Annotated in this window: 44 protein-coding genes, 1 tRNA gene and 2 pseudogenes (2 of these 47 only partly in view); 25 read left to right on the top strand and 22 right to left on the bottom strand. The window is 69.9% G+C overall.

The genetic code is table 11. The annotated features are described in order from the left end of the window. The 8 genes in view from OG390_RS10660 to OG390_RS10625 are tightly spaced (at most 18 nt apart) and all read left to right on the top strand, a layout consistent with a single transcriptional unit that may run on beyond the window. Positions 1-712: the 3' portion of a hypothetical protein gene (locus OG390_RS10660; protein WP_406166951.1), read on the top strand. Its footprint begins 356 nt before the window's first position; only the last 712 of its 1,068 coding nucleotides appear in the window; its start codon lies beyond the left edge, outside the window; its stop codon occupies positions 710-712. Continuing rightward, positions 709-1,569, top strand: a complete 861-nt coding sequence (locus tag OG390_RS10655; protein WP_406166949.1) for a 4Fe-4S single cluster domain-containing protein — start codon at positions 709-711, stop codon at positions 1,567-1,569. The genes OG390_RS10660 and OG390_RS10655 overlap by 4 nt, the downstream gene beginning before the upstream one ends. Beyond that, the gene (locus tag OG390_RS10650) at positions 1,481-2,872 is read left to right on the top strand and encodes a hypothetical protein (RefSeq protein ID WP_406166947.1); all 1,392 of its coding nucleotides are present in this window, start codon (positions 1,481-1,483) and stop codon (positions 2,870-2,872) included. The genes OG390_RS10655 and OG390_RS10650 overlap by 89 nt, the downstream gene beginning before the upstream one ends. Beyond that, entirely contained in the window at positions 2,869-4,989 is a 2,121-nt protein-coding gene (locus OG390_RS10645) for an AAA family ATPase (protein WP_406166945.1), read from the top strand. The genes OG390_RS10650 and OG390_RS10645 overlap by 4 nt, the downstream gene beginning before the upstream one ends. 18 nt (positions 4,990-5,007) lie before the next feature. Then, positions 5,008-7,074 carry an Hsp70 family protein gene (locus tag OG390_RS10640; protein ID WP_406166943.1) on the top strand — a complete coding sequence of 689 codons (2,067 nt, stop codon included), beginning with the start codon at positions 5,008-5,010 and terminating at the stop codon, positions 7,072-7,074. Further along, complete coding sequence (locus tag OG390_RS10635) at positions 7,075-8,256, top strand: hypothetical protein (protein WP_406166941.1); 1,182 nt, start codon at positions 7,075-7,077, stop codon at positions 8,254-8,256. A 1-nt stretch (position 8,257) separates the two neighbouring features. Next, complete coding sequence (locus tag OG390_RS10630; protein ID WP_406166939.1) at positions 8,258-10,705, top strand: GTPase-associated protein 1-related protein; 2,448 nt, start codon at positions 8,258-8,260, stop codon at positions 10,703-10,705. A 4-nt stretch (positions 10,706-10,709) separates the two neighbouring features. Further along, positions 10,710-12,302 (top strand): hypothetical protein, encoded by a 1,593-nt coding sequence (locus tag OG390_RS10625; protein WP_406166938.1) that lies wholly within the window; start codon positions 10,710-10,712, stop codon positions 12,300-12,302. A 49-nt stretch (positions 12,303-12,351) separates the two neighbouring features. On the opposite strand, the gene OG390_RS10620 is transcribed toward OG390_RS10625, so the two are convergent. From OG390_RS10620 to OG390_RS10575, 10 genes are all read right to left on the bottom strand, one after another. Next, complete coding sequence (locus OG390_RS10620; protein WP_406166936.1) at positions 12,352-15,225, bottom strand: CHAT domain-containing protein; 2,874 nt, start codon at positions 15,223-15,225, stop codon at positions 12,352-12,354. Between the two features lie 43 nt (positions 15,226-15,268). After that, positions 15,269-16,642, bottom strand: coding sequence for a hypothetical protein (locus OG390_RS10615; RefSeq protein WP_406166934.1), 1,374 nt, complete (start codon positions 16,640-16,642; stop codon positions 15,269-15,271). A 52-nt stretch (positions 16,643-16,694) separates the two neighbouring features. Then, positions 16,695-17,423, bottom strand: a complete 729-nt coding sequence (locus tag OG390_RS10610; RefSeq protein ID WP_406166932.1) for a Crp/Fnr family transcriptional regulator — start codon at positions 17,421-17,423, stop codon at positions 16,695-16,697. Positions 17,424-17,843: 420 nt separating this feature from the next. Further along, positions 17,844-19,712: a caspase domain-containing protein gene (locus OG390_RS10605; RefSeq protein ID WP_406166931.1), complete on the bottom strand. Its 1,869-nt coding sequence runs from the start codon at positions 19,710-19,712 to the stop codon at positions 17,844-17,846. A gap of 1 nt (position 19,713) precedes the next feature. Beyond that, positions 19,714-19,914: a hypothetical protein gene (locus OG390_RS10600; protein WP_406166929.1), complete on the bottom strand. Its 201-nt coding sequence runs from the start codon at positions 19,912-19,914 to the stop codon at positions 19,714-19,716. A 669-nt stretch (positions 19,915-20,583) separates the two neighbouring features. Beyond that, positions 20,584-21,318 (bottom strand): hypothetical protein, encoded by a 735-nt coding sequence (locus OG390_RS10595; RefSeq protein WP_406166927.1) that lies wholly within the window; start codon positions 21,316-21,318, stop codon positions 20,584-20,586. A gap of 29 nt (positions 21,319-21,347) precedes the next feature. Next, positions 21,348-22,286 (bottom strand): AAA family ATPase, encoded by a 939-nt coding sequence (locus tag OG390_RS10590; protein ID WP_406166926.1) that lies wholly within the window; start codon positions 22,284-22,286, stop codon positions 21,348-21,350. Continuing rightward, a complete protein-coding gene (locus tag OG390_RS10585) occupies positions 22,283-22,498 on the bottom strand; it encodes a hypothetical protein (protein ID WP_406166924.1) in 216 nt (71 codons plus the stop codon). The genes OG390_RS10590 and OG390_RS10585 overlap by 4 nt, the downstream gene beginning before the upstream one ends. Positions 22,499-22,532: 34 nt before the next feature. Beyond that, entirely contained in the window at positions 22,533-23,039 is a 507-nt protein-coding gene (locus tag OG390_RS10580) for a hypothetical protein (RefSeq protein ID WP_406166922.1), read from the bottom strand. A 1,336-nt stretch (positions 23,040-24,375) separates the two neighbouring features. Next, positions 24,376-24,460: transfer RNA gene (locus tag OG390_RS10575), tRNA-Leu, on the bottom strand. 186 nt (positions 24,461-24,646) lie between these two features. On the opposite strand from OG390_RS10575, the gene OG390_RS10570 reads away from it, so the two are divergent. The 3 genes from OG390_RS10570 (at position 24,647) to OG390_RS10560 (ending at position 27,340) form a co-directional block, all read left to right on the top strand. Then, the gene (locus OG390_RS10570; protein WP_406166920.1) at positions 24,647-25,972 is read left to right on the top strand and encodes a M20/M25/M40 family metallo-hydrolase; all 1,326 of its coding nucleotides are present in this window, start codon (positions 24,647-24,649) and stop codon (positions 25,970-25,972) included. 178 nt (positions 25,973-26,150) lie between these two features. Beyond that, positions 26,151-26,384, top strand: coding sequence for a chaplin ChpH (gene chpH, locus OG390_RS10565; protein WP_010988036.1), 234 nt, complete (start codon positions 26,151-26,153; stop codon positions 26,382-26,384). Positions 26,385-26,530: 146 nt separating this feature from the next. After that, positions 26,531-27,340, top strand: coding sequence for a chaplin (locus tag OG390_RS10560; protein ID WP_406166918.1), 810 nt, complete (start codon positions 26,531-26,533; stop codon positions 27,338-27,340). A 103-nt stretch (positions 27,341-27,443) separates the two neighbouring features. Here the strand turns inward: OG390_RS10560 and OG390_RS10555 are convergent, their stop codons facing one another. After that, entirely contained in the window at positions 27,444-27,632 is a 189-nt protein-coding gene (locus OG390_RS10555) for a DUF5703 family protein (protein WP_028801646.1), read from the bottom strand. 47 nt (positions 27,633-27,679) lie between these two features. Between OG390_RS10555 and OG390_RS10550 the strand changes: the two genes are divergently transcribed. Beyond that, positions 27,680-28,366 carry a hypothetical protein gene (locus OG390_RS10550; protein ID WP_399076709.1) on the top strand — a complete coding sequence of 229 codons (687 nt, stop codon included), beginning with the start codon at positions 27,680-27,682 and terminating at the stop codon, positions 28,364-28,366. Positions 28,367-28,568: 202 nt separating this feature from the next. On the opposite strand, the gene OG390_RS10545 is transcribed toward OG390_RS10550, so the two are convergent. Continuing rightward, positions 28,569-30,764 carry a helix-hairpin-helix domain-containing protein gene (locus OG390_RS10545; RefSeq protein WP_406166916.1) on the bottom strand — a complete coding sequence of 732 codons (2,196 nt, stop codon included), beginning with the start codon at positions 30,762-30,764 and terminating at the stop codon, positions 28,569-28,571. Further along, the gene (locus OG390_RS10540) at positions 30,761-31,744 is read right to left on the bottom strand and encodes an aldo/keto reductase (protein ID WP_406166914.1); all 984 of its coding nucleotides are present in this window, start codon (positions 31,742-31,744) and stop codon (positions 30,761-30,763) included. Before OG390_RS10540 ends, OG390_RS10545 begins: the two co-directional genes overlap by 4 nt. A 151-nt stretch (positions 31,745-31,895) precedes the next feature. Here OG390_RS10540 and OG390_RS10535 point away from each other — a divergent pair, with 151 nt between their 5' ends. Both OG390_RS10535 and OG390_RS10530 read left to right on the top strand, forming a co-directional pair. Then, positions 31,896-32,951 (top strand): LLM class F420-dependent oxidoreductase, encoded by a 1,056-nt coding sequence (locus OG390_RS10535; RefSeq protein WP_399076701.1) that lies wholly within the window; start codon positions 31,896-31,898, stop codon positions 32,949-32,951. A gap of 229 nt (positions 32,952-33,180) precedes the next feature. Then, positions 33,181-33,969 carry a ferritin-like domain-containing protein gene (locus OG390_RS10530; protein ID WP_406166912.1) on the top strand — a complete coding sequence of 263 codons (789 nt, stop codon included), beginning with the start codon at positions 33,181-33,183 and terminating at the stop codon, positions 33,967-33,969. Between the two features lie 60 nt (positions 33,970-34,029). Here the strand turns inward: OG390_RS10530 and corA are convergent, their stop codons facing one another. Next, on the bottom strand, positions 34,030-35,028 hold the full coding sequence (corA, locus tag OG390_RS10525; protein WP_406166911.1) for a magnesium/cobalt transporter CorA: 999 nt from the start codon (positions 35,026-35,028) through the stop codon (positions 34,030-34,032). A gap of 62 nt (positions 35,029-35,090) precedes the next feature. On the opposite strand from corA, the gene OG390_RS10520 reads away from it, so the two are divergent. The 4 genes from OG390_RS10520 to mshC all read left to right on the top strand — a co-directional run bounded on the left by OG390_RS10520 (position 35,091) and on the right by mshC (position 38,868). Then, a complete protein-coding gene (locus tag OG390_RS10520) occupies positions 35,091-35,777 on the top strand; it encodes a histidine phosphatase family protein (RefSeq protein ID WP_406166909.1) in 687 nt (228 codons plus the stop codon). A 120-nt stretch (positions 35,778-35,897) separates the two neighbouring features. After that, positions 35,898-36,488: a DUF3090 domain-containing protein gene (locus OG390_RS10515; protein ID WP_189187836.1), complete on the top strand. Its 591-nt coding sequence runs from the start codon at positions 35,898-35,900 to the stop codon at positions 36,486-36,488. Continuing rightward, complete coding sequence (locus OG390_RS10510; protein ID WP_406166907.1) at positions 36,452-37,270, top strand: SCO1664 family protein; 819 nt, start codon at positions 36,452-36,454, stop codon at positions 37,268-37,270. Before OG390_RS10515 ends, OG390_RS10510 begins: the two co-directional genes overlap by 37 nt. 368 nt (positions 37,271-37,638) lie before the next feature. Continuing rightward, on the top strand, positions 37,639-38,868 hold the full coding sequence (gene mshC, locus OG390_RS10505) for a cysteine--1-D-myo-inosityl 2-amino-2-deoxy-alpha-D-glucopyranoside ligase (RefSeq protein WP_406166905.1): 1,230 nt from the start codon (positions 37,639-37,641) through the stop codon (positions 38,866-38,868). An 89-nt stretch (positions 38,869-38,957) separates the two neighbouring features. Here mshC and OG390_RS10500 read toward each other — a convergent pair whose 3' ends face one another. Both OG390_RS10500 and OG390_RS10495 read right to left on the bottom strand, forming a co-directional pair. After that, the gene (locus tag OG390_RS10500; protein WP_406166903.1) at positions 38,958-39,527 is read right to left on the bottom strand and encodes a hypothetical protein; all 570 of its coding nucleotides are present in this window, start codon (positions 39,525-39,527) and stop codon (positions 38,958-38,960) included. 101 nt (positions 39,528-39,628) lie between these two features. Then, positions 39,629-41,389, bottom strand: a complete 1,761-nt coding sequence (locus tag OG390_RS10495; RefSeq protein WP_406166901.1) for a S8 family serine peptidase — start codon at positions 41,387-41,389, stop codon at positions 39,629-39,631. Positions 41,390-41,766: 377 nt separating this feature from the next. Here OG390_RS10495 and OG390_RS10490 point away from each other — a divergent pair, with 377 nt between their 5' ends. Further along, on the top strand, positions 41,767-42,702 hold the full coding sequence (locus OG390_RS10490) for an SMP-30/gluconolactonase/LRE family protein (protein ID WP_406166899.1): 936 nt from the start codon (positions 41,767-41,769) through the stop codon (positions 42,700-42,702). A gap of 54 nt (positions 42,703-42,756) precedes the next feature. Here the strand turns inward: OG390_RS10490 and OG390_RS10485 are convergent, their stop codons facing one another. After that, positions 42,757-43,815, bottom strand: a complete 1,059-nt coding sequence (locus OG390_RS10485; RefSeq protein ID WP_406166897.1) for a PAC2 family protein — start codon at positions 43,813-43,815, stop codon at positions 42,757-42,759. 270 nt (positions 43,816-44,085) lie between these two features. On the opposite strand from OG390_RS10485, the pseudogene OG390_RS10480 reads away from it, so the two are divergent. Together OG390_RS10480 and OG390_RS10475 are read left to right on the top strand one after the other, a co-directional pair. Further along, a pseudogene (locus OG390_RS10480) lies at positions 44,086-44,315 on the top strand (fuconate dehydratase); the annotation flags it as partial. Continuing rightward, positions 44,308-44,481: pseudogene (locus tag OG390_RS10475) on the top strand (ABC transporter permease); the annotation flags it as partial. The pseudogenes OG390_RS10480 and OG390_RS10475, both read left to right, overlap by 8 nt. A 33-nt stretch (positions 44,482-44,514) precedes the next feature. Here the strand turns inward: OG390_RS10475 and OG390_RS10470 are convergent. The 5 genes from OG390_RS10470 to OG390_RS10450 form a co-directional block, all read right to left on the bottom strand. Next, the gene (locus OG390_RS10470) at positions 44,515-45,186 is read right to left on the bottom strand and encodes a FadR/GntR family transcriptional regulator (RefSeq protein WP_399076672.1); all 672 of its coding nucleotides are present in this window, start codon (positions 45,184-45,186) and stop codon (positions 44,515-44,517) included. 233 nt (positions 45,187-45,419) lie between these two features. Next, positions 45,420-47,036 (bottom strand): FAD-dependent oxidoreductase, encoded by a 1,617-nt coding sequence (locus OG390_RS10465; protein WP_406166895.1) that lies wholly within the window; start codon positions 47,034-47,036, stop codon positions 45,420-45,422. An 8-nt stretch (positions 47,037-47,044) separates the two neighbouring features. Continuing rightward, entirely contained in the window at positions 47,045-48,583 is a 1,539-nt protein-coding gene (glpK, locus tag OG390_RS10460; RefSeq protein WP_406166893.1) for a glycerol kinase GlpK, read from the bottom strand. Positions 48,584-48,694: 111 nt separating this feature from the next. Further along, on the bottom strand, positions 48,695-49,489 hold the full coding sequence (locus OG390_RS10455; protein ID WP_399076664.1) for an MIP/aquaporin family protein: 795 nt from the start codon (positions 49,487-49,489) through the stop codon (positions 48,695-48,697). Between the two features lie 389 nt (positions 49,490-49,878). Then, positions 49,879-50,643 (bottom strand): IclR family transcriptional regulator, encoded by a 765-nt coding sequence (locus OG390_RS10450; RefSeq protein ID WP_406166891.1) that lies wholly within the window; start codon positions 50,641-50,643, stop codon positions 49,879-49,881. A gap of 268 nt (positions 50,644-50,911) precedes the next feature. Between OG390_RS10450 and metH the strand changes: the two genes are divergently transcribed. The 4 genes from metH to OG390_RS10430 all read left to right on the top strand — a co-directional run. After that, complete coding sequence (metH, locus tag OG390_RS10445; protein WP_406166889.1) at positions 50,912-54,439, top strand: methionine synthase; 3,528 nt, start codon at positions 50,912-50,914, stop codon at positions 54,437-54,439. Positions 54,440-54,648: 209 nt separating this feature from the next. Then, the gene (locus OG390_RS10440) at positions 54,649-55,350 is read left to right on the top strand and encodes an HAD family hydrolase (protein ID WP_406166887.1); all 702 of its coding nucleotides are present in this window, start codon (positions 54,649-54,651) and stop codon (positions 55,348-55,350) included. 422 nt (positions 55,351-55,772) lie between these two features. After that, complete coding sequence (locus tag OG390_RS10435; protein WP_406166885.1) at positions 55,773-57,374, top strand: ABC transporter substrate-binding protein; 1,602 nt, start codon at positions 55,773-55,775, stop codon at positions 57,372-57,374. Positions 57,375-57,440: 66 nt separating this feature from the next. Next, positions 57,441-57,671, top strand: the 5' portion of a protein-coding gene (locus OG390_RS10430) for an ABC transporter substrate-binding protein (RefSeq protein ID WP_406177600.1). It continues 1,353 nt past the right edge of the window; the window shows 231 of its 1,584 coding nt (coding positions 1-231); its start codon is at positions 57,441-57,443; its stop codon lies beyond the right edge, outside the window.

Raw genomic sequence — 57,671 nt, 5'->3', positions numbered from 1 at the left:
CGAGATGACCTGGGCCACCGCCTTGCGGACGGCCGCTTCGCTGGCGGCCCTCCTCGCGGACCTGCACGCCGAGGGCTACGTGGTCGGGGATCTCAAACCGGACAACCTCTGGGCCGACGCCGAGGGCCGAACCGGGTTGGCGGACATCGACTCGCTGCAGTTCACCGACGGCCGACGGGCCTTCCCCTGCCGGATGCGCTCGCCGGGCTACACCGCCCCCGAGGGCATCGACTCCGACGTACTGCCGGACCGCTCCTCCGACAGCTTCGTCCTCGCCGTCCTGGTCCACCAGCTGCTGATGGGTGGTCTGCACCCCTTCCACGGCCGCCCGGCCGACGGCCGCCCGTACTTCTCGCTGGACGACAACGTGCGCAACGGCCGATGTCGGTTCACGGACCCCGACTCGGTGGTCCTGCCGAAGGCCGCTCCCCCGACGGACCTGCTGCCCCGAGCCATCAGGGACCTCTTCGCCCAGGCGTTCGGCCGCTCCGGGTGCGGGACCCCAGCCTCCCGGCCGGACGCCGGCGCCTGGGCACGGGGGCTGCTGGCGGAGTCACGACCCGGCCGTCTGACGGTCTGCGACCGTGACGACCGGCACGTGCACACGGTGGAGCGGCCCTGGTGCCCCTGGTGCGACCAGCAGGAGCGCGGCGCCACCACCTGGGGAGCGACCGACACCCGCCCTGGACACAGCGAGGTGATCCGACCATGACCGACTCCGACCCCAGCTCCATCGCTCGACACCTGCCGGCGATGCGCGACGAAGGAGGCATAAGAAGCGGAGGCGACGTACGCGGCTCGGCGGACGCATCCCGCCGGGGCGAGTTGGCCCTCAACCGTGTCCTGGACCGCTGCGGAACGCTGGGGCCCAACGTACGGGCGGTGATCTGGGTCCAGGGCTGCCCCTTGCGCTGCGTGGGCTGTGTCGCACCGGAGACACTCCCGTTCGCAGGCGGCGAGATGCGCAGCGTCGCCGAGGTGGCCGACTGGCTGACGCGCCTGACGGACGTGGAGGGCGTCACCCTCTCCGGAGGCGAGCCCTTCAGCCAGGCCCAGTCGCTGGCGGACCTGCTGGACGCGGTCCGCGAACAACGGCCCGACTTCTCGGCGATGGCGTACACGGGGTTCCGTCACGAGGCGTTGCTGCGCGGTACGCCGGGCCAGCGCGCCCTGCTGGATCGGCTCGACCTGCTCGTCGACGGCCCCTATGTGGCCGCCAGGCACGGGGATCTGCTGTGGCGCGGTTCATCCAATCAGCGTGTTGTCGTACTCACGGAGCGCTACCATCATGTGACGTCACTCACAGATGCAGGGGCGGGCATCGAGGTGTCGGTGGGCAATGACGGCCAGTTCTCCTGGGCCGGAGTCCCGGCTGTTCCGGGCTTCCGCACCTTCGTCGAGGAACAGTTGACAGAAGCGGGGTACGTGGTCGGCGCCCAGGAAACGGCAGTCGCCACGCAGGGGGAAATCCGGGGGACGGATGAGCGGATCACCGAAGTACAGCACCGTCGCGGTCAGTGCGGCCCGCCGACAGGAGGAAGCACAGCGCCGAGCCCGGCAGGAGGCTGAGCGCCGACGCCGTGAAGCGGAGCGGGCGGCGGAGCGACAGCGCCTCGCGGCCGCTCGGGCGGAGGCCCGCAGGCGCCGAATGGTGGAACTGGCAGAGTCGCGCAGGGCCGAGGACGAGAAGCGACTCACCGGCGTACGGATGGAGCGCGTCCAGGCTGCCGAGCAGAAGCTGACTCAGCTCGACGAGCTGATCAACGCCCTTGAGGCGAGCGGTGGCCCGAGGGCTGCCGCGGAACGGCTCCAAGAGGAGACGGACCGGCTGCGCAAACGGCTGCGCCACGGCACTGACGCCTCCGTGGACGAGGAGATCGAGCGGTTGCGCGGCCGTACGGTGCATCTGCGGTCCTCCGCGGAGGACCGCAGCGGCCGGGGCGATCCCCGGCAGGCGTTGAAAGCGCTCGCGCTCCGCCTGGCGGGCCTGGGCCCGCGGGCGGCCGTGGACGACCCCGAGGGACATCGCAGCTGCACCAGCCTCATGGATCAGCTGCGTACGGCACTCGAAGAGGGGCACACCGCCAGGTTCGAAGCCCTGCGGGGCACCATCGAGCACCGACTCGTCCAGCACGCCGCCGCCCTTGAGGAGGCGGCAGCGGTTCGTCGGAAAGAAGCGGCCCAGGAAGCGGAGCGGGCGGCCCGGCAGGAGGCGGCGTCCCGGCGCGCTGCCGAGGAGGTACGGCTCCGCCACGAGTCGCTGGCCGAGGCAACGGACCGGCTCGGCACCATCGCCGACGCCGTGCGCGACGCGATCAGGGACGCTGTCGACTTCGCCGAAGCCGCTCTCGCGGAGGAGTTGCGCTCCTCACTATCGGCGGTGACCGGGGCCCTGAGTACCGAGCGTGCGGACGACGCACTCGCCGCGGTCGCCGGGCTGGAGGAGATCCTGCCCCGCGCCGAGGCCACGCTGGACGAACTGCTGCTCGCCTACGAACGGCGCACACACCTGGCCCGGGCGCTGCAGAACGCCATGTCCGGCGCGGGATTCACCTTCACCGGCGGCGCCGACGAGGACCGGGGCCTGCTCCTGCGCTTCGCGCGGTCCAACGGTGCCCTCTACTCCACCACCATCGCCAGCACGCCGGGCGGGGCGCCCGTGCTGGCGTACCACGTCGACGGCGAGGCCGATGTGCCCGCCGCACGGGATGGCTCCGAGGTCGCCTGCGACAGCACGGAGGATCTGCTCGACCAGGTGCACCAGGCCATGGCCGACGACGGCTTTGTACCGGGTGAACTCCGCTGGGAGGGCAAGCCGCCGGGTGGCCGTGGGCGAGGTCTGCCGGGTGCCCGGAAGGAGCGCCGGCGGTGACGGGTTCCGACTCCGGGGAGAACGGCGCCGTTCCGGAGGGCCCGGCGCTGGCCCACGCGCTGATGCCGTTGTGGGCCGTGTCGCTCGGCTGGGAGATGGAACGCGGACGCCAGGTCGTCATCAGCGGCCAGATCCGCGACCGCTGGTGGTTCGACGGCAGGCCGGCGCCGTTTCGCGAACTCATCGTCAACGTACTCGTGGGGCGCGGCGCGGAGGTGGTGGGCTGGTGGGACCCGGTGGACGGGCTCACCTTCCCGGTGCCCGGCCACCGCGAGCGGTTCGACGCGCTGGTCGCCGCCCTGCCGGCCGCCAAGGAGGCGTCGCCCGTGGACGCGCCGGAACCGTCCGGCGGCTGGTCGGCCTCGGGAACCGCGGCCTCCGGCGACTCATCGGTGTCCGCGAACGTGAACCGCTCCGGCGCAGCGGCGGACCCCGGAGAAGACGGCCCGCCCCAGGACGGCACGCGCCGGTCCACTGCCCGCCGGTCCGCGGCGGCGGGGCTCCTGCAGCCGCGCCCTCCGCGCCGACTGGTCTCGCTGGAGGACGTGACCGCGCAGGCGCGGCGCCTGGCTGCCCAGTCCTCAGCCGCCACCGCCTTCGTCTTCGAGGACGTCGACCACGCCCTGCCTGTGGCCGACCCGGCAGCGGCCCAGGGGTACCTGCGGCTGCGCGCCGCGATGACGGACGCCGTGCCGCCCAGTACCCCCGCCTCCGGGGGCCGGGCGAGAAACGCGATGCTGGTCGCGGTGGGGGATCTGGACCGGCTGCCCGGCTGGTTCTGGCAGGAGGACCCGCGGGTCGCCAGTCTCCAGATCGGCCCTCCGGACCAGGCCGAACGCAGGCTGTGGCTGTCGTTCCTGCGGCAGGACTTCCGCGGGCACGAGTCCGCCACCCGGCACGACGTGGAGGCGCTCGTCGGGGCGACGGACGGCATGGCCGGCTGGGAACTGGACGCGCTGGCGAGGACCTCGCAGTTGCGCCGCGTGGAGATCTGCCATCCGGACAGGCTGATGCAGGCGCATCGGCTCAACGTCAGCGTCGATCCGTGGTCCCAGCTCGACCGAGCGGTGATGGGGCAGGCCGCTCAGACCCTGATGTCGTCGGTGATCGGCCAGGAGGTGGCGGTCGACGCGGTGGCCGTCGCACTGCAGGCCGCGTTCATCGGGCTGGACTTCGGGGAGTCGGGGGCGGCCCGGCCGCGCGGATCGTTCTTCTTCGTCGGACCGACAGGCGTGGGCAAGACGGAACTGGCGAAGGCCGTGGCGAAGCTGATCTTCGGTGACCCGACGGCGTACGCCCGCTTCGACATGAGTGAGTACCAGCAGGAGCACGCCGCCGAGCGGCTGGCGGGGGCACCGCCGGGATTCGTGGGATACGACCAGGGCGGCGAACTGACCCGGCGCGTCCAGGAACGGCCCTTCAGCGTGCTGCTGTTCGACGAGATCGAGAAGGCACACCCGGCGGTGCTCGACAAGTTTCTGCAGATCCTGGAGGACGGACGGCTGACCGACGGGCGGGGGCAGACCGCCTACTTCTCGCAGTCGCTGATCATCTTCACCTCCAACACCGGTACGGAGGCGCTGACCGGGCTGCTCGCCGCGGAGAACGGTGACGGACCGTCCTACGACACGCTGCGGCGGCACTTCTCCCGGGCCGTGGAGGAGAAGTTCCGTGCCATCGGCCGTCCGGAGATCTTCGGACGGCTGAAACCCGGCGTGGTCGTGTTCGACATGCTGCGGGCGCAGCACGTCGCCGGCATCACCGACCGGCTGCTCGACCAGCTCGCGGCCTCGGCACACGAACGCAACCAGGTCGAGGTGGTCTTCGACCGGCCCGGCGTCCACGCATGGATCACGAGACGCATGGCCATTCCCGAGCAACGGGCATACGGGGGCCGTCAGATCCGCAACGAGCTCGAACTGCTCCGGTCCACGATCGTCGCCCATCTGCTGTCCCAGTCGCCACCGCCCGGTTCCCGGATCGAGGTCGGTGTCGAGCACACCGGACAGGTGCGGGTGTCCGACACGCCCGACAGCGCCCGGGGCCCCGCCGGTACCCCGGGTGGCCGTACCGCGCCCCTCGTTGGACGAGTGTTACCGACGCCGGACAACGCCTAGGAAAGGAACACCCTGACCGTGTACGGCATCGACCTGGGCGCCAGTTGTGCGCGCATCGCCTGGCTGGACGAGCGGCAGCAGCCCGTGACGGCGGACGGAGCGGTCCCGGCCGTGGCCGCAGCCGGGCAGGGGCCGGCGGACGCCGAGGACGGCGACGTGTTCTCCGTACGGTCGAGACTGTTCGCCGCCGAGCCGGTGGCGGCGCCGGCCGTACCGCCGTCCGACGTGCTCCGTGTCTCCGCCTCCGAACTGGTGGGCAGGGTACTCACCGCGTTGCTGCGCCTCGCCGAGGAGGCGGGGGCGGGGGAGGACCGCCGGGCAGTGCTGAATCTGCCGCCCGGGGCGTCCGACGCCCACGAGATGGCACTGCGACGAGCGGCCGAGGCCGTCGGACTGCGGGTGGACAAGGTCGTTCCCGATCCGGTGGCCGTCGCACTGCACTACGGCGCGCTGCGCGACGGCACCGACAGCACCGTCCTGGTCTGGGACCAGGGCGGCACCGGTCTGCGGCTGACCGTGCTGGCCGTCAGCAGTGACCGCAGGGTCCGGCTGGTGGAGACCGCCGAGCACCCGCTGGGTGGAGCCGCCCGGGACGAGGCCGTCGCGCTGGAGCTGCTGCGACAGATGCCGTCCAGCCGCGTGGCTCCGCCCCTCCTGAGGATCGCCGAACGGCTCCGGTTGCGTCTCGCGCAGGCCGAGCAGGTGACCGAGACGGTGCAGCTGGACGGGACGGACCATACGGTGACGTTCGACCGGGAGCGCCTCGACGCCGTACTGGCCCCTGAACGGGCGCGTGCCCGCGACGCCTTGGCCCACGTCCTGAAGGCGGCACAACAGCGCACCGGCCAGTGGCCGTCGGGGCTGCTGCTGGCCGGGGGCGTGTCCGCGACCCCGGGTACGGCCGAGGACCTCGCGGGCGACCTCGGCCTCCCGGTGCGGTCGACCACTCCCGAACTGGCGGTGGTCCGCGGCCTCGCTCTGATCCAGGACTTCGGTCTGCTGCGGATCGAGTCCGGGCGATACACGCGGCCGGCGTCGTTCGGCGCCGACGCCGCCGGTCCAGAGGCCCGCGAGGGCATCCGGGGGACGAAGCCGATGACGCCCGTCCCCGACCCCGAGCCCGCCACGGCCGACGATCCGGAACCCCGCGGCAGCCTGCCGCCCGCCACCGGCCGATACGGCGGCGGGACCGACACCAGGCCGGCCGACCCCGAGCCCGCCGCGCCCCCACGGGACGGCACCGTCCACGACGCGCTGCGACCGCCCCACTCCGAGCAGACGGCTGTGCCGTCTCCCGTCCCGGAGTCCGGCCCGCCCGAGGACCCTGCCGCCCCTGACGCGCCGTCCTCACCGACGACAGACGACAGGGCGCCGGTGCCGTCCCCACCCGAGCCCGGCCCTCGCGGCGCCGCGCAGGAGGGCGGGCGCACCGCGTCCTCGGGCGATGACCTCGTGGGAGTGCCGGTGACCGAACTCCAGGCGATACGGCGCGACGACCACCTGCTCCTGCTCTGGGAGTGGCCGCCGGGCAGCCTCACGGCGCGGGTGCGCTGGCGTCTGGAGGATCCCGGCCTGCCCGACGGCCGGGTCAGGGAGGGTGACGTCCGTTGTTCCCGGCGGGTCTACGACCACGACGGTGGCCTCGACCTGGTGGTGGGCCGTGGCGGGGTGACCCTCACGGTGGAGGCCATGGTCCCGGGTGGAGCGGACGGCTGGGAGCCCCCGTCGTCCCTTGCGGTGCCCTCCGGGCTTCCGGTGGTCCGTTACGAGCCCGCGGTCCGGCGGCGGCTGAGCGGCAAGGTCGCCAAGGTGTCGTTCACCAGCGAGACGTCCTGCCAACTGCCGGCCCTCCACGTGGTGATGGGACGCGGCCGCTACCGGCCGGCGCACCCGGCCGACGGCACGGTGGTGCACGAGATACCGCCCCAACGAATAGAGGCGCACACACCCCTCGTCATCGAGTTCCCGTTTCCCTCCCGCCGATCGGACCGCGGCGACGCGTGGCTGGTCTGCTTCCCGGCTGAACCGCCCGGTGAGGACATCGACCTGCGCCCCGTGGCGCTGCACCGACTGAAGGTGACGTGAATGGCAAGGATGTTCGCCTGTCCCTACTGCTACGAGACCTTCGCCGCGCGGAACATCCAGTTCCGCTGCAACACAAGGCTGAGCCGCAGCGGTCGGCGCTGCAAGGCGGAGCGCGATCAGGTGCGGGTCGACCGGCTGGGCGATCGCGGGGAGGTCGGTCCCGTGTTCACCGCTGACGGCCGCAAGAAGGCCGTCGACTGCCCCCAGTGCGGCGGGGAGACGACATACCGCGTGTGCCCCGTGTGCCACAGCCTGCTCCCGGTGCAATTCGGCATGGTGGACAACCGCCTCATAGCGATGGTCGGGGCCCGCAACTCCGGCAAGACCGTCCTCATGACGGTGCTGCTCCACGAGCTGATGAACCGCGTCGGCGAGAACTTCCGGGTCTCGCTGATGGGTTCGGACGAGTCGACGATGACCCGCTTCGGCAGCGACTACGAGGACAAGCTCTACGAGCACCGGCAGATGGTCCTCGGCACGCAGTCCGCAGCGGCCAAGGACAACCGGGTGGATCCGCTGGTGTTCCGGTTCGGACGGATCCAGGACGGGCTGCTCGGCACCCGCGCCCAGCCCACGGTGCTGTCGTTCTTCGACACCGCGGGCGAGGACTTCAACTCGCGCGAGAGCGTGGAACTCAACACCCGATATCTGTCCAACGCGGACGGGATCATCGTCGTCCTCGACCCCCTGCAGATGCGGGGCGCGCAGGAGCTGGCGCTGGCGAACACCGTCATGCCGGAGGCGGACAGCAACACCCCCCAGCAGGTGCTGAGCCGGATCACGAGCATGCTGCTGGCCCGGTCCTCGGGCCGACGCGCCGCCAGGGTCAAGACCCCCGTCGCGGTGGTGTTCTCCAAGATGGACGCCCTCTGGCACCAGTTGCCCGACGGGAGCCCGCTGCGGGTCCATCCGCCGCAGCACGGCAAATTCGACGTCGCGGACAGTCTCAGCGCGCACGAGGAGGTCCGTGACCTGCTCAAACAGTGGGATGGCGTGTCCCTGGACCAAACGCTGGAGAACAACTACATGCGCTACCGGTACTTCGGTGTCTCCGCGCTCGGCCGCACCCCGACACCGGACCTGAAGGTGGCCGCGACCGGCATCCAGCCGTACCGGGTCACCGACCCGTTGCTGTGGCTGCTCAGCGAGTTCGGCTCCGTACCGAAGCAGGGCAGGGGGTGAGATGGGCCTCCAGCAGATGTACTACACCTCGTGCGAGCGGGGCCTGACCGGGTACGCGGGCTACCAGTTCAACGCGGTGAGCGACGGGGTGTCCGCGGAGACCCTGCGCGAGGTCGAGGCCCTGGTCGCGTACGAGCCGCCGCAGTCCCTCATCTACTCGGACGACCCCGCCGATCTGGAACGCTGTCCGGTGAATCTGTGCTTCCTGCCGGGTGGCCCGGGAGAGACATCCGTGGCGGCCTGCGTCCGGTATGTCGGCCGGGACCCTTCCCAGCGCTTCGGCAACTACTTCGCCCACGCCCTGGGCCGCCTGGACCTCACCGGTGAAGGAGGGGCGTCCCTCCCCATCGAGCTGTGGAGCTCTCCCGAGTGGGCGAGCCGGCCGGTGGCGGACACCCGGCTGCCGGAGCTGCCCGGACCGCCGCGCCCCGGGCCGCTGTCCCCGGCGGGCGTGGACCGCTTCCTGCGTGGTCATCCGTACGGAGACCGGTTGCCGCAGCTGATGTCGGCGGTCCTCTCTGCTCTCGCTGAGGACCGCACCGTTCTGGTGATCGACACGTCGTCCACGGCGGTCGCCCACTGGTTCGCCGCGGTCTGCTACCTGCTGCCGCCGCCGGTCGCCCGGACTCTGTCCTTCGCCACGTATCTGAGCCGTCCCGAACGCAGCAGGCTGCGGCTCGTGGGCACGGTACCCGAGATCCCCGTAGGTCTCGGCCCGGACATCCAGGACGCCTTCCACGTCTTCGACCTTGTCTCCGGCCGGTCGCCCGAGCTGCCGGAACATCCACTGGCCAGGCTGCTCGGGCGGGTCGGCGTGCCGACCGCCCAGACCTTCTGGTCATGGACGAACGACTACGTCAGCGGCCGGGAACACGACCCACAGGACTGGTACGCCCCGGCGGTGGCGGCGACGGTGTCCGGCGGGACCTCCCTCGACGACGAGGAGGTGGCCACCCTCGTCGGCTGGCTCGACACCTCCGATCACCTGCCGCCGGAGGTGCTGGCCGCCGTCGCCAGGGACCTCTACCGGCAACGGCAGCTTTCCGCCGACCAGTTGACCCTGCTCAGCCGGATCGTCCGGACCACGCACGACACGGAACTCATCGAGCAGATACAGGGCGAACTGCTCGAGACCGAGATGCGGCGTCACATGGCGGACGATCCCGCGGCCGCTGAGCCGGTGCCGATCCGTGACCTGGTACTCCGAAGGCAGGCCACCGCCCGTTTCGGGGATCTGCTGCGCGACTGCGACGACCGGCAGGGCGTACATCTGCTGCTGTGGGCGTCCGCGGCCCGCCTGGAGCCGGACCACGACACCCTTGTGCACAAGAGCGCCGAGATCACCCGAGCACTCCTGGACCGGATCGTGACGGCGCGCGTCGACGAGCGCTTCCGGGCACGGCTGACCCGGGTGGCCGCGGACTGGCCCGAGTTCCGGGAGGGCATCGTGCTCGCCCTGAGCGACCAACTGGCGCAGCAGCCGCACCACTTTCCCGAACTGCTGCGGGGGCTGCCCGGTGAACTGCTGCGGGAGAGCGATCTGGAGCACCATCCCCTGCTGCGCGAACATCATCTGATCGCACGCACCGAGCGCGAACCGGCACGCACCGCCGAAAGCCTGGTGCGTGTGCTGCAGATGCGTGAACCCTGCGTCCTGGACGGTGAGTTGCTGCGGAAGCTGTGGCCGTCAGGGCGCTGGACACACGGGGAGGCACTCGAGGTCGTTCCGTTGCTGCCGTTGTCCGTCCAGATGGACGAGAGCGCGGCCAAATGGCTGGAGACAGTGTTCGCACGGGACATCCACGACAGCGACGAGCTGGTGCTCTGTCTTGAGTTATGCACCCTCATGACGTCGCCCAACCGCGTCGCGTGGCTGCCGCGGGACACCCGCGGGTGCGTCGAGAACGCCGTGCGGATCGCGGAGTTGCTCTCACGCCCCCGTGCGTCCGGGCTGTTGCAGGTTGCCGAGACCCAGTGGCCGGCGCTGTGGCAACCGGTGGCCGCCCTGCGCCGCCAGCGGCTCCCCAGGGCTCTCCTGGAATGTCCGGGAACACCCCGGGAGCTCGCCCGCGTCCTTCTCGCGATGGGTGACCGGACCGCGCTCAGCTATCTAGGACTGGTGTGTCGCGCGGCGGCGACGCCGACCCCCGAATCGCTGCGGAACATCCTGGCGGTGGTCACGGCCCAGCGGTCAGTGACCACCGCCCAGAAAGAGCTTCTGGACCGGGCGCTGGAGACCGTCGAACACCAATGGCGCCCCGCCGATCTGGACGTCCTGGCCGCCGAGGTCCGGCCGCTCGACTCGGTCCTCGCCGAGCGGATGGCTCGACGGGCCGAGCAGAAACGCACCCGCTGGTACAAACCGAAGCGCACGCGCAAGCGGGCACCGGAGACCGGTGCGCCGGAACGCGAGAAGCCTCAGGACCCGCGACCCGGTGCCGAGGGGTGAAGCGGTGACCGAACTCATCGTGTACACGCTGGTGGGTGTCCTGTACGCGACCGTGCTCGTCATCTACCTGGCAATGGCCCCCCTCATCGCGGTCGGCCGTGCCCTCGGGCTGACGGGGCAGCTGCTGTGGCTCCACGGCCAGGTCCTGGTGGGAGTGGTGCATCGGCGTACGCCGGAGTACCAGGTCGCGCACCTGCCGCCGTATCGGCCGGAGAACGAGCCGGAACCCGCCTATCGGCAGTACTTCCACGGCCCTGCCACCCGCGATCTGCGCACCGTGTCCCTGCTGACCCTGAGTCGCTTCCGCCGCACCGTGTCGGACTCCTTCACCAGGACGACCGTCCATTACTTCGGGCAGCCCACCGTCAGCCGGCTGGCCGCTGTGCCCTTCGGTCTCACCCTGTACCTGGGCCTGGTGCTCGGCGTCGGGACGGCTGCGGTCCTCCTCGCCCTCCTGGGCCTCCTGCACACGATCCTGGTGTACGTCGCGCAGGGCGTGGTCCGGATCACGGCCGGCACGCTGCGGGCCGTGGACCGGGCGGTACTGCGGGCCAAGGGGCTGCACCACGGCATGGTCTGCCCCCAGTGCTACGAGCTGGTGGAGTACCCGGAGTACGAGTGCCCGGGTGATGGATGCCGACGCCGGCACCGGGACATCCGCCCCGGCCGCTACGGCGTTCTCAAGCGCCGCTGTGCCTGCCGACGCAAGCTGCCGACACTGATCATGACCGGCAGCCACCGTCTGCAGGGGATCTGCCCGTACTGCGAGGGCATGCTGAGCGACAGCACCGGTCTGGTTCCGGAGACGGTGCTGCCGATAGTGGGCGGAACCGCGGCCGGCAAGACGCAGTTGATGGCCGCGATGCTGATGACGCTGTTCGACGCGGCCGGCCGAGGTGGTCGCCCGGCGAGATTCGCCGATCGGGTCACCGCGGCCAAGTACGAGGTACTGCGGGAGGTGTTGGGCATCAGGGGTAACACGCTCGGGACCCAACGGGCCCTGCCGCGCGCGCATTCACTGCTGCTGGGCAAGGGGCGGGCCCGCAGGCTCGTGCACATCTTCGACACCGCCGGAGAGCGCTTCACCAACCTGGAGGACACCGACGCCCTGCGGTACGCACGGACCGCGCGCACCTTTGTCTTCGTGCTCGACCCGCTGTCGGTGGCCGCGTTCTGGCAGGGGCTGTCCGGCGCACAGCAGGCCGGTATGGACCGCTCCCTCGCCTCTCCGGTCGATCCGGAACTCGTCTTCAACCAGAGCACACAGACGATGAAGCGCATGAACGGCGCCCTCACTCAGTCCCGGCTCGCGGTGGCCGTCAGCAAGTACGACGTGCTGCGACGGCAGCCATCGGTTGCCGAACTGCGGCCGGACGACAGCGAGTCCACCCGGGCCTGGCTCGTCGACGTGCTGGGGCTGGGCAATCTGGCACGCGCCATGGAAATGGAGTTCCGGGAGGTGCGCTTCTTCTTCACAGCGGCGGTCATCGCCGAGGAGGAGCAGGTGGACGGCAGTATCGCCCCGTTGGTCGACTGGTGTCTCGGGTCCGGCCGCTACGACGCCACGACGTCCGCCGACCGGGTGTCCATGCGGTGAACCGACCGTCCTGTTCCGGGCCCGACAACGGAGCGCGGGGCGGTGGCGCTCACCGCCCGGTGTGCACGAACCCCGCCCAGGACGCGATGTCCGACTGGTCGTGGCCGCGGAGTTGGGCACGCATCCTTCCTGGCATGGCCTCCGGCGGTTTCTGACGGCCGACCATGCACAGCTGCGCCGTGCGCAGGGCGTCCGCGGGTGCCAGGCCCTCCTCCTTGAGGAAGTGGTGGAACATGAACATCAACACCGAGGTCGCCTCGTCCGGCACGCTCCAGGTCGCGCTCACCACCGACCGGACCCGGCCGGCCAGCAGCGTGGTGCTCAGGCTGAACGCCTCGTCATAGCCGCGCCCGGACCGGCCGCTGCTGCACGCGGCCAGGACGGCGAGCGCGATGCCCCGGTCGGGGCCGGTGCCCAGGGTCCGCACCAGCCGCTCGGCCGCGAGGTGTTCCCCGCCGTCGAGCAGCAGATAGGAGCTGTCTCGTGCCGAAGTGGTCTGTTCGACGATTCCGTGGCAGGCCAGGTGCATCATGGCGCCGCCGTCGGGATCAGCGAGCCAGCGCAGCACCTCGTCGCGGGTGCCCGATCCTTCCTGGCTCAGCTCTCCGTCGGGCAGCCTGCCGACGTATCGCGCGTTCGGATAGAAGCAGTCCTTGATCGCCAGCGCTTCGAGGCGCGCGGCAGGCAGGTCCCTCGCGCTTCCGGCGGGGTCGGGGTCGGCGACCACCAGTCCCTCCGCGGTGAGGGGCACCGGGTCGTGCCAGGCCGACTCGCACAACAGCCGGGCGGACGGCGCGTAAGAGAAGACGACGCGCTCCATCGCGTAGCGCCACGTCCCGTCCACCGACCGGGTGCGCGCCGCGTGCCATGGCACGCGGGCCAGTTCCCGTACAGGAATAAGCACCAGTCGTGCCGGGCGGTCCGCGGGCAGGGTCAGGTGACGCTCGACGAGCGGCCCGATCGCGGACTCCCACGCCCACTCGCAGATGTCCTCGAGCGCCTGAGGGGCCTTGGTCCGTGCACCCAGCAGGGCGCTGTCACGGGTGCGTGGGTCCCCGCCCTCCATGCCCTGAGCCGCGTCGAAGAGGAACGCCTCGAACGCCGCGATCCCGGTGTCGTTCAACTTCGGCAGCAGAAACCAGCTCGAGGGTGCGTCGGCCGGGATCACCACGGCGGCACCGTTGAGCTCGTCCCCCGGTACCAGGTAGACCAGCGCGTCCACGCCGAGCGAACGCAGGGCCGCCCTCGTCTCGTGGGGCTGCGGCGGGTCGAGCAGCCGGGTCGTGCCCCTTGCCGGACTGGCCGTCGGCGAGCCGTCGGCCGTCAGCTCGACACCCGCCAGCGCGCCGATGACCCGGCGCCGCAGCTCGCCCGGCACGTCGTCCGGCAGGTGACTCCGCTGTGCCTGAGCCCATTCCCGGGCCAGTGCCGGGTCGCCCACGGCGGTGAGCCGTGCCTCGATGTCACGGGTCTCGGTCGTGGCGTAGAGGATCAGACCGCGGCCCGCGTCCAGAGCGGTGGCGGCACCTTCCGGATCATGGTCCATCAGGCACAGTCGCGCCGTGTCCAGGGCGTCGCCCGCCGCCTCGCGTGCGGTGGCCTGCATCTCGTCGGGCGTCGACTGGAGCAGCACGCTCCACGCGTGCCCGCGCAGTCCGCTCAGTGCCGTCGACCGGCCCAGCTCATTGCGGCCGGCGAGCCGATAGGCGTGGGCCAACGGCATGGCGGTCGTGGTCCACAGCGCATGGGTGCTGGACTCGGCCTGTCGCCAGGCCTGTTCGAGCAGTTCCGTGGCGGTCCTGAGGTCGCGCCTGTCACCCGTCATCTCGACCCGGCGAAGGTGCGCGACCCCGGCGAACATCAGGTAGTACGTGCGTCGCGGGTCGTGTTCGGTGGCGACGGACAGAGCCTCGGTGAGGTGCTTTACCGCGCTGTCCACCGACTGCCGGGTATCCGTGCCCAGTTCGGCCGCGCCCAGCTGGGACAGCCTGAGGGCGCGTTCGTTGTCCGGGATTCCGGGCTGGTCGGCCATCTCCCTGAACATGCGCAGGTGGTCGTCGCCGACCGGGTTCACGAACTGCGCTCGGCGTACGTTCCCGCCGTCTGTCGTACCGCTGGTCTGGAGCATCTCCAGAAAGGGGACGAGCTGGTTCCATGCCTCGTCCACCGCCGCCCGCAGGGCATCGCCCACAGGCAGCCGGAGCGAGGCCTCGCGCAGTTCCTCCAGCTTCTCCATGGCGCCCGAGTGGTCGCCACGCATGGCCTTGGCGTTCGCCTCCTGCAGCAGTGCCATCACCGTGCCGCGGTCGAGCAGCGGAGACTGAGGGCCCAGCCCGTCCACGAATCCACGGATGTCGTCAGCCAGTCGTTTGGCTCCCGACGGATCCATGTCGGCCTGGGTGATCAGATGCTGCAGTCCCCTCCGCGCCGAGTCGATCAGGGTGGCATGGGGCTGGGTGTCGCCGACGATCCGCGCGTACCCTTCCAGCTCCTGCAGCGCGGCGCGCGGACTGTACCCGGGCCGGTTCTCCTGCCAGGCCACCAACAGGTCCGCCGCCCGCAGCGCCGCGGAGGTCACCTTCCAGTCCGGCAGTGGGGATGAGTCCGTCTCGGCGATGTCCACGAGCACCATCGCGCGGGGCATGCGTGCGGACCCCAGGAGGGCACCCGACCTGATGAGGGCGGTTGCCAGCACGGCCGCCAGTTTGGCCCGGCCGGGCAGGTCCACGGGCAGGTCGTCGAAGTCGTCGAGGGCGCCGTCAATGTCCGCGGGGTCCCTGACGATCGCCTCGTAGCGGCTGGCCCGCATCCAGCAGCGCGCGAAGAGCCAGGGCACGCGGTCGTTCGGGCCGACCAGCTCGATGGCCTGAGTGGTGCGTGCGATGACCATGGCCAGCGCGTCCGCCGACGCCGTGTCACTCATGTCGGCTCCTTTGCCGATAGAGGTCGGAACACACTTGAACGAATCACCCTTCGGACGCGGAGCGCATCGCGCGCACCCATGCGACGGCGGTGAAGTTTTTGGCCGCGATCTCGATCTCCACCTTCTGGAAACCGACGGCCGACAGTCCCTCGTAGCCGGTGTCGACGAGGTCCTGGTAGAGGGTGTCCGAGAAGGCGGCCACCAGGTCGGTGTCGGGGGATTCCGCCAGGATGCGGCGTACGGGGTCGGAGTCGAGTACGCGGAAGAGGGCGACCACGGCGGAGCCCGCGTATCCGCTGTCCGCTTCGTGCACGATGCCCTGGTGCAGACTGGCCCGCATCCGAACGCTGGCCAGGTTGCCCCCCGAACTCTCCTTCCCAGCGATGGAGTTCGCCCCGACGGACCGTTTGTTGGCCGCCGCCAGGCCTGCAGCCAGCCCGGCCAGGAGTCCGGGTACGACCCTGGTCTCGTCGACATCCGGTTCCAGGACGAGGAGATAGCCGTCGCCCTGGGCCTGCCGGCCGCAGTGCTCCCAGACGACTCCGACCCGCTCGCACGCCGCGCGCAGGGCGCGCAGCAGAACTCGCTGCAACCAGACCATGTCGGCGTTGTCGCGGGCGCTGTACTTCTCGATGTCGACCGCCAGGCACAGCCGCCGAAGCCCCGGGGGCAGCCTGTCGTCGTCCGGCTCCCGCTCGCCGGACTCCGGCATCTCGTCCACGTACGTAGCCAGAGCCCAAGCCCCGGGGAACACCCCCGGGTGCGTGAGCGGGGTGACCGCCGTCCACACCTCCACCGCCCGGATGCGAAACGGCGTGTCGTAGGGGGTCTGCGCCGCCCTGCGTCGCAGGGCGCCGCCGAGCACCGGCTGCACGGTCGTCGTGCTCAGGCTGACCCGGCCGGACACGTCCGTCGAGGACGCCGGCATCCGCACCACGGCCTGGGCCCACCGCCCGTCGGGGCGGAGCGCGCCGCCGCGACCCGGGGCCCGGAAGGTCCAGCGGAGCCGTTGCCTGCCGAGCCCGAACACGGAGATCTCCGTTCCGTCGGCGGCGACGGTACCTGGAGCCGGGTCGAGGCTCAGCGCGTGCATGCCGTCGGCCAGGTGGACGGTGAGAGTGACCTGTTCGTAGCGACGCCCGTCGGGCAACTCCTCCAGGTCGAAAGGGAAGCAGACCAGGAATTCGCGGTCCGCGTCAGCTGTAGCGCGCCGATGGGCCGGGTTCTGCAGGGCGTAGACAAGCGGTCGGCCGAGGGAGACACCGCCGATCCGGTCGTGGACAGGCTGTGCTCCTCCCTTGGGAACCACTCCGTCAACGGCAACGAGATCGGGCGTGGCGAGTACGTCGCCACGCACCTCCCCGTGATCACCGCGGCCATCGTCCGCGCCTTTGTACGCCGTGTCGCTGTCCCGCATCCGTCCGGTTCCCCCTCGTTTCCGTGCCGTGCGCGTCCGGTGCCGGCTCGGGTCAGCCGTCGGGCTCCGTCAGCAGGGCGGCCCGTCGCAGCCCGGCCGGATTCAGGACAGTCGTCCGCCCATAGCCGACCTGTATGACTCTCTGCCCGGCCAGTTCGGCAAGCACGTGGTGCACCCGGCGCTCTCGGGCGCCGACGAGTCCGGCGAGTTCCGCCTGGGTGAGCCGTGGTCCTATCACCACGCCGCCGTGCCGTGGCTCTCCGTAGTCCTCCACCAGATCGAGGAGGACCCTGGCGACGCGGATCGCCACCGGACAGCCGCTGAAGTCGCCCCGGCGCCGTACCGACCACCTGTTCTTGCGCACCAGCATCCGGCTGACGGCCAGCGCCGCGGCCGGACACCCGTCCAGGCACTCCAGAAAGTCACGCTGGCCGATGCGTCGGGCGGTCACGGCCCCGGCGGCAGTGACGGTGGCTGACCTGGGCCGGTTGTCGAAGGCGGCGAACTCCCCGACCAGATCCCCGCCGAGCCGGATGGCCAGCAGCGCGGTGTTCCCGTCCTCCGCAGTCGCGGTGACCTTGGTGACGCCGTTGAGGAGGAGCAGTACGAAGGTCTCCCGAAGGCCTTCGATCAGGAGGTGTTCACCCGACTCGTACGAGCGTGGTGTCCCCAGGGAGAGCAGGGGCTTCTCGACCTCCGGGGAACCAGCCAGATCGGCCAGGAACGTACCGTGCGGCCACCGGTCGACAGCTCCCGGGCCCTCCGTTCGTCTCTCTGACATCACGGCACCTCTCCAGAAAAACAGATCTTCTCCGGCATTGGCGACGTACCGCATCGTATCCGCCAAACGGCGAACAGCCCTTCCTTTCGCGCAAGTTGGGGTACGGAGACGACGGCCCGAACCACTGCTGACGAAGACGCCGGACTCTGCGTCCGCATTCCGCAGTGCTGCGGAGAGGATGTCGCCGCGGTTGCTGCACGCTGACTGTTCGGGGGACAACACGGGGGCCCGGCCCGTCACAGACAGCCGGGCCCCCGTAGCTCGGACCACAGCGTCCACCGCCAGTCGCCGGACAGGCCGTCCAGCGCAAGGCAGCGCCTGGCGGCCTTGCGGTACGTACGGCGCGTACACCTCGCCCCAGCGTTCCTGCTCGGCGAGGCGATCCACCCGTACCCGGTACACCGTAGGAGACCGACGGGATCACGTGCCAACCTCCTGGATCCGGGGCAGCGCGTCGGCGTGCACGGTCCACACGCGGTACCGGAATTCCTCGCCCACGACCATCTGCGAGTCCCGCACTCCGTCCCAGACCTCCTGGAGCAGGGCGCCCAGGGCGGAGTCGGACGTGTGCGCGGATCGGTCGCGGGCCTCGCGCGAGGCGAGGGCGCTGAGGTCCATCCGGCGGTCGCCCACGATCACGTGGACCGTCTCAGGGCGAGGGCCTCGCTCGGGTACGTCCGAAGGCCAGTACACCCGCACGGGGGCAGTCGCACGGTGGGTGTGGGGCTCCGTCCGGTAGCCACTGGGCTGGTCATTCGTCACCAGCGCCGTGCGGCCGCTCAGTCCTACCCCGATCACCCAGAAATACAACGGTGTGCCTGAGCGATTGTTCACCGTGAGCCGATAGAGGTCACCGTCGTACAAGCGCTCACCCATGGGCTTGATCACGCGCCAGTCACCGTTGCGCGTGGACCTCCGGGCCTCGAACAGGACGTCCGGTTCGGCGTCGAGACGGCTCGAGTCCCGGGGGTCGCGCAGCCACCGCACGCGTTCGCCTCTGGCCAGCTCGTCCAGAAGCGTTATCAGCCTGGAGGCATCGGAGTACGCCGGATCGGTCGGCCTGCGCGCGGGCAGCCCCGCCCGGTCCAGCACCTCGGGCCTGCCGTCGCGGACCCGTACGACGGCGAAGGCCTCGTTCGGCTCGCGTGTCTCCGCCAGGCGTGGCGAGCGAACGAGTTCCTTGCGCAGTGCGTCGGCGAACGGGCCGACGGCGTCGATCAGCACCTGCCGACGGTCGTGCACCCGTACGGCGAGCGCGTACGAGCCGGACGGCACCAACGAGCTCGACAACTCGCCCGCCTGCGGCCCCCGGCCCGCGGCCGGCTCGGCGCGCAGCACCGCGTCGCCCCCGTGCATCTCCTCCACGGTCGCCGGCACCGATGTCTCCCGACCCTCGTTCGCCGGAGTGTCAGCGGGGAACACCATCCTGACCTCGTCCTCGGGGCCGAGCCCGAAAAGGGCCCCGCCCGGAACACGGAACCGCCCCTCCCGCCGTAGCAGGGGAAGACGCTCCGGCTCGGCGGGCTCCTCCAGAAGGAACGGCAGCCGCCCCGAGGGCCCTCCCGCATCGGGCCACTGAAGCACTTGCTGCTGCTTTATCCGGTCGCGGGCCCGGGCCACCAGCGTCGTCCAGGGAACCGGACGGCCCGCGGTGGCGTCGAGCAGGTCGGCGAGGACCGCGGTGAACACCCCCTGTCGACCGGCCCCGGGGCGGAGTTCGGCCTCGTACGCCGAGCCGTGCTGCTCGCACGCCGTCAGCCGTACCACGTTCGGCACCAGTGGGTCGTCCGAGCCGGCCAGAAGGGCAGCGCGGGCGAGCGCCGCGTCCGGGGGGACGCGTGGCAGCCGTACGGACTTCAGCGCCCACCGGTCCGATTCGTACGCCGCCTCCCGTACCGCTCCGCCCGAGTGACAGGAGTCGAGGACACAGGTGACGTTGCACGTGACCGCGGTGATCGCGCGCACGGCTGCGGTGAGTTCCTCCGCGAGGTAGCCGCGGAAGTCGGTGGAGGTGCTCTGGCCCATGTCGACGGGCACCAGGTACTGCAGCCCGTCCGACAGCCCACCGTGCCCCGAGTAGTAGATGACCACCCCGTCACCCGGCCGGACGACACCCCGCAGCCGGGCCATGCCCTCCGTGATGCCCGCGTATCGGGCTCGCTCCTCGGTACGGACGTCCAGGTCGGTGAACCCGCGGTCCGCGAGGACACGGCGCATCAGCTCGACATCGGCGTGCACGCCGGTCAGACCGTAGGTCTGCGCGCCGATCAGTACGGCTCTCAAGGTCATCTCACACCCCCACATGGATGAAGGGCGCCCAGTGGTACGGGTGCCGTTCGGTCGCGGCCGGGCGCCGCACCAGTTCGCTGTCCCGGGACGGCCCGGAGTACTCGCCCTTGGCCCATGAGCGGGCCCGGGTGCGCGGGCCGGGGTCGACCCCGGCCCGGCGGGCGAGGAAGCGGAACTCCTCGTCCCGTTCCGCGCCGGACAAGCGATGTCCGCGCCTACCTCAAGCGCAGCCTGCTCGTGCACGACTGGGCCCGCGACCAGGCCCAAATCGCCACCGAAACCCGCAGGTTCTTTCACGGCCTACGCGTGCGCTGCACCCTCGAAAAGACCCCTTTGAGTTTCGGAGCAGTAGTGGCCTCGCCGTCGTCCTGGCGGAGTCGGGGGACCCTCGACCGGATACGTTCTGCCTCGGCTGCGGCTGGACACGATGTACTCGGTCCACTTCGTACGCGGTCGAAAGGAGTACTGCTGTACGCAGTCGCCCAGACGGAGGCCCCCGGACGCTCGGCCAGACGCCCGACGGGCCCGAGCACGTGGCCTGGTGGGCCGAGACGGACTGGCCGGCATCCGGTTCGTCTTCGTCGGTATCGAGCAGCGCCGTCCTGCGTCCTCTGATCACCAATGCGCCGCAGGTGGTTCCCCGGCCGTGCCGCGGTTGTGGATGCCGGGACATCCGGCTCGCGTGCTACGGATTGCCGACCCTCATGAACCACCCCGGAAGGTCCGGTGGCACCGCCCTCCCCGTTCTCGCGGGAACCGACAGCGCTGCGGCGGAAACCAGCACCGTCGGGGCACGACGCCCGCGAACCACGGGACCACTCGGAAGCCCTCGCCGCGGCCACCTCTCGGACTCGCCCCGGGCACGGCGCGGTCATGGTTCGTATGGCCTCGCGCCCGTGGGGTCGGGCCTCGCACCGCCCGGTACTCCGTCGTCCGGGCCGCTGTCCTGCCCCACGGGCGCCGGGGCACCCGCTTCCGCCTCTTCACCGAACACCGCGGACGGATGCGTGGCTGTTGGCTCCCTGGACTGCGGCGGCACAACCGGCTCCGGAATGCCCTGCTGCGCATCCTCACAGCCGAGCAGGATGTCGTTGCCGTACGGATCGTCCACCGGCAACGGGGCCTGAGTGGTCACTGCCTCGTCGGGCACGAGCTCAGCAGGACTGCCGGCCTGCGTCGCACTCGGTACGACGTCGGGCTCCGGTGTCGGCTCGGGCGCAGCGAGCCGTACCTCCAATCGGAGAGTGTCGTGCCCTGCGGACCCCGCGGCATCGCGCACTATCGGTTCCACCTCCGAAGCAGAGTGGACGACGACGAGGGCTCCTTGACTGCTGTCTTCACCGGAGAGCGGTTTGACGATCGGAATCGCAAGATGGTCGGCCACCTCGGGGTCGTAGCTGATGCGTACCAGGACCTCCACCTCGGCCACATGGAGCGAGACCGCTGCCGGATCGGGAAAGCTCCTTCTCGTGGTGAGGGTTCGCAGCAGCGGCTGAGCGGGACCGAGGACGGACCGCACCTGCGTGGCGCCCGGATGTCCGAACTCTGTCAGGCATCGTTCGAGGAACCCGGTCAGTTCCTCGCAGACCTGGCTGGTGGAGCGCAAGGGACCCTGTACTATGACACGTTCGAATCTCACAGCTGCTTCCCGCCGTTCTGATACGCCTCTACATAGCTGCCGCCGCTGCGCAGGAGGTCGCCCTCGACGTCCTGAATCTGGTCCAGTGCCATGCCCAACTGCTCCATGCCGATCACCGGGGACACATCGGCGAGAGCTCCGGCGAGGACCATGACGTGCCTCAGCGCCCGGCCCGACAACCCCTCGGTCCGCCGGACCAGTTCGCGCCACGCTCCGTCCTCGTCCCGGGCGGACGTGAGCGCCGCACCTACGTCGTAGGCGACGGCCAGGGCACCGAGCGAGTCCCGCAGGATGCTGGAGCGGGCCTCGGCGTCGGGCAACGGAATCTTGATGGCGAAGTCGACGCGCTCCCGCACCGCCCGGTCCAGCGAACGCGGTGTGTTCGTCGTCAGCACGAACATCACGCCGGGACACTCCTCCACGCACCGGTCCAGGGACTCCATGAACGCGTTCACCTGGAACAGGGCGTCCACGGGGTTGGATTCGAGACTGATCGCCGAACGGTCAGTACCCAGCGTCTCCACTTCGTCCAGAAGCACGAACAACGGAACGTCCGACTGCGCGGTCTCCCTGATGCGGGCGAACGCCTGGATCACGCGCTGTTGTCCGCCCCCGCGCACACCACTGAACAACGCGTGAGTGTTGACATGCAGAAAAGCCACCGCTGTCGTCGGGGAAGCCGCCGCGAACGCCGCGGGCAGGCCACGGGCCAGGCTGGTCTTCCCGCACCCCGGCGGCCCGTACAACAGCACGCTGCGGCGCAGCCCCAACGCCTGGCTCGGAACCTTCGACAGCCGACTGAGGGTACGCGTGTACGACAGGAGGAGACCCTTGATGCCAGCCGGCAGGCACACCGCGTCCCAGGAACTCAGCAGACGTTCACGCGCCTCGGGCAGCCAGGACACGACGAGCAGTTCGGTGTCTGTCTCCGTCATACGACCTCTCCCAGATCCGCCTCGTCGGCATCCGTGCTCAGACCGTTCAACAACCCGTCTGCCACTTTCTCCGTGAGGTACGGTGCGCTTGCGAGTTCCATGTGTGCGGCGCGCAGGTCCTTCTCCACACGGCCGCAGAGTTCCGCCAGGTCGTCGGTCTCCTCGATGCTCAACTGGTGCCGCTCTCCGTGCAGCAGGTAGTTCACCCGCATGTCGCTCTCCCCCGGTCTTCCGCCTGAGTACATGTCAGGACCACGTGAACATGCGGGACTGCACTGCGGCCGTGTCGATCACATCGCCCACGTCGCGCTGTGTCAGATGGTCCACGCTGCCGAGTGTGGTGGTGTCCCAACCCTCTACGTCCGGCGCTCCGTCCGCGAGCGAAACGACCACCCGGTACTTGCACCCCGGGTATCTCCCCAGCGACTTGGTCTCCGTTTTCACCCGGTCGATGTCGGTGCGGTACCGCTCATTGGTCTCGGAGGTGTACACGATATTCAGATCCGTACGGCACCGGACCACGTGGGTCACCGGATCAAAGACCTCCAGGTACGCCGCTTTGAGCTTGCGCATGGCGAGCCAGGCCCTCAGCCCCTTCTCGATGATGGGCTGGATCTCCGCGAGTTCGGTGACGTTCATCCCCAAGTCGGATACCACCTCATAGAAAATGCGCACGATTTCATTCGCGGAATAGACATTCGCACGGGCAACAACATTGATGCTGGTCCGCACGTGGACACCGGCCACCGCCACGACGATCTCCCCCCCGTCACGCATGAAGAAAAGGCAGCGAATCCGCACGACAAAGTTCTCCGGAGGCAACCGCCCCTAAAGCCCTTTCTCTCTCCCCCGACAGGAAGGCACGTCCGCCGACGCTCCATTGAAAACCCTGCGGACGCCGAATTCACCGCCCGTTTCGATTACTACTGCATATGCAAGCACTCGCGCCCGTTCTCGCTACACAGTTGAACGTAACGGCGTCGGACGCCTTCTCAGAAAAGGACACAACTCGATCAAGATCGAACAGTGGCCACCTGTTGCGCTCCCAGAAAGTGGTCGGATCGACCAGGACCTGAGGTTCCGTCCGCCGGGTTCGGTTCGTGACGGGCGACGAGCCCTCTTACAGCCCATGGATATTGAGAGCTCGGCTGCGGATTCTGGACGCCGACTTACGGGAGCTACAGGGACCTGCACAGCTTTGCGCCCTGGCCGATGCGCCGACGGACGTACTCACACTCGCTCACACTCACGGCTGTCTCCATCGTGATGCGTCATCGCGTGACCGCTGACGGGCAGGTATAGGCAACCTCCGCGAACTGGCCGACCGCGAGCTCATACACCGGCGATCCCGCAGCGGTGGCTTCCCTGCCCGAACTGATCGCACGAGGAGTGTTGTCCGGCAGGCGAATGATCAAGCCCGAGGCTGATCGAGCAGTGCTCCATCAAGCCCCGCACCCTGGGCCGCGGCATCCACCTCCCCCTCATCGATCCGGAACCCAGCCCAGCAGGCCCGATCAAGGTCTGCCGCCAGAACGCCATCACGGTCAGCCCGGAAGCCGGCGGCCAAGCAGTGGCAGGTACTGGAGTACGGCGGCCCGGAATGGCAGAAGGTCTACTTCCGGCTCCGCAACAGCGTCGAGGGCTACAACGGCTACGCCAAGAACCCCCTCGCCGAAGGCATCGAAGCCGCAGGCTCACGCCGCATCCGTGGCATCGCGGCCCAGACGATCCTCCTGGCCTTCCAGCTGGCCCACGCGAACCGCCGAAAGATCAAGAAGTGGCTTGAGACGCTCGCACTCGGCGGCGAGCGCCCCCGCCGCCGCAACCATCACAGGCAGAAGACCAAAGAGTCGGTCGGCTGGACACCCACCGGCCACCTGATGCCGGCTGCCTGACCGGGCCAGCCCCACCCCAGCACCACCCGGAAAACAACCCCCAGCACACGAAGCAGGGCCCCGGCGGTGAGGTATCTCACGGCCGGGGCCCTGCCACGTCCTCGACCGGGCCGCAGCCCACCACCACAACGAGAAACGGGCTCTCACCATGACTTCCGTCACTGGTGAGAGCCCGTTTCGTCGGTTTCTCGATGTGTCCGAGGGGGGACTTGAACCCCCACGCCCGATAAAGGGCACTAGCACCTCAAGCTAGCGCGTCTGCCATTCCGCCACCCGGACAAGGTGTCTGTCGCGCGGGTTTCCCTCGCGGCGACAGAGGAAACATTACCAGGCTTTCGAGGGCTCCTGATCACGCCCTGTTCCCGCGTGAACGGCGTGTGACGGGCCGGGACCGGCCTTGGGGAGGGGAGGGGGTCGGAGAGAGGATGAGGGGGACCACCAGCAGTGACAGTGGGAGGAAGCAGCGTGAGCGAGTCGAACACGGCCAGGAGCGTCTCTGGCGAGGACGAGGTCGTGGACCTCTGTCGCGAGCTGATCCGGATCGACACCAGCAACTACGGGGACCACTCCGGGCCCGGTGAGCGCGAGGCCGCGGAGTACGTGGCCGAGAAGCTCGCGGAGGTGGGGCTCGAACCGCAGATCTTCGAGTCGCACCGGGGTCGCGCCTCCACGGTGGCCCGTATCGAGGGCGAGGACCCCTCGCGGCCCGCACTGCTCATCCACGGCCACACCGACGTCGTCCCGGCGAACGCGGCGGACTGGACCCACGACCCCTTCTCCGGCGAGATCGCGGACGGCATGGTGTGGGGCCGCGGCGCGGTCGACATGAAGGACATGGACGCCATGACGCTGGCGGTCGTACGGGACCGACTGCGCAGTGGCAGGAAGCCCCCGCGCGACATCGTCCTGGCCTTTCTCGCGGACGAGGAAGCGGGCGGCACATGGGGTGCGCGGCACCTGGTCGACAACCACCCGGACCTCTTCGAGGGCGTCACGGAGGCGATCGGTGAGGTCGGCGGGTTCTCCTTCACGGTCAACGAGAAGCTGCGCCTGTATCTCGTCGAGACCGCCCAGAAGGGCATGCACTGGATGAAGCTGACCGTGGACGGCACCGCCGGTCACGGGTCGATGATCCACAAGGACAACGCGATCACCGAGCTGTCCGAGGCCGTCGGGCGGCTCGGCCGGCACAAGTTCCCGGTGCGCGTCACCAAGACACTGCGGCACTTCCTCGACGAACTCGGCGACGCGCTCGGCACCGAACTCGACCCCGAGAACATGGACGAGACGCTCGCCAGACTCGGCGGAATCGCCAAGCTCATCGGCGCCTCGCTGCAGAACACCGCCAATCCGACCCAGCTGGGTGCCGGTTACAAGGTCAACGTGATTCCCGGGCAGGCCACCGCGCATGTCGACGGGCGTTATCTGCCGGGGTACGAGGAGGAATTCCTCGCCGACCTGGACCGGATTCTCGGCCCGTGCGTCAAGCGTGCGGACGTGCACGCGGACAAGGCGCTGGAGACCAGCTTCGACGGCGCACTCGTCGACGCGATGCAGACCGCGCTGTCCGCCGAGGACCCGATCGCGCGTGCCGTGCCCTACATGCTCTCGGCCGGCACCGACGCCAAGTCCTTCGCGGACCTCGGCATCCGCTGCTTCGGGTTCGCCCCGCTGAAGCTGCCGCCGGAGTTGGACTTCGCGGGCATGTTCCACGGCGTCGACGAGCGGGTGCCGGTGGATGCGCTGCAGTTCGGCGTACGCGTGCTCGACCGCTTCATCGACGCGTCCTGAATCGTCCGTTGGGCGTCCTGAATTCGCCTACTGAAACGAAACTTCAGTATTCGCCAGCCTGTGCGGAACCGACTGAGAAGAGTGAATGCGACCATAAGCTCGTAGCTCTACTACTCCCTCCTCGTTACAAGTGACGTGATCCGCTACTTGGGATCGCATTTGCCAACAAGGAGGAATAATGATCAAGAAGGTCGTCGCTGCTGCGGCTGCCACTGGTGGTCTGGTTCTCGCGGGTGCGGGTCTGGCCGTCGCCGACTCGGGTGCCCAGGGTGCCGCCGTGCACTCCCCGGGTGTTGTGTCCGGCAACGTCATCCAGGTGCCCGTTCACGTCCCGGTGAACGTCTGCGGCAACACGGTCTCCGTGATCGGGCTGCTGAACCCCGCCTTCGGCAACACCTGCATCAACAAGTGACGTTGTGCCTCACCCCATGAGGTTCTGAGCCCGTCGGCCCCGGATCGTGCCATGCGCTCCGGGGCCGACGGTCTTTCCGCACACGCACTGGGGGTGCGTGCGCGTTCCGGATGGTCCAAGCCAAGGACTAAGGCAGGGATACAGCTATGCGACAGGTCACCCGCAAGGGCCTGATGACCGTGGCGGCCGCGACCGGCGTACTCGCCGCGACGGGCGGCTACGCACACGCCGACTCGGGTGCGAACGGCTTCAGTTCGGACTCGCCCGGCGTGCTGTCGGGCAACACGGTGCAGGCGCCGGTGCACGCGCCGGTCAATGTCTGCGGCAACACCGTGAACGTCGTCGGGGTGCTCAACCCGGCGATGGGCAACACGTGCGTCAACCACGGCGGCGGCAGCGGTTCGTCCGGGGGCGACTCCGGCTCGCACTCCGGCGGCGGCTCCCAGGCCGGCGGCCACACCAGTGACTCGCCGGGCGTGGGCTCCGGCAACCACGTGCAGGTGCCGATCGACGCGCCGGTCAACGTCTGCGGCAACAGCGTCAATGTGATCGGCATCGGCAACGCGGCGGCGGGCAACGACTGCGCCAACGGGACGGGCGGCGGTCACTCCACCACTCCGCCCGGCGGCGGTCACGAGACGCCGCCTCCGGGTCAGCCCGGGCACCCCGGTCAGCCTGGGCACCCTGGTCAGCCTGGGCACCCTGGTCAGCCGAGTCAGCCCGGCACTCCGGGTCATCCCGGCCACCCGGGCCAGCCGTCCAACCCCGGAGGCAGGACGCCGGGCGGCTCCTCGCATGCCAACCACCCGGGGGCGCAGTCCGCCGCCCAGCCCCAGGGCACCGCGCAGCTCGCGCACACCGGCAGTGACCTGCCGCTCGGTTTGGTCGTGCCCATCGGCGCCGGCGCGCTGCTGGCGGGTGCCGTGCTCTACCGCAGGGCGCGATCGGCGGCGTAAAACGGTACGAACCAGATCGTAACGCCGCGAACTTCCCTGGTGGCGTGGAGAACGGAGTGGGCCCCGCGAGTGCGTGGCCCACTCCGTTTTCAGCCGCCTTCCGTCACCACGTGGCGCGCACCTGGCGGATGATCCTCCGGCGCAACCTCACCTTGCGGCTGCCGTCGCGCAGCAGGCTCAGGCGGTCCAATTCCCAGTGTCCGTACTCGGCATGGTCCGTCAGCAGGCGCGTCGTTTCCTTGCGGGAGACCCCGCGAGGTACGTACACGTCGACAAATTCGTATTCCGGCATCGCATCTATTGTGCGGGCAGAGCCCGTGTACGGATAGCGTCTGCACTATGTCTGATGCTGTGCAGCCCACCGCTGCCGAGGTACGCGCCGCCGCCGAGGCGGTCAAGACCGCGCTCGACCGCCACCTGGCCGCGGTCGAGCGCAGGACGGGTGAAGACGACCCGGGCGTCTACGAGGCGTTCAATGAGCTGGCCGCCGCGGCCGAGGAGTACGACGAGCTCCTCTACGACCGCTACGACGAGGTCACGCCCTTCGAGATCCCCGGCAGCGACGACACGCTGCCGCCGTACACGGGCCCCGAGGAGCCGAATGCGCTGAGCGTACTGATCCGCCGGGACTACGCGGTGGCGGAACCGCAGCGACTGCTGGCACAGGCCCAGCGTGTGGAAGCCGTCGAGGAGGAGGGTGCCACCGCCACCGCGGGCTTCGACGCGGCGGCCGGCACGATCCATGGGGCGCTCGGGGTCCTGTTCGGCGAGTTCGAACCGGATGAGATCGCCTCCCGGCACAAGGAGTTCGGCCTGGAGGAGGGCGACTCCACACTCTGGGTGACCGCCGCCGACGAACCCGCCGAGCCCGGCGAATGGCTGGAGACCCCGTTCGATGCGATCGACCCGCAACGCGTGGTCTGCCGCTTCGACGTCAGCGCGGTCTTCGACGACGAGTCGGACGACGACCTGGAGGACGACCTCGGCCACGACGGCGACCTGGAGCCCATGGACGCGGACCGCTGAGTCCCGCCGTTGTGGCTCCGGGCGTGCGTGCGCCGACGGCCGGCCGCCGTGGCAGCCGTCCCAGCTGCGGGCCATCGTCCCGCTGGGGCGGCAGCGGTCCCACAGAAAGCGGCGCCTTGTAAGCGCCGAGCAGCGCACCCCTCCCCGGTCCCCCCGGCGCCGGGAGGACCGGCACAAGTGGTGGTGCACTCCGGCCCGGGGTTCAGCCGGCCGCCGGTACCTGCGCCTTGAGCAAGGCAGGCAGGCGTGTGGTGCGCGGCTTCGGCGGCACCTCCGCCACCGCCCGCTGCAAGGCCCCCTCCACCCCGTGGACCACGGACAGATGACGCTCGGCGCGGCCGAAGGCCGTGTACACCCAGGGCCTGGTCAGGGACTGGGCGGCATCGCCGGGGAGCACCACGACCACGGCGGGCCAGCGCGAGCCGACCGCCTGGTGCGCCGTGAGCGCCCACCCGTGCCGCACGGACTGCTCCACCCGCTCCTTCGGTACGACGACGGGGAGCCCCGCGCACTCCAGGTGCAGCCCCTCGGCGTCGGCCTTCACCACATGCCCCGGCACCGAGCGCCCCGGCGTGGGGGAGTATGCGATCCGGTCGCCCGGGTCGAAGCCGCCGAAGCGGCCGGGACCGGGGTTCAGCCGCTCCTTGAGCGCGGTGTTGAGGGCGCGCGTGCCGACTGCACCGCCGTGCCCCGGCGTGATCACCTGCGTCTGCTCGGCCGGGATGCCGATCGCGCGCGGCACCGAGTCCGCGACCAGCTGCACGGTCCGGTGCACCGCCTCGCCGGCGTCGCGCACCGGGACGATCACGACCTCCTTGCCGGGCGCCTCGACCTGGTTCAGCTCACCGATCCCGACCCCGGAGACCAGCTCGCCGATGGGCCCGGGGTCGGGCGTCCGGGAAGCCACCTGCGGGCAGGCACGGGCGGCGAGCAGATCCGCGAAGACCCTCCCCGGACCCGTCGACCACAGCACCCCGGGGTCCCCGCTCAGCACCAGCCGCGCGCCGTCCGGCAGCGACTCGGCGAGCACGGCCGCCGTCTCGACGTCGAGCTGCGGTGCGTCCAGGACGACCAGGAGGTCGAGATCGAAGGCGCCGTCGGCGTCACGGCCCGGGCCCTCGGCGCCGGAAAGGAGCCCGGCGACGGTGGCGACCGGCGTGCCCACGCCTTCTTCGGCGTCGTCCGGCAGGTCGCGCAGGGCCGGCTGGGCCGTGAAACGGTCGCGGCCGCCCGGAGTGTGCGTGGCGGCCCAGCCGCGCAGGCCGAGACCGCGCGCGGCGCGCAGCAGCACCGCAGCTTCGGCCTGGGACGCGTCCCCGCCCGTGTGAAGGACCAGGCCGTGGCCCGCGACCGCGCGGATCAGCTCGGCGGCGGAGCGCGTGGTCGACGTGGCGGCCTGCTCCCATTCGGCGGCCGAACCGTCCTCCTTCGGCACGGAGTTCATCACCCGGGCCAGTCCGTCGGCGAGGCTCTCCTCGGCCAGGGCGTACCGCTCCAGGCCCACCAGGACGCGGACCGGGCGCTCCTCGCCCTCCTCGGCACCCTCCTCCTGACCGGGCGCCGCCGTGCCGAGCGCGTCCTGGAAGACCAGGGCCTCGCCCTCCGCCAGGGTGCTCTGTACAGCCGCGTCCGGGTCCGGCACCGCGCGCTGAGCGAGCGCGGCGGTGAGCGCTGGGGCGTCCAAGGCGGTGTGTCCGGCGAGGGCAGCCTGCTCCAGGAGCCAGACGGTGAGTGCCCGGCCGCGCCGCTCGTCGGACGGGCCGCACTCCGCGCCGAGCAGCGCGCGGGCGAATCCGTCGGCCTGCTCGGGCCGTACCCCGAAGACGCGCAGCAACTGCCAGGGGTCGTCGCGGAGTTGCTCGTCGGCACCCTCGCCCAGGGCCGCGGCGACCTGGGCGGCGAGCGCGTCGGGCGCACCGCCCTCGGTCAGCACGGCCCGTACGGCCTCCACGGTCTCCGGTGCGGCCGCCGACGGTGCGGCCGCCGAGGAGGCCATGGGCTGCGGCCGCCGCACGGGCTCCTGCGCAACCCTGCGCGGCGCGGGCTCCGGCTCATGGAACGCGGTGGCCACGGGCTTCTCACCGCTCTCCACGGCTCGCACCGCCGCGAGCAGATCCGCGGCCTTCCCGCTGAGCTTGGCCCCGGCCTCGACCGGCCCCTGCTTCTCGGCCTTCCGCCGCTCGATGCGCTCCCGCTCCAGACGCTGGGCCGCCAGCTCGGCCTCGGCCTCGGACAACTGGGCGGCACCTTCGGAGGCTTCGGTGTCCCCGGAGGCTTCCGCGTCCCCGCCTTCGGCGGGTGCGGCCGCGTCGTCCGCGGCTGCCTCGGCGCCTTCGGCCGTGTCCGCGCCCGGCGTCCCCGGCTCCGCTTCCTCCGTGGTCTCGGGCTCCGTGCTCACAGCGTGCTCCAGTCGTGATCGGGATAGTGGTGCACCGGCGCGGACACGTCGTCGAGCGCCCGGCAGATCTCGTCAGGAAGACTAAGGGTCTCCACTGACAACGCCGCCGTGAGCTGCTGCGCGTTGCGCGCGCCGACGATGGGGGCGGCGACGCCGGGCCGGTCGCGGACCCAGGCGAGAGCCACCTGGAGCGGGGTCACCGCGAGACCGTCCGCGGCGGTCGTCACCGCGTCCACGATGCTGCTCGCCGTGTCGTCCAGGTACGGCGCGACGAAGGGCGCGAGGTGCTCCGAGCCGCCCCGGGAGTCGGACGGTGTCCCGCCCCGGTACTTGCCCGTGAGCACACCCCGCCCGAGCGGTGAGGAGGGCAGCAGTCCGACGCCCAGGTCGAGGGCGGCCGGCAGTACCTCCCGCTCGACGCCGCGCTGGAGCAGGGAGTACTCCATCTGCGTACTGGCGAGGCGTGTCCGTGTCCCGGGCGCCGCGAGCTGCCAGGTCGCCGCCTTGGCGAGCTGCCAGCCGCAGAAGTTGGACACTCCCGCGTAGCGCGCGCGGCCGCTGCTCACCGCGAGGTCGAGCGCGTGAAGGGTCTCGTCCAGGGGGGTGTCGGGGTCGTACGCGTGGACGTGCCACAGGTCCACGTAGTCCGTGCCGAGGCGGGCGAGAGAGTCGTCGAGCGCCGACAGCAGATGGCCGCGCGAGCCGTCGAAGCGACGGTCGGGGTCGGGCACGCTGCCCGCCTTCGTCGAGATGACCAGGTCCCGGCGCGGCACGAGCCCCTCTGTGAGGCGTCCGAGCAGATACTCGGCCTCCCCGTCCCCGTACACGTCCGCGGTGTCGACGAGGGTCCCGCCCGCCTCCCAGAAGACCTTCAAGAGGTCCGCGGCGTCATGCTCGTCCGTGTCCCGCCCCCATGTGAGGGTGCCGAGTCCGATCCGGGACACACGCAGGCCGTTACGGCCGAGATACCTCTGCTCCATGGACGCCGAGATTACTGGCCAGAACTCGATACGTGGGGGCCCTGTGGACAACGAGGTTCGGGCCGGTGCGAGCCCGTCCCTGCCGCCGCGCCCACCAGCGCGCTAGGGTCTCCCGAACAAGGGACGTTACTGATCGGTAAGGGGATCGGCCATGCAGCTCGGGATCAACCTCGGCTACTGGGGCGCCGGAATGGACGCGGACAATCTCGCCGTCGCCCAGGAGGCGGACCGGCTCGGATATGCCGTCTGCTGGGCTGCCGAGGCCTACGGCTCCGACGCGGCGACCGTGCTCTCGTGGGTCGCCGCCCAGACCGAGCGCATCGATGTCGGCTCGGCCATCTTCCAGATCCCGGCCCGCCAGCCCGCGATGACCGCGATGACCGCCGCCACCCTCGACTCGCTGTCGGGCGGACGCTTCCGCCTCGGCCTCGGCGTCTCCGGACCGCAGGTCTCCGAGGGCTGGTACGGCGTCAAGTTCGACAAGCCGCTGGCGCGCACCCGCGAGTACGTGGAGATCGTACGGAAGGCGATGACGCGCGAGCGCCTCTCGTACGAGGGCGAGCACTGGACGCTGCCGCTGCCCGGTGGCCCGGGCAAGCCGATCAAGCTGACCGTGCACCCCGAGCGCGAGCACATCCCGCTGTACGTCGCCGCGATCGGCCCCAAGAACCTGGAGCAAACCGGCGAGATCGCCGACGGCGCGCTGTTGATCTTCCCCTCCGCCGACCACCTCGAGGACACCGCGATCAAGTATCTGCGCGCGGGCCGCGAGAAGGCCGGCAAGACGATGGAGGGCTTCGACGTCTGCCCGACGCTGCCGCTGGCCCTCGGCGACGACAAGAACGTGACCGCGCTCGCCGACATGTTCCGCCCGTACACCGCGCTGTACGTCGGCGGCATGGGCAGCCGCAAGCAGAACTTCTACAACCAGCTCGCCCAGCGCATGGGGTACGAGAAGGAAGCCGCCGAGATTCAGGACAAGTACCTGTCCGGCGACAAGGAGGGTGCGGCCGCCGCCGTCCCGCACGCCCTGATCGACCAGACCACCCTGCTCGGTTCCGTCGACCGCATCGCCGACCGCATGAAGGCGTATGCCGCCGCCGGGGTCACCACGCTCACACTGGCGCCCGCGGGATTCACGCTGGACGACCGGCTCGCCTCGCTCCGGGCCGGTTCCGACGCGCTGGAGCGGGCGGGGCTCGCGTAACGCGCGGAGTAGCAGGTCGAAGGAGAGTTTCTACGGCCGTGGTGGGGGCTCGGGGGGTCTTCCCCGCCACGGCCGTCACGAGGAACAACGCGTCGGCGCCCCCTTGGTTACGCGCCCGTGCCTCCCTCCTCCTCCGTCGTTTGGCGGATTTGTCCGACACATCGGTTGCCGCGCTCCTGGCATCCCATTTGACTCGTTTTCTGCGTAACCCTGCAGAAAGGTGTCCGTGATGCTTTCGGCCAAGAGTCTGTTCCAGGAGATCCTCGACGACGACGAGTCGTTCCGGCTGTTCTGCTCCATCGCCGCCAGTGGGGAATCGCAGGGGGGCTGGGAGAACGGCCGGATCGCGACCCTCGTTCCGCGGAGCGAGCGCGCGCTCGCGCCCAAGATCGCTCGACACGGCGCCGACGAGGACAAACACGGGCGGATCTTCAACGCCCTGATGAAGAGGCGCGGCCTGGAACCCGTCGAGGTCCCCTCCGACACCGACTACACCATGCTCCTGGAACGGCGCGGCATCGGCCTCGCACACGAGAAGCTCAAGGACGACCAGCCGCTCACCGTGCAGGACATCGTCACGTATCTCGCCCACAGCCGGGTCACCGAGCAGCGCGCCTCCGAGCAGATGGAGCTGCTGCGCAAGCACTTCGCGCACCACCCGGACATCGGCCGTGCGGTGAGGATGATCTCCAACGACGAGGACGACCACCTCGCCTACTGCCACGAGGAACTGCTGCGTTTCGCGTACGCCGGGCACGGCCGCGCCATTCAGCAGACGCTGCGCGAGTGCGCGCACGCCGAGATCCGCATCTACCGGGACGTCAGCCTCGCCGTCATGGCCCACATGGGGCACATTCTCGGCTGGCCCAGGGTCAAGGTGGCGGCGCTCGCCGCGGGCATTCACGCCGTCTACGTCTACGAGCGGGCCGCCGGCTGGCGCCGGATGGTCTCCCTGAAGATGCCTGAGCGGCGCGACGCACTGGCCGGGCCGGCGGCGGCCGCTCCCGAGTTCGCGTGATCGACCTTCACGCGTGTGTGGAACCCCTCACGATCCCCATGAGAAGCCCGATGTGTTCTGTCACAGCCAGCCCCGCCGCTTGAAGAGGCGATGCAGGCCGAGTTCCAGCATGACCAGCACCAGGATCAGTGCCGGATACGACCACAGCCAGTGCAGCTCCGGCATGTGGTCGAAATTCATCCCGTAGATCCCGGCGATCATCGTGGGGACCGCGGCCATGGCCGCCCATGCGGAGATCTTCCGCACGTCGTCGTTCTGCCGCACGGTCATCTGCCCGAGATGCGCCGAGAGAATGTCCGAGACCAGCCGGTCCAGACCCTCGACCATCTCGTTCACCCGCGTCAGATGGTCGCTGACGTCCCGGAAGAACGGCTGTGCCTTGTCGTGCACAAAGGGCAGCGATGCCAGGAAGGGCCCGATGCCCGCGAGCCGGACCAGCGGCTGGGCCAGCGGGCCCGTGGCCCTGCGGAACTCGAGGATCTGCCGCTTGAAGTTGTAGATCCGGGACGCGCTGCTCCGGGAGCCGCCACTGGACGGCGAGAACACCTCCGTCTCCAGCTCCTCCAAGTCCGTTCCCAGCTCGCCCGCGACGTCCACGTAGTGGTCGACCACGGCGTCGGCGATCGAGTACAGCACCGCCGTCGGACCGTGCCGGAGCATCTCGGGCTCCTCTTCCAGCCGGTGCCGCACGGCCGCGAGGGGCGACTCCTCACCGTGCCGCACGGTGACGACGAACGAGTCCCCGATGAAGACCATGACCTCGCCGGACGAGACGGTGTCGTGCTCCGCGTCGTACGCCACCGGCTTGAGGACCATGAACAGCGAGTCGTCGTACACCTCCAGCTTGGGGCGCTGATGCGCCTTGAGGGCGTCCTCGATTGCCAGGGGGTGCAGTGCGAACTCCTCCGTGACGCGGTCGAACTCCTTCTCCGTGGGCTCGTACAGGCCGATCCAGACGAATGCGTCATGCCCGGCACGGCACTGCGCCAAGGCGTCGGAGAGGTCGAAGGGGCCCTCCGTCCGGCGCCCGTCACGATAGACGGCGCAGTCGACGATCACGGAGAGTATTGTCCCGCCGTCCGGCAGGAGACGCACCCCGGCGGGCGCCTAGGCTGGACCGCATGCCCACCCTGATCCTCGTCCGGCACGGACGTTCCACCGCCAACACCGCGGGACTGCTCGCCGGCTGGACGCCCGGCGTCGCCCTCGACGAGCGCGGCGCCCAGCAGGCCGCGGCGCTGCCCGGGCGGCTCGCCGAGCTGTCGATCTCCGAGGTCGTCACCAGCCCCCTGCAGCGCTGCCAGGAGACCATCCAGCCGCTGCTCGACGCTCGTCCCGAGCTGAGGGTGCACACCGACGAGCGCATCGGGGAGGCCCATTACGGCGACTGGTCCGGCCGCAAGCTCGCCGAGCTGAAGGACGAACCGCTGATGGAGGTCGTACAGGCGCATCCGTCCGCGGCCGCGTTCCCCGGCGGCGAGTCGATGCGGGCCATGCAGACACGGGCCGCCGAGGCGGTGCGCGAGTGGAACGCGCGCGTGGAGCGCGATCACGGCGGTGATGCCGTGTACCTCATGTGTTCGCACGGCGACATCATCAAATCCCTCGTCGCGGACGCACTCGGACTTCATCTCGACCTCTTCCAGCGGATCTCTGTCGAACCGTGTTCCATCACCGCGATCCGTTACACACGCATGAGGCCGTTTCTCGTACGCCTCGGCGACACCGGTGACTTCGCGTCCCTGGCGCCGCGCGAGGAACCCCCAGGCGGAGACGCCACGGTGGGGGGCGGTGCGGGCGCACCGTGATCGTCGGCCGCAGTAGGGTGAAGCGGTCGAAGCAGCACAGTAGTTGTCAGCAGGTTCTCAGCAGCCGATGCGGGCCGGAGCAGTCAGCCGGTCCTCATGTCGATTCAATGGAGACAGGACGTGTCCCGTCAGGTGTTCCTCTACGACCCCCCGGACCGCTTCGTGGCCGGTACGGTCGGGTTGCCCGGGCGCCGTACCTTCTTCCTGCAGGCATCCTCGGGGCCCCGGGTGACCAGCGTGGCCCTGGAGAAGACCCAGGTCGCCGCGCTCGCCGAGCGCATGGACGAGCTCCTCGACGAGGTCGTACGGCGCACCGGTGGCAGCGCGCCCGTTCCGGCCGTGGCCCCGACCGAGGTGTCCGACACCGCGCCCCTCGACACCCCCGTGGAGGAGGAGTTCCGGGTCGGCACCATGGCGCTGGCCTGGGACGGTGACGAGCAGCGCATGATCGTCGAGGCGCAGGCCCTCGTGGAGCTCGACGCGGACTCCGAGGAGGACCTCGCCGAGGCCGAGGAGCGGCTGCTCCAGGACGAGGAGAACGGTCCGCCGATGCTCCGGGTCCGGCTCACCGGCGCGCAGGCCCGGGCCTTCGCCAAGCGCGCCCTCGACGTCGTCAACGCGGGCCGGCCGCCCTGCCCGCTGTGCAGCCTCCCGCTCGACCCGGAAGGACACGTATGTCCGCGCCAGAACGGATACCGCCGCGGAGCGTGACCACGGCCGAGTTGCTCGCCGAGGGCGAGCTGAAGGTACGCGGACGGATCCGTGAGGCGTCGAACGCGGTGCTCTACTGCTCCGTGTCCTATGAGGGCCGGGACGCGTTCTGCGTCTACAAGCCGATCGCAGGGGAGCGGCCCCTGTGGGACTTCCCGGACGGCACGCTGGCGCAGCGCGAGGTCGCGGCGTACGAGGTGTCCGAGGCGACCGGATGGGGGCTCGTGCCGCCCACCGTGCTGCGCGACGGGCCGTACGGGGAGGGCATGTGCCAGCTGTGGATCGAGGCTTCCCCGGAGGCCGAGCTGCTCGCCCTGGTGGACCGTGAGGAGCCCGAGGAGGGCTGGAAGGCGATTGGCTTCGCCGAGGTCGGTGAGGGGAAGACGGCGCTGTTGGTGCACGCCGACGATGTGCGGCTGCGGCGGCTCGCCGTGCTCGATGCCGTGATCAACAACGCCGACCGCAAGGGCGGGCATCTGTTGCCCGTCGGTGAGGGGCGGCTGTACGGGATCGACCACGGAGTCACCTTCAACGCCGAGAACAAGCTGCGCACGCTGTTGTGGGGATGGGCGGGGGAGGCGCTGACGGCGGACGCGGTGTCCGTGCTCGGGTCCCTGAGGGACGGCTTGGCGTCCGGCGCAGCGCTTTCCACTCGGCTGGCCGAACTCATCACTGCCGCGGAGATTGATGCCACACGCGCGCGCGTCTCGGCGATGCTCGCCTCCGGTAAGCACCCGGAGCCGAGTGGGGAGTGGCCTGCGATTCCTTGGCCGCCGGTGTGAGGGTGACCACGTCCCGGGGCTGAGCTGGGGTGGGTGCGCTCACCGGCGCTCGCCGGGTGCCACTGCGCCCACCCGCGCCGCTCCGGCGGCACGGTTGCCTGTGGCTGGGGCGGGCGAGCTGTCGGCTCGGCGGCACGGTTGCCTGTGGCTGGGGGCGGGTGCGCTGCCGCCTCAGCGCACGGTTGCCCGCAGTTGGGGCGGGTGCGCTGCCTCCCGGGCGGCACGATGGCCCGTAGCTCGGACGGGTGGGCTGCCGCCCCGGCGAGGTGCGCAAAAGCACACCCTCCGGTGTCGCGCAAGAGTGTCTGCTCGGCCATCACGTGCTGGCCGGTTCGTATGCGGAACTTCCGTCCGGTTAGGCTCATGACATGCATGCCTGGCCCGCTTCTGAGGTCCCCGCCCTGCCCGGTGAGGGCCGCGACCTCCGGATCCACGACACCGCGACCGGTGGCCTCGTCACCCTTGCCCCCGGTCCCGTCGCCCGTATCTACGTGTGCGGCATCACGCCGTACGACGCGACCCACATGGGTCACGCGGCGACCTACAACGCGTTCGACCTCGTTCAGCGCGTGTGGCTCGACACCAAGCGGCAGGTTCACTACGTCCAGAACGTGACCGACGTCGACGACCCGCTCCTGGAGCGCGCGGAGCGCGACGGCGTCGACTGGGTGGGACTCGCCGAGAAGGAGACCGCCCTCTTCCGTGAGGACATGACCGCCCTGCGGATGCTGCCGCCTCGGCACTACATCGGCGCCGTCGAGGCGATACCCGGCATCGTGCCGCTCGTCGAGCGGCTGCGGGACGCGGGAGCGGCGTACGAGCTCGAAGGGGATGTGTACTTCTCCGTCGAGTCCGACCCGCACTTCGGCCAGGTGTCCAACCTGGACGCCGCCGCGATGCGCCTGCTGTCCGCCGAGCGCGGGGGTGACCCGGACCGTCCGGGCAAGAAGAACCCGCTCGACCCGATGCTCTGGATGGCGGCCCGCGAGGGCGAGCCGAGCTGGGACGGCGGCTCGCTGGGCCGCGGCCGGCCCGGCTGGCACATCGAGTGCGTCGCCATCGCCCTCGACCACCTCGGGATGGGCTTCGACGTCCAGGGCGGCGGCTCCGACCTCGCCTTCCCGCACCACGAGATGGGCGCGTCCCACGCCCAGGTGCTGACCGGCGAGTTCCCGATGGCCAAGGCGTACGTGCACGCCGGCATGGTCGCCCTCGACGGCGAGAAGATGTCGAAGTCCAAGGGCAACCTGGTCTTCGTGTCCAAGCTCCGGCACGATGGCGTCGACCCGGCCGCCATACGGCTCGCGTTGCTCGCGCACCACTACCGCGCCGACTGGGAATGGACGGACTCCGTCCTCGAAGAGGCCGTCGCGCGTGTGGAGAACTGGCGGGCGGCGGTGTCGCGGCCCGACGGCCCGTCCGCCGACGCGCTCGTCGAGGAGATCCGCGACGCCCTGGCGAACGACCTGGACGCGCCGGCGGCGCTCGCCGCGGTCGACCGCTGGGCCGCGCTCCAGCACGAGCGGGGCGGCACGGACGAGGGCGCCCCCGGCGTCGTGTCGCGCGCCGTGGACGCCCTCCTCGGAGTGGCTCTCTAACAACTGCTACAGCAGCACCAACAGCAACGGCCGGGCGCCGGGCGGGTTCTCACCCGCCCGGCGCCCTCTGTACGAGGAGCCGTCCGCCGCTACTTGTTCACGATGACGGCCTGGATGGCGCCGCTGGTGGAGTCGTAGATCCCGATGACCTGCTGCCCGTAGGCGAAGGCTTCCTGGACCTCGTCATGCGTCACCTGGTTGGGGTTGACCAGGCCGTGCCACACGTTGTTGATGAGCAGGTAGAGGATCGACGGCTGGCCCGGGAGCGGCGTGACGACGTCCCAGAACCGCGTGGCCACGCCACTCACCAGTGCCTGGCTCTCGACAGCGCTCGGCAGGACCAGCGGCTGGCCCAGCTGCTGTTGCTGCTGCCCGCCGAGCTGCTGGAGCAGCTGCTGGAAGGGCTGCTGCTGACCGAGCTGCTGGAGCTGCTGCTGCAGATGCGGCGGAATCTGCTGCGGCATCTGTTGCGACGGATTCTGCTGCTGGCCGATGCCCTGCTGACCGTACGGCTGCTGCATCTGCTGCCCGAACGGCTGCTGCTGGCCGATGCCCTGCTGCTGCCCGAACTGCTGCGGAGGTGCCGTGGTCGGGCCCTGCTGGCCCATGTGCTGTCCTTGCTGCTGTCCCAGTTGGCTCATCTGCGGGGTGGTGCTCATGCGGGTGCCACCTTCCCTCATTGGTTGAGCATTGGTTGGGTTCCCTCGGCCCGTGACGGTCGGCCCGCCATGGTCAGCCCGTGACGGTCGGCCTTTGACGGTCAGCCCGTGATCACCAGGCCGACGATCTCGTCGTCCGAGAACCAGACACGTACGTCGGGCCGTCCCCCCGCGAACGCGGTGTGCACCGCCTGACGGATCTCGGGGGACGGGTTGTTGAGGTTGCGCCAGGCGCCGGACACGTACAACCGGAGCCTGGGCGGGAGTTCACGCGGATACGGCAGCAGCTCGTCCCAGTACCGCTCGGCCTGGCCCGAGCCGACCGCTTCCGGCAGCAGATGGGTGACCGCTGCCTTGATGTCCGGCCGGTTGCCGATCCGCTGGGATGCGGGTCGGCCCGGCGCGTCCTGCTGCGGGGAGCCCGTGGCCCGCAGCACCGCGCGCGCACGCTCCGGGGACATCGGTTCCTGGCCCGCCGCCTTGAGCATGCCTTGCAGCGCGGCCAGAGCGCCGACCACCACCGGGGAGGCGGAGGAGGTCCCGGAGAACGTGTCCGTGTACCAGCCGATCTCCTCGGCACCGCCCTGCAGATCGCCGGGCCGGTCCCAGAAGCCGCCGGTGGTCGTGACCTCGCGTCCCCAGCCCTGCGCGTCCACGCGTGCCCCGTAGTTGGAGAACGCGAGCCGTGAGCGGTCCGGGCCGTGGTCGCGGCCGTGCGTGCCGGGCGGCGGTGCGCCCGCGCCGACCAGGACCGCGCCGGAGGACTGGTTGGAGGGGTTGAAGGGGTTGCGCCACCACTCGGGGAACTCGGCGGGGCGGCGCTCGTACACGGCGTCGTCGAGCGACTCGGCGCCGTTTCCGGCGGCCGCCACCACGACGACGCCCTTGGCGGTCGCGTACCGGATGGCCGCGAAGTTGTCCGGCCACCACTCGATCGCTGTGTAGCCCTGCTGGTCGTCGCGCTGTTCGAAGTCGAACCGCGGTCCTGGGGCGTGCAGTTCGATCAGGAGGATGTCGCCGGGGCCGAGCCGGTCGGCCGCCGCGTGGATCGCGGCCGCCGTGCCGATGCCCTGGAAGGACGCGGCCGCGGTCACGGCGTCCGGCACGATGCCGGTGATGCCGTACTCGTTGCGGTCGCCGCCGATCACCCCGATGACAGCCGTGCCGTGGTTGCGCCAGGCGAGGTCCGTCAGCGGGGTGCCGACGACGACGCCGGCGAGCTTCGCGGCCAGGTCCTCGTGCCCGAGCTGCCAGGCGCCCTCCACGTCGATCACCGTCACGCCCTGGCCCGTACCGCCCGGCCGCTGCCAGGCCCAGTACGCGTCGATGCCCTCGGGCGCCGGGCGCAAATAGCCCTGGCGGCTGGTGAAGTCGGGGGTGACGGGCGCCCCTTCCTTCACCCGCCGGCTGTCGTCTGCGCTCTCCTCGGTCCACCCCACCGACCCCACGGAGGCGGGTACGGCGCCGGGCTTCACGTACGCCGTGTCGATCTCCGGCAGTGCGGCGATCCGGGAGCGCAGTTCCTGGGCGCGGCTCTCGACGCCGCGCACCCGGTAGAAGAGTGCGAGGTCGGGTCCGCTCTCGGTGCCCGCCGCCGCGGACTGCTGCTGCGACTGCTGGAGTCGCTCCTCGCTGCCGAACAGCGGTTCCAGGGTGAGTTGTTCGTCGCTGAGGAACATGTTGAGGGCCGATACGTCGGCGCCCACCGCCGAGCGGACGCCCTCGGCCCGGGCGCGGAGCCGGGCCTCGGGGCGTGCGACGACGATCAGCTCCTGCTCGGCTCCTCGGTAGGTGAATCCCGCTCCGTCGGGCCCCGGCCCGGACGTTCCCGGGCCCTGCGCCGGCTGTACCTGGTCGGTCATCGCGTACCGCTCCCTTCGGTCCATGCGGGTGCCGGTCCATGGGTGTGCTCTGCCGTGCCTGCCTACTGCCGTGCCCTGTTCATTGCCGTGCCATGAGTCCTTGCGGTGCTCTGTCGCGGAACGACGCGGTGCCATGTCCCGTCCCCGGGCCGCGCCTTCGGGGCACAACCTGGCACGCCCACGGCGACTCGTCCACCCCGTCTTCGCCAACTTGGTTTGAAAACAAGTTGAATGGGGAACCCTGTGCAATCCGTCTTGAAACAGATGTCACGTAGCAATCCGGCCAAAGGCTGCGGGGGCGTATGTCATGTGATGGGGTGGCAGCGGCTGTTGACCCCTGGGCCGACCTGAGCCGGCCCCCTGCGGAAGGACGCTCCATGCACCGTTCCTTCGCACGTCGAAGACTGCTCACCGCGACCGCCGCGCTGGGAGGAGCGGCGCTGCTGGGCGGCACCGCCCACGCGGCCGGACAACGTCGGCCCACCCGATTCCCGTTGCCCAACGGCTTCCAGCCCGAGGGCATCACCATCGGCTCCGCCCCATGCGCGTACTTCGGGTCGCTCGCGAACGGCGACATCTACCGCGCGAGCCTGCACACCGGGCGCGGGGCCGTCGTCAGCAAGGGCCTCGGGGCCGAACACCCCACCGTGGGCCTCAAGATCGGCCGTCACGGCAGGCTCTTCCTCGCCGGCGGCACGAGCGGCGAGCTGCGTACGGTCGACGCGCGCAGCGGCGAGATCGAGAAGGTGTACGCCATCGGGGGCACCTTCGTGAATGACGTGATCCTCACGCCGGACGCCGCCTGGTTCACCGATTCCTACCAGGCGAAGCTCTACCGGCTCGCGCTCGGCGAACACGGCGAGCCCGGAGCCGTCACGACCGTGCCGCTCACCGGAGACTGGGAACAGGGCCCCGACTTCACCGCCAACGGTATCGAGCGCACGCCCGACGGCCGCGCGCTGCTCGTGGTGAACACGGTCGCGGGCGGCGGCGGACTCATGCGGGTGGACCCGCGGACCGGGGTGGCCACCGCCGTGGACCTGGGAGGGTCCGAACTCCCCAACGGAGACGGCCTGTTGCTCCTCGGCCGCACCCTCTACGCCGTTCAGCAGCAACAGAACCTGATCGACGTCTTCCGCCTGAACGCCTCCGGCACCAAGGGCACGGCGATCGCCCGGATCACCGACCCGGGCTTCAGGATCCCGACGACGGTCGCGGCGTGGGGCGACCGGCTGTATCTGCCGAACGCCCGCTTCGACGTCGAGCCGACGCCGGACACCGAGTACGACGTGGTGACGGTGGACCGGGTCTGACGGGCCTCCGATGATTCAGGGGCGGTGTGCACGACGCGCACCGCCCCTGCTGGTTCAGTCCTCCGAGGAGTCCTCGGAGCCGCTCTCCCGGCTGTCGGCATCGGGTCCGGTGTCGGCCTCAGTGTCGGGTCCGGTGTCGGCCTCGGACCCGGCGTCCGTCTCCGGCCGCTGCGGCTTCGGCGGCCGGGTGCGGCCGCTGGGGCTGTCGCGGAGGTACGAGGCGGTGTCGCCGCTCTCCGTGGCGTGGCCCCCGGCCCCCGCCGCCGGACCGCTGCCGTCCCGTCTGCGCAGATAGCGCTCGAACTCGCGGGCGATCGCCTCGCCGGACGCCTCGGGCAGCTCGGCGGTGTCCCGGGCCTCCTCGAGCGTCTGCACGTACTCGGCGACCTCGCTGTCCTCGGCGGCCAGCTGGTCGACGCCGAGCTGCCAGGCGCGCGCGTCCTCGGGCAGCTCGCCCAGCGGAATGCGCAGGTCGATGAGGTCCTCCAGGCGGTTGAGGAGGGCCAGCGTCGCCTTCGGGTTGGGCGGCTGCGAGACATAGTGCGGTACGGCCGCCCACAACGACACGGCCGGTACGCCCGCGTGTGTGCACGCCTCCTGGAGGATGCCGACGATGCCCGTGGGGCCCTCGTACTTGGTCTCCTCCAGATCCATGGTGCGGGCCAGATCGGGATCGGAGGTGACCCCGCTGACCGGCACCGGACGCGTGTGCGGGGTGTCACCGAGCAGGGCGCCCAGGATCACCACCAGCTCGACACCCAGCTCGTGCGCGAAGCCGAGCAGTTCGTTGCAGAACGAGCGCCAGCGCATCGACGGCTCGATACCGCGGACCAGCACCAGGTCGCGCGGCTTCTCGCCGCCGACCCGGACCACCGACAGCCGCGTGGTCGGCCACGTGATCTTGCGTACGCCGCCGTCCAGCCACACCGTGGGGCGATTCACCTGGAAGTCGTAGTAGTCCTCGGCGTCCAGCGCCGCGAACACCTCGCCCTTCCACTCCCTGTCCAGATGCGCGACCGCGGTGGAGGCGGCGTCGCCGGCGTCGTTCCAGCCTTCGAACGCGGCCACCATGACTGGGTCGATCAGCTCGGGAACCCCCTCCAGCTCGATCACCCAGCGCCTCCTTCCGACGTGCCCTCGCGTACGCCCCAACCTTACGGCGTTCCGAGGGGGCCTCCGCAGCCCCCTTGCACGGGGGAGTGAACGGATCACTGCCCCGCCGAGGGCCCGGAAACACTCTTGATCGCCACCCTGGGCCACCCCTCAGTCGTCCGAGCTGTCCCGGGGCAACTTCACCGAGGGCCCTGGACGTTGTCGTGGGGCCGCGCTATACGTCGGATGACCGCGAGAGGTCCGATGTTCAGTGGGCGACGAGGGGCACGCATGGACGAGACCGTCACCGGCTTCGAGGTGCACGACATCCGTTTTCCCACTTCGGAGCAGCTCGACGGCTCGGACGCGATGAATCCGGATCCGGATTACCCACCGCCTATCTGGTCCTGCAGACCTCCGATGGATCGGAAGGCCACGGCTTCTGCTTCACCATCGGCCGCGGCAACGAGGTCGTGGCCGCGGCGATCGAGGCGCTGCGCCCGTACATCGTCGGGCGGCCGGGGCACCCTCTTCGGCGCGCTGACCGGCGTACTGACCCTGCAACCCGTCGTGAATGTCATGACGTTGGGCGGGGTGCCCGCGCTGTGGAACCAGTTCCTCAACGGGGCGATCATCATCGTGGCACTGGTGATCTTGCGGTTCGCGAGCGGCGAGAAGCAGGACTGAGATGTCCAGCGGACCACGAGCCTTCCCCGGGGACTACAGCGTCGAGCGCAACCACTGCTCCACGCTGGCGATGTGGACGGTGGCCCAGGAGCGGGCCGCCTCCGCGTCGCGGTCCCGCAGCGCCGCGATGATCGCCCGGTGCTCGTGCAGGGTGCGGCTGACCGCGTCCTCCTGGGTCAGACCGCGCCAGATGCGGGCCCGAGTGGTGGGTCCGGAGAGGCCGTCGAGGAGGGAGCACAGCACCGAGTTGCCGGAGCTCTGCACGATGCCCCGGTGGAACTCCAGGTCGCAGGCGACGAGCTCCTCCACCGAGGGCGCCGCGCCGAGGGCGTCCAACTGGGCGGTCAGCGCGTCCAGTTGCTGCTCGCTGATGCGCGAGGACGCCATCGCCGTGGCGGCGGGCTCCAGGATCCGGCGCACCGCGAGGAATTCCAGCACGGTGTCGTCGCGGTGGAAGTCGACGACGAAGCTCAGCGCCTCCAGCAGAAGTTGCGGATCCAGGCTGGTGACATAGGTGCCGTCGCCCTGCCGTACGTCCAGGATGCGGATGAGCGACAGGGCGCGAACGGCCTCCCTCAGGGAATTGCGGGACAGTCCCAGTTCGGCCGCGAGCTCGCTCTCCTTGGGCAGCCGGTCGCCGGGGCGCAGCGCGCCGGAGACGATCATTCCCTTGATCTTCTCGATCGCCTCATCGGTGACTGCCATGGCGGGCCTCCCTGTCGTTCAGACATCCGATGTCTCACGCCATTATGGGGGTTCAGTGGGCTGAACGGGGCAGAGAAGCCGATGTTGGATCAGGTGAGGGCCGCCAGGTCGGCCAGGCCGCCAGGGCCGCCGCCTCGTCGAGCGTCGGGAGCGCCCGGTCCCGCATCAGGACCCTGCCGTCGACGAGGGGCGGCTCCCTCCGTGGGAACCGCCCCTCCAGTGCCGCCGGATGCCTACTTCTTGTCGAGCAGGTCCTGCACCTTGCCCCGCACCTCGTCCGTGGCAAGCCCGCGGATCGTCAGCGTCGTACGGCGACGCAGCACGTCGTCGGCCGTCTGGGCCCACTCGTTGTCCCGGGCGTAGACGACCTGCGCCCAGATCTCCGGCGCGTCCGGGTGGACACGCTCGCCCAGCTCCGGGTTGTCGTTCGCCAGCCGGGCGATGTCGAAGGCCAGCGAACCGTAGTGCGTGGCCAGGTGCTTCGCGGTGTCCGCCGCCATGCGCGGGCCGGGCGCCGGGCCGTCGACGAGCAGGCGGTGGGCGACCGCGCGCGGGTTCGCGACGCCGGGAAGCGGGAGCTTCTTCGGCAGCTCGGAGATCGGCTCGAAGTCCTCGCCCAGCGGGTGGCCCGGCAGGGCCTCCAGCTTCTTCATGACGGTGCGGCCGATGTGCCGGAAGGTGGTCCACTTGCCACCCGCGACGGACAGCATCCCGCCACGGCCTTCCGTGACGACCGTCTCGCGCTTGGCCTTCGACGTGTCACCGGGACCGCCCGGCAGCACACGAAGACCCGCGAAGGAGTACGTGATCAGGTCACGCGAGAGCTGCTGGTCCCGGATGGAGAACGCGGCCTCGTCCAGGATCTGGGCTATGTCCTGCTCGTTGACCGCGACCTCGCCCGGCTCCCCCTCGTACTCCTCGTCGGTCGTGCCGAGCAGCAGCATGTCCTCCCACGGGAGGGCGAAAGTGATCCGGTACTTGTCGATCGGGGTGGCGAGCGCGGCCTTCCAGGGGGAGGTGCGCTTCAGGACCAGGTGCGCGCCCTTCGACAGGCGGATGGACGGCGCCGAGTTCGGGTCCTCCATCTTGCGCAGGTGGTCGACCCAGGGGCCGGTGGCGTTGAGCACGAGGCGCGCGTTGACGCCGAACTCCTCGCCGTTGGTGCGGTCCTTGAGGTCCGCACCCGTGACCCGGCCCTTGGTGAAGCGCAGGCCGGTGACCTCGGCGTGGTTGAGGACGACGGCGCCGGACTCGACGGCCGCGCGGACCGTCATCAGGGCCATCCGGGAGTCGTTCATCTGGTCGTCGCCGTACACGGCCACGGCCTTCAGGTTGTCGGTGCGCAGCTCGGGCACGTCCTGCGCGGCCTTCGAGGGGCTGAGCAGGTGACCCACGCCGTCGCCGAACGCCGACAGGGCGGAGTAGGCGAAGACGCCCGCTCCGAGCTTCGCAGCGCCGTGCGGACCGCCCTTGTACACGGGGAGGTAGAACGTGAGCGGGTTCGCCAGGTGGGGGGCCACCTGGCGGGAGACCGCACGGCGCTCGAAGTGGTTCTCCGCCACCAGCTTCACCGCGCCGGTCTGCAGGTAGCGCAGACCGCCGTGGAGAAGCTTGGAGGAGGCGGAAGAGGTGGCGCCGGCGAAGTCGCCGGCGTCGACCAGAGCCACCCGCAGCCCGGACTGCGCGGCGTGCCAGGCGGTGGAGATGCCCAGGATGCCGCCGCCGATGACGAGGAGGTCGTACGTCGCCTTGGAAAGCTGCTCCCGGGTCTCGGCGCGGCTCGGGTTGGAGCCGGAGGCCGGGTGCGTACCGAGGGCAGGCACGGACTGCAGGGTGGCTTGACTGGTCATGCGGGTTCTTACTCCTCGTCCTCGATCCAGCCCATGGTCCGCTCGACGGCCTTGAGCCAGCTCTTGTACTCACGGTCGCGGGTCTCCGCGGCCATGTTCGGGGTCCACTCCGCGGCCCGGCGCCAGTTGGCGCGCAGGTCCTCGGTGTTGGACCAGAAGCCGACGGCGAGACCGGCGGCGTAGGCAGCGCCGAGGCAGGTGGTCTCGGCGACCATCGGGCGCACCACGGGGGCGTCCAGGACGTCGGCCAGGGTCTGCATCAGCAGGTTGTTGGAGGTCATGCCGCCGTCGACCTTGAGGGCCGCGAGCTCGACGCCGGAGTCCTTCGTCATGGCGTCGGTGATCTCACGGGTCTGCCAGGCGGTGGCCTCCAGAACGGCGCGCGCGATGTGCGCCTTGGTGACGTACCGGGTCAGACCGGCGATCACACCGCGGGCGTCGGAGCGCCAGTACGGGGCGAACAGACCGGAGAAGGCCGGCACGAAGTAGGCGCCGCCGTTGTCCTCGACCGAGGACGCGAGCGTCTCGATCTCGGCGGCGGACTTGATCAGGCCCATCTGGTCGCGCATCCACTGCACCAGCGAACCGGTGACGGCGATGGAGCCCTCCAGGGCGTAGACCGGCGCCTGTTCGCCGATTCGGTAGCCCACGGTGGTCAGCAGCCCGCTGTACGAGTTGATGATCTTGTCACCGGTGTTCATCAGCATGAAGGTGCCGGTGCCGTACGTGGACTTGGCCTCGCCCTCGGAGAAACAGGTCTGGCCGAACAGGGCCGCCTGCTGGTCGCCGAGCGCGGAGGCGACCGGGATGCCGCCGAGCAGGTCACCCAGCTTGCCGCCGGTGATCTCGCCGTACACCTCGGCGGACGAGCGGATCTCCGGCAGCATCGCCAGCGGGACGCCGATGGACTCGGCGATCTTGTCGTCCCACTCCATGGTGTGCAGGTTCATCAGCATGGTGCGGGAGGCGTTGGTCACGTCGGTGACGTGCTTGCCGCCGTTGACACCACCGGTCAGGTTCCAGATGACCCAGGTGTCCATGGTGCCGAAGAGGATGTCGCCCGCCTCGGCGCGCTCGCGCAGGCCCTCGACGTTGTCCAGCAGCCAGCGGGCCTTCGGACCGGCGAAGTACGAGGCGAGCGGGAGGCCCGTCTCGCGGCGGAAGCGGTCCTGGCCGACGTTGCGGCCGAGCTCCTTGCAGAGCGCGTCGGTGCGGGTGTCCTGCCAGACGAGGGCGTTGTGGACGGGCTCACCGGTGTTCTTGTCCCACAGCAGCGTGGTCTCACGCTGGTTGGTGATGCCGATGGCCTTGATGTCGTCGCGGGTGATGCCGGCCTTCTCGATGGCACCGGCGACGACCTCCTGGACGTTGGTCCAGATCTCGGCGGCGTTGTGCTCGACCCAGCCCGGCTTCGGGAAGATCTGCTCGTGCTCCTTCTGGTCGACGGAGACGATGCGTCCGTCGCGGTCGAAGACGATGCAGCGCGACGAGGTGGTGCCCTGGTCGATCGCGGCGATGAAGGGGCCGGCGGTGTGTGCGTCGGTCACGGTGTGCTCCTGGTAGTTCCGTATGGAAGGGCTCTATTTACGGCGCTGTGCTGTGAGGAGTGGTGCTGTGAGACGTACGGCTTGGGGAGGCCTTGCTCTCAGCGGTTTCTCTCAGGCGAAGGCGACGTTGTATATGCCTGCCGCGACCGCGCCGCCGATGAGCGGACCGGCGATCGGGATCCAGGCGTAGCGCCAGTCGGAACCACCCTTGTTGGGCAGGGGGAGCAGGGCGTGCACGATGCGCGGACCGAGGTCACGGGCCGGGTTGATCGCGTAGCCCGTCGGGCCGCCCAGAGAGAGGCCGATGCTGACCACCACGAGGGCGGTGATCAGGGCACCCAGGGTGCCCAGGCCGTTGCCGTTGTCGTTCAGGCCCTGGGTGAGGACCGCGAGAACGAGCACGATGGTGCCGATGATCTCGGTGGCGAGGTTCTGCAGCACATTGCGGATCTCGGGGCCGGTGGAGAAGACACCGAGCACGGGGCCCGCGCCGGTCTCCTGGGCCTCGACGGCCTTGGTCTTGGTGGCCTGCGCACCCGGACCGCCGACGATCTCGCGGTCGGTGAGGTGTGCGTGGAACTGACCGTAGTAGGCGACCCAGACCAGCGTGGCACCGATCATGGCGCCGAGCAGCTGACCGGCGAAGTAGGTGGCGACGTTGCTGTAGTCGTTGTCCTTGATCGCGAGCGCGAGCGTCACGGCCGGGTTGAGGTGCGCACCCGAGAGGGGCGCCGAGATGTAGACCGCGGTCAGTACCGCGAAGCCCCACCCGAAGGTGATGGCGAGCCATCCGGCGTTGCGCGCCTTGGAGGCCTTCAGTGTGACGGCGGCGCAGACGCCACCGCCCAGCAGGATGAGTACGGCGGTACCGATGGTCTCGCCGATGAAGATGTCGGAGCTGGACACCCGCGACTCCTTTGTCCTTCGTCCAGGGGAAGCCGAACCCCGGGTCCCTCCGGTGGTTCGTGCTCTCGGGGAGTGAGAGCGATATCGGCCCTTGGCTTTGCACACTCTAGCGCGTATTGCCGGTAGGTGTTCGACAATGTCGACCGATGGACGGGAGTCTTGCTTCCGCGTTACCAGCTCGTCAAGGGCTCTGTAATCGAAAACAGGATCGTTACTGATCGCCGCGAGTTATCGATCTTGAGGCGGCGGCGCACCGCGTGCGACCGGGCACTTTTCGTGGTCGCGGGAGGCATGCGAAAGGCCGGCACGTCGATGACGTGCCGGCCTGTGGACGTACGTGCGGGCGGGGGCGTACGTGGGAGTGAGTGGGTGCGTGGGTGTACGTGGGTTCAGAACCGCCCGGCGCCCAGATCCCGTGACACCGCGCGGGCGCAGTCGCGTACCGCCGCGATGAGGTCGGGGCGCAGCTCCCCGTTCGTGCGGACCCGCTCCACGGCCCCCGTGATGCCCACCGCGCCGACCGGCATCCGCCGCTGGTTGTGGATGGGCGCGGCGATCGACGCGACCCCCGTCCAGGTCTCCTCGACGTCGTCCGCGTACCCGCGCGCCCGCGTCAGGTCGAGCACGCCTTCGAACTCGTCGAGCTCGCTGATCGTGCGCGGCGTGAACGCCTTGCGCTCGGCCTCCACGACCTCGCTGTGCGCGACCGGGTCGTACGCCGACAGGACTTTGCCCAATGCCGTGGAGTGCAGCGGCTGCATGGCCCCGACCTCCAGGACCTGGCGGCTGTCGTCGGGCCGGAACACGTGGTGCACGATCAGGACGCCCTGCTGGTGCAGTACGCCCAGATAGACGCTCTCACCGCTGGAACGGGCCAGGTCGTCGGTCCACACCAGGGCGCGCGCCCGCAGCTCGTGCACATCCAGGTACGTCGTTCCCAGCCGCAGCAGCTCGGCGCCCAGCTGATAGCGCCCCGAGGCGGTGTCCTGCTCGACGAAGCCCTCCTGCTGGAGGGTGCGCAGTATGCCGTGGGCCGTACCCTTGGCCAGGCCCAGCGAGGAGGCGATGTCCGACAGGCCGAGCCGCCGCTCCCCGCCCGCGAGCAACCGCAGCATCGCCGCCGCCCGTTCGAGCGACTGGATGTTCCGTGCCATCCCCGTGCTGCCTCCGTCCCCTTCGACCGCCGGCGCGCGACTCACTGCCGCCGTTCGGCAATGTCGAACACTACCGGTCGTTGCCAACCTCCCGCTAATGGGTGGCCGTCATGTGTTGCATCCGTCTTCACTCCGCGGTCGCACGCGCCACGCCCGTCCGCCCCGTGGACGCCCCTGACCCTTCCGCGTGCTCCGGGCTACCCTGACGGCGTGCGCCTTCCATGGGAAGCGCAAAGCCGACAGCCGTCGCACTCCAGGGAGCACCTTCATGGCCTCGTCGCCGAACCCGTCCCTTTCGTCCGAGCTTGCCGAGAGCCGAAGGCGCATCGACGCACTCCGCCAGGCCCTCGCCACCCGTGTGGTGGTGGCCGACGGCGCGATGGGCACGATGCTCCAGGCGCAGGACCCTACGTTGGAGGACTTCGAGAACCTCGAAGGCTGCAACGAGATCCTGAACCTCACCCGCCCCGACATCGTCCGCTCCGTCCACGAGGCGTACTTCGAGGTGGGCGTCGACTGCGTCGAGACGAACACGTTCGGGGCCAACCACTCCGCGATGGCCGAGTACGACATCGCCGACCGTGTCTTCGAGCTCTCCGAGTCGGGGGCCCGCATCGCCCGCGAGGTCGCGGACGAGTTCGGCGCCCGTGACGGTCGCCAGCGCTGGGTCCTGGGCTCCATCGGCCCCGGTACGAAGCTGCCGACCCTCGGTCACGTCGGCTACGGAACCCTGCGCGACGGATTCCAGGCGAACGCCGAGGGCCTGATCGCCGGCGGCGCGGACGCCCTGATCGTCGAGACCACCCAGGACCTGCTCCAGACGAAGTCCTCGGTCCTGGGCGCCCGGCGCGCCATGGAGGCGACCGGCGTCGACATCCCGCTGCTCGTCTCGATGGCCTTCGAGACGACCGGCACGATGCTTCTCGGATCCGAGATCGGGGCCGCGCTGACCGCCCTCGAACCGCTCGGCATCGACATGATCGGCCTGAACTGCTCGACGGGTCCGGCGGAGATGAGCGAGCACCTGCGCTACCTCACCCGCCACTCCCGCATTCCCCTGCTGTGCATGCCGAACGCCGGTCTGCCGGTCCTCACCAAGGACGGCGCCCACTTCCCGCTCGACGCGGAGGGGCTGGCCGACGCCCAGGAGAACTTCGTACGCGACTACGGCCTCTCCCTCATCGGCGGCTGCTGCGGTACGACGCCCGAGCACCTGCGCCAGGTCGTCGAGCGCGTCAACGGGGTCACGCCCCCCGAACGGCACCCGCAGCCCGAGCCCGGCGCCGCCTCCCTCTACCAGACCGTCCCGTTCCGCCAGGACACCGCCTACATGGCGATCGGTGAGCGCACCAACGCCAACGGGTCGAAGAAGTTCCGCGAGGCCATGCTGGACGGGCGCTGGGACGACTGCGTGGAGATGGCCCGCGACCAGATCCGCGAGGGCGCGCACATGCTCGACCTGTGCGTCGACTACGTGGGCCGTGACGGCGTGGCCGACATGGAGGAGCTGGCCGGGCGCTTCGCCACCGCCTCCACGCTGCCGATCGTTCTGGACTCCACCGAGGTGGACGTCATCCGGGCGGGCCTGGAGAAGCTCGGCGGCCGCGCGGTCATCAACTCGGTCAACTACGAGGACGGCGACGGCCCGGAGTCGCGCTTCACCAAGGTCACCCGCCTGGCCCGGGAACACGGCGCCGCGCTGATCGCGCTGACCATCGACGAGGAGGGCCAGGCCCGCACCGTCGAGACCAAGGTCGCCATCGCCGAGCGGCTGATCGAGGACCTGACGACGAACTGGGGCATCCACGAGTCGGACATCCTCATCGACGCCCTGACCTTCACCATCTGTACGGGGCAGGAGGAGTCCCGCAAGGACGGCATCGCGACGATCGAGGCGATCCGCGAGCTGAAGCGCCGCCGCCCGGACGTGCAGACCACGCTCGGTCTGTCGAACATCTCCTTCGGTCTCAACCCGGCCGCCCGCATCCTGCTCAACTCGGTCTTCCTGGACGAGTGCGTCAAGGCGGGGCTGGACTCGGCGATCGTGCACGCCTCGAAGATCCTGCCGATCGCCCGCTTCGACGAGGAGCAGGTACAGACGGCTCTGGACCTCATCTACGACCGTCGCGCCGAGGGGTACGACCCGCTGCAGAAGCTGATGGCCCTGTTCGAGGGAGCCACCACCAAGTCGCTGAAGGCGGGCAAGGCGGAGGAACTGGCCGCGCTTCCGCTGGACGAGCGGCTCAAGCGGCGGATCATCGACGGCGAGAAGAACGGCCTCGACGCCGACCTCGCCGCGGCGCTCCAGGACCGCCCCGCGCTCGACATCGTCAACGAGACCCTCCTCGACGGCATGAAGGTCGTCGGCGAGCTGTTCGGCTCCGGCCAGATGCAGCTGCCGTTCGTGCTCCAGTCCGCCGAGGTCATGAAGTCGGCCGTCGCCTACCTCGAACCGCACATGGAGAAGTCGGACGCCGAGGGCAAGGGCACCATCGTGCTCGCCACCGTGCGCGGTGACGTGCACGACATCGGCAAGAACCTCGTCGACATCATCCTGTCCAACAACGGCTACAACGTCGTCAACCTCGGCATCAAGCAGCCGGTCTCCGCGATCCTGGAAGCCGCCGAGGAGCACCGGGCCGACGTCATCGGCATGTCCGGGCTCCTGGTCAAGTCCACGGTGATCATGAAGGAGAACCTGGAGGAGCTGAACCAGCGCGGACTCTCGGCCGACTACCCCGTCATCCTCGGCGGAGCGGCGCTGACCCGGGCGTACGTCGAGCAGGACCTGTACGAGATCTACCAGGGCGAAGTCCGCTACGCCCGGGACGCCTTCGAGGGCCTGCGCCTGATGGACGCGCTGATCGGGGTCAAGCGCGGGGTGCCCGGAGCGGTGCTCCCCGAACTGAAGCAGCGCCGGGTGCGCGCCGCGGCCGACACGGTGGTCGAGGAGCGCCCCGAGGAGGGCCACGTCCGCTCCGACGTCGCCGTCGACAATCCCGTGCCCAAGCCGCCGTTCTGGGACACCCGCGTCATCAAGGGCATCCAGCTCAAGGAGTACGCCTCCTGGCTGGACGAGGGCGCCCTGTTCAAGGGGCAGTGGGGCCTCAAGCAGGCCCGCACGGGCGACGGGCCGACGTACGAGGAACTGGTCGAGACCGAGGGTCGGCCGCGGCTGCGCGGGCTGCTGGACAAGCTGCAGACGGAGAATCTGCTGGAGGCGGCCGTGGTCTACGGCTACTTCCCGTGCGTGTCCAAGGACGACGACCTGATCATCCTGGACGAACAGGGCAACGAGCGCACCCGCTTCACCTTCCCGCGCCAGCGCCGTGGCCGCCGGCTCTGCCTGGCCGACTTCTTCCGGCCGGAGGAGTCCGGCGAGCGGGACGTCGTCGGCCTCCAGGTCGTCACCGTGGGCTCTCGCATCGGCGAGGAGACCGCCAAGCTCTTCGAATCGAACTCGTACCGCGACTACCTCGAACTGCACGGCCTGTCGGTGCAGTTGGCGGAGGCGCTGGCCGAGTACTGGCACGCGCGCGTGCGTTCCGAGCTGGGCTTCGCCGGTGAGGACCCGGCCGCCATCGAGGACATGTTCGACCTCAAGTACCGCGGCGCCCGCTTCTCGCTCGGCTACGGAGCCTGCCCCGATCTGGAGGACCGGGCCAAGATCGCCCGCCTCCTCGAGCCGGAGCGCATCGGCGTCCACCTCTCCGAGGAGTTCCAGCTCCACCCGGAGCAGTCCACGGACGCGATCGTGATCCACCACCCGGAGGCGAAGTACTTCAACGCGCGCTGAGACCTACGGCGACGGACGATGGGTGGTACGCCGACGGCGCCGAGAAAGGCACGTCGACGTGCTCCGAGACGTACCGCGACGCGCCCTGAGAAGTATGGGCACGCGCGCTGATCGGATAAGTCGTACACTGGTCGGTCCACTGCAGGCCGGTTGTCCCTTTCCCAAAAAAGGGCAACCGGCCTGATCGTCCCTCAAGGAGGTGCGCCCGGATGACCAGTACGGTCCCCGCGCTCGGTACCCGTACGGCCGAAGGCTCTGCCCTGGAGGCCGTACTCCTCGACATGGACGGCACCCTGGTGGACACCGAGGGCTTCTGGTGGGACGTCGAGGTCGAGGTCTTCAGGTCCCTCGGCCACGTCCTCGACGAGTCCTGGCGCCATGTGGTGGTCGGCGGTCCCATGACCCGCAGTGCCGGATTCCTCATCGAGGCCACCGGAGCCGACATCCCGCTCGCCGAGCTGACCGTGCTGCTCAACGACGGTTTCGAGGACCGTATCGGCCGCTCGCTGCCGCTGATGCCGGGCGCGGCCAGACTCCTCGCCGAACTGGCGGCGCACGAGATCCCCACCGCCCTGGTCTCCGCCTCGCACCGGCGGATCATCGACCGCATCCTGAGCTCGATCGGCCCCCAGTACTTCGCCCTGACCGTCGCGGGCGACGAGGTGGAGCGGACCAAGCCGTTCCCCGACCCGTATCTGCTCGCGGCCTCCGGGCTCGGCGCGCTTCCGGCCAGGTGCGCCGTCGTCGAGGACACCGCGACGGGCGTCGCCGCCGCCGAGGCCGCGGGCTGCCAGGTGGTCGCCGTACCCTCGGTCGCGCCCATCGCCCCGGCCGCCCGGCGCACGGTGGTGACGTCTCTCGAAGAGGTCGACCTGCCTTTTCTGCGCGGCTTGATGACGCAAATGCGCTAGACGTTCACCCAGCGTGCATAGCCGAATGCACGGAAAAGCGGGAGAGGGTTGCCGCGGGGAATTCGATCGCCGCCGGATGGCCGAATTCCGGTACTTGCCAACCCAGTTGAGGGTGTGACGTTCATCACTCGACAGGCGGTCGACATCCGGGGCGACGTGTGCAGTTGCCCCCCTTTCGGGGGTGATGGACGTGTCCTTGTGTCCCGATTGGTGGAACGCTGTACGAATCCTTCCGCTGTCGGGTTATCGGTGCGTCCGCGCCCGGTTTCGCAGCGTGATGGAAACCCGACTCCGGTCCCTGTGAGCCGTCCTGGTGGTGCGGACTAATCTCATCGCGAGAACATCGCCACAACCCCCGTGATCCGCAGCGACACCCCTGCATGCCGGGTACACGGACTCGACAGCTCTGGAGAAACTCGAGCATGAACCGCAAGACTTTGGTGCTGCCGGCCGTGGTCGGCCTGCTCGCCCCTGTGCTCGCCGCCTGTGGTGGGTCGGACAGTGGGAGCAACAGCGGCGATGCCATCGTTGTCGGCACCACGGACGGGTTCAAAGCGACGAAGTCTGCCCCGGCTCCCCTCGACCCGGCGTACGCGTACGACGTCGGCACCTGGAACATTCTCCGCCAGACCGTGCAGACCCTGATGGTCCAGCCGCGTGGCGACGGTGAGCCGGAGCCCGAGGCCGCCGAGAGGTGCGGCTTCACCGATACCGGCAACGAGCGCTACGCCTGCACACTGCGCAAGGACCTGAAGTTCTCGAACGGCGACCCCGTTACGGCGAAGGACGTCAAGTTCTCGATCGACCGCGCGCTGTCACTCAAGGCCGACAGTGGCGTGTTCGCCCTGCTGTCCACCGTCGACACCGTCGAGACGCGGGGCGACCGCGAGGTGATCTTCCACCTCAAGACCGCGGACGCCACCTTCCCGTTCAAGCTGTCGACCCCGGTGGCCGGCATCGTGAACCCCAAGGACTACGAGAAGGGCAAGCTCCGCGAGGGCTTCGCCGTGGACGGCTCCGGCCCGTACACCCTCGAGTCCGAGGTCAAGGACGACGCGATGGTCAAGGCCGTCTTCACCAAGAACCCGAACTACAAGGGTCAGTTGAAGGTGAAGAACTCCAAGGTCGAGATGCGCTCCTTCGAGAGCGCCGCCGACATGGGCACCGCGCTCGAAAAGGGCGACATCGACCTGATGACCCGCTCGATGACGCCGGACCAGATCAACAAGCTCGGCAGTGCCACGGACAGCAACATCAACCTGGTCGAGATGTCCGGCCTGGAGATTCGCTACCTGGCCTTCAACACCGACGCTCCGACGGTGAAGACCCGGGCCGTCCGCCAGGCCATGGCGCAGATCGTCAACCGCGGCGAACTCGTCGCCAAGGTGTACGGCTCGCAGGCCGAGCCGCTCTATTCGTTGGTCCCGGCCACCATCACCGGCCACTCCAACTCGTTCTTCAACAAGTACGGGGACCCGAACGTCAGCAAGGCCAAGTCGCTGCTGACGGGAGCCAACATCACCACCCCGGTCAAGGTCACCCTGCACTACACGACCGACCACTACGGCTCGGCGACCAAGCAGGAGTTCGAGGTGCTGAAGAAGCAGCTCAACGCCAGCGGTCTGTTCGACGTCAGCATCACGGGCACGACCTGGGACAAGTTCGTCCCGGCCGAGCGGGCGGGCGACTACGACGTCTGGGGCATGGGCTGGTTCCCCGACTTCCCGGACGCCGACAACTACCTCGCGCCGTTCCTCGACAAGGACAACTTCCTCAAGTCGCCGTACACGAACAAGCAGATCATCAACAACCTGATCCCGGAGTCCCGGCGTGAGGCCGACCGCCTCACCGCGTCGAAGAGCCTCACCGACATCCAGGACATCGTGGCCGACGACGTCCCGCTGCTGCCGCTGTGGCAGGGTAAGCAGTACATCGCCGCGCGGGACGACATCACCGGTGCCGAGTGGGCGCTCAACTCCTCCTCGACCCTCCAGCTGTGGGAGCTCGGCCGCGGCATCGGCTGACCGATCTCCCCACCCCGGGGCCGGGACGGCCCCGGGGTTCGAGACCCGACGACAAGGCACATGCTCGTGAACATGCGCAACCAGTGGCCAGTTCTGCCGATCGTGGCGGGGCTGGCCTCCGGCCTGCTCACCGGATGCGGCTCGGAGACGGGCGACTCCGGGGGCAGTGGCTCCTCCGTGGTCATGGGGATGTCCGACGACGTCTTGGCCACCGACCCGGCGTCCGGATACGACCCCGGTTCCTGGCTGTTGTTCAACAACGTCTTCCAGTCGTTGCTGAGCTTCCCCAAGAGCGGC

Origin of the sequence: Streptomyces sp. NBC_00996 (assembly GCF_045162675.1) — a bacterium.
In the GTDB taxonomy this organism is placed as follows: Bacteria; Actinomycetota; Actinomycetes; order Streptomycetales; family Streptomycetaceae; genus Streptomyces.
This window is presented reverse-complemented; position numbering and strand designations above follow the sequence as displayed.

Coding starts and splice junctions, on each gene's coding strand:
- OG390_RS10560 (WP_406166918.1), top strand. CDS start 26,531: ATGCGACAGGTCACCCGCAAGGGCCTGATGACCGTGGCGGCCGCGACC.
- OG390_RS10630 (WP_406166939.1), top strand. CDS start 8,258: ATGGGCCTCCAGCAGATGTACTACACCTCGTGCGAGCGGGGCCTGACC.
- OG390_RS10615 (WP_406166934.1), bottom strand. CDS start 16,642: ATGCGGGACAGCGACACGGCGTACAAAGGCGCGGACGATGGCCGCGGT.
- OG390_RS10500 (WP_406166903.1), bottom strand. CDS start 39,527: ATGAGCACCACCCCGCAGATGAGCCAACTGGGACAGCAGCAAGGACAG.
- OG390_RS10605 (WP_406166931.1), bottom strand. CDS start 19,712: ATGACCTTGAGAGCCGTACTGATCGGCGCGCAGACCTACGGTCTGACC.
- OG390_RS10530 (WP_406166912.1), top strand. CDS start 33,181: ATGCTTTCGGCCAAGAGTCTGTTCCAGGAGATCCTCGACGACGACGAG.
- OG390_RS10470 (WP_399076672.1), bottom strand. CDS start 45,186: ATGGCAGTCACCGATGAGGCGATCGAGAAGATCAAGGGAATGATCGTC.
- OG390_RS10495 (WP_406166901.1), bottom strand. CDS start 41,389: ATGACCGACCAGGTACAGCCGGCGCAGGGCCCGGGAACGTCCGGGCCG.
- OG390_RS10590 (WP_406166926.1), bottom strand. CDS start 22,286: ATGACGGAGACAGACACCGAACTGCTCGTCGTGTCCTGGCTGCCCGAG.
- OG390_RS10465 (WP_406166895.1), bottom strand. CDS start 47,036: ATGACCAGTCAAGCCACCCTGCAGTCCGTGCCTGCCCTCGGTACGCAC.
- OG390_RS10535 (WP_399076701.1), top strand. CDS start 31,896: ATGCAGCTCGGGATCAACCTCGGCTACTGGGGCGCCGGAATGGACGCG.
- OG390_RS10450 (WP_406166891.1), bottom strand. CDS start 50,643: ATGGCACGGAACATCCAGTCGCTCGAACGGGCGGCGGCGATGCTGCGG.
- OG390_RS10550 (WP_399076709.1), top strand. CDS start 27,680: ATGTCTGATGCTGTGCAGCCCACCGCTGCCGAGGTACGCGCCGCCGCC.
- OG390_RS10585 (WP_406166924.1), bottom strand. CDS start 22,498: ATGCGGGTGAACTACCTGCTGCACGGAGAGCGGCACCAGTTGAGCATC.
- OG390_RS10490 (WP_406166899.1), top strand. CDS start 41,767: ATGCACCGTTCCTTCGCACGTCGAAGACTGCTCACCGCGACCGCCGCG.
- mshC (WP_406166905.1), top strand. CDS start 37,639: ATGCATGCCTGGCCCGCTTCTGAGGTCCCCGCCCTGCCCGGTGAGGGC.
- OG390_RS10650 (WP_406166947.1), top strand. CDS start 1,481: ATGAGCGGATCACCGAAGTACAGCACCGTCGCGGTCAGTGCGGCCCGC.
- OG390_RS10540 (WP_406166914.1), bottom strand. CDS start 31,744: ATGGAGCAGAGGTATCTCGGCCGTAACGGCCTGCGTGTGTCCCGGATC.
- OG390_RS10435 (WP_406166885.1), top strand. CDS start 55,773: ATGAACCGCAAGACTTTGGTGCTGCCGGCCGTGGTCGGCCTGCTCGCC.
- OG390_RS10635 (WP_406166941.1), top strand. CDS start 7,075: ATGGCAAGGATGTTCGCCTGTCCCTACTGCTACGAGACCTTCGCCGCG.
- OG390_RS10620 (WP_406166936.1), bottom strand. CDS start 15,225: ATGAGTGACACGGCGTCGGCGGACGCGCTGGCCATGGTCATCGCACGC.
- OG390_RS10440 (WP_406166887.1), top strand. CDS start 54,649: ATGACCAGTACGGTCCCCGCGCTCGGTACCCGTACGGCCGAAGGCTCT.
- OG390_RS10510 (WP_406166907.1), top strand. CDS start 36,452: ATGTCCGCGCCAGAACGGATACCGCCGCGGAGCGTGACCACGGCCGAG.
- chpH (WP_010988036.1), top strand. CDS start 26,151: ATGATCAAGAAGGTCGTCGCTGCTGCGGCTGCCACTGGTGGTCTGGTT.
- OG390_RS10655 (WP_406166949.1), top strand. CDS start 709: ATGACCGACTCCGACCCCAGCTCCATCGCTCGACACCTGCCGGCGATG.
- OG390_RS10555 (WP_028801646.1), bottom strand. CDS start 27,632: ATGCCGGAATACGAATTTGTCGACGTGTACGTACCTCGCGGGGTCTCC.
- OG390_RS10610 (WP_406166932.1), bottom strand. CDS start 17,423: ATGTCAGAGAGACGAACGGAGGGCCCGGGAGCTGTCGACCGGTGGCCG.
- OG390_RS10520 (WP_406166909.1), top strand. CDS start 35,091: ATGCCCACCCTGATCCTCGTCCGGCACGGACGTTCCACCGCCAACACC.
- metH (WP_406166889.1), top strand. CDS start 50,912: ATGGCCTCGTCGCCGAACCCGTCCCTTTCGTCCGAGCTTGCCGAGAGC.